Genomic DNA, 51,836 nt, shown 5'->3' on the forward strand with positions numbered 1-51,836 from the left:
CAGCTGCAATTAATGGAGGAGGATTTAAATAGGGAAGTGAGCTTAACAGCCATCAATCAGTTGGCCTATTTATTTATGAATGGAAAGAGTCATGAGAACAGTGAAACAGTGGAGGATGTCAAAGATGCAAAGGACATACATAACAAGTATATGAATACAGATGAAGTGATTAAAGGATATGAGTTAGAAAGAGAACGATTAGTCATTCAAACAAAGATGAATAAGGCAAGAAAGGAAGAGCGTTATAACAATGTATGGGAATTAATACAAGCATTGTATCAAAAGGATGCTTCTCATTGGCTAAAAGAATGTAACAAGGAACAACTTAAAAGAGCATTTACACTTGTAGGTAAAAAATTAAGTTATGAAGAGTTTAAAGAAATGATGTTAAAGTAAAACAATTAAAAAAGATAATGAAAGGTGGATAAGATTATGGAGGAAAATAGACAACATAATGATTTTAGAGAACTTGAATTGCAAAGAGAACAATTGATTATTAAATTAAAAATGCACAAGGCAAGAAAACAAGGTTTTGTAGAAGCTTATTATAAAGTTGATGATCTTGAATGGATTGATCAGTGTACATATGATCAACTAATGAGAATAGATGATTTAATACCCCAACGTTTAAATTATAAGCAATTTAAAGAAGAAATACTAAAATAATGATAAAACAAGCAAGTAAAACATATGAACCTGCTTGTTTTTAAGTATCTTTTACATGAGTTGCATAAAAAGTTCTCTTGTATTATGTCCATTACTCTATCTATTACTTTGAGTGTTTATTAACAATGTCATATTCAATAAACGACCTCTAATTCAATCATTTCTTATCAAAACAGCAGCAGAATATTTCTTTAAGAATATAAAATATATCACTATATCTACTAACAGAATAATAAACAAATTCAATGTAATAATTCCTCCTGCCCTGAAATATGCAAGCGTCTCTATTTTCAAATAATAAATACTTATACTAGAAAGTATTATTGAAATTATTGCCATTGGGATAATAAATAGAAACTCTTCAAATGTTTTCATTTTCATAAGAGATTTAAAATTGACACCTAATATTTTTAATAATGCTATATTTCGTTTATCATCAATAACTCTATATGTTTTATATATAACCAAAACAATAAGAACAATTACCAAAAAAACAATAAGATATGATGATTTAAAAAAGGATAACATATTAATTTGAGCATTTACATCAATGTTAGTTTTTAAAAGATAGTCCTTAGATAAATTTTGATTAATAGAACGATAATCCTCCAATGAATCAATATTGATAGCCATTCTACTTACAGGTATTGTTCCTAATTCAATTCCAATTGTTTTTAATTCTTCTTTTAAAAAATCATAAGGAATATACAATGCATATCCTATATCATAGTTAGGATAAAGAATTCCACTTAATTGCATAGATTTTTCTTTTACTTTAACTCCATTATCTAGTGAATTTTCAAAAAAATGGTATAATTCATACGTTGCATAAATACTTCCATAAGTTCTAGGCCTATAAGATTTTAACAAATGTGTATCTTCAATAGAATGAGAATAATATGGTTTTATATAAATGTTTTCAATTGTTTTTGAACCGACACTCACATTCGTAAATGAATCAATTTCAGGATATAATTGATAATCACGAAAATACTCCTGCAATTTTACCTGATCAGTTGCTGTTATGAACAAACCATCTGCTTTCATTAAATATACTTTATGATGAATACTTGATAGAATTGCTTTTTCATCTTGTACTCCATAAAATATATTATAGACAAAAGAGACTGTAAATCCTGTTAATACAACACCTAAAATAATACCTATAACAAGAGATAATCTTTTATTTTTCTTATAAATATATTGATACAATATTTTCATATTTAATGGCTGCCATTTCAATTCATTATGACTCTTTTGATATGGGGTGGTTTTTACACATACAATCTGCTTATCTTGAAATTCATATATTTGATTAGCAATCTCTTGCATATGTTCATCATGAGAAACAATTAAAACCATTTTATTTTTCTCATGTGCTAATTTATCTATAATAGAAATAATAATTTGTCTATTTTCATTATCAAGATAACTGGTTGGTTCATCGAATATAAACAGTTTAGCATCTTTTAATAGACCACAAACAATTGCTAATCTCTGCTTTTCTCCCCCAGACATTGAACGAATCTGAGTATGAAAATCAAGATCAAGTCCAACAAAATCAAGTTGTTTTCGTATCTCTTCTTCAGTTAGTTCATGATAAGAAAGAGCAGCATAGAATTGTATATTTTCAATTAAATTCATATGATCAAAAAGATAAGTTTCCTGAAAAATAAATGATATTTCATTTTGTCTTATACAGCTCAATGTTGATTCATCAGCTGTATGAATATCTATATGATCAAAAAGATAATCCATCTCTACTTGTTGACTCAATAATCCAATACTCATAAGTAAAGTCGTTTTCCCACAACCACTTTCTCCTCTTAAAAGAGTAACAATTCCACTTGGAATAATCATATCCCCTTGCTTTATAAGTTCATTCTCTTGAAATGATAAATGTATGTTTGATAATCGAATCATAATTTTTTCCTCTTGGTTAAGAGACATATACCATGATACCCCATAATCATAATAAATATAATGATAAGTACACTTGCTAATCCCCAATATAGACAAAATTTAATCATTTCAATATCTTCATATTGGAACATAAGCATAAAGCAGACACAAGAAACAGTGGTTGCTATAAAACTAAAAATACAAATATACCAATAATCTCTTATCAAGTAATTCTTTATTTCTTTTTCTAATCCTTCATGTCTTAAAATTGTGATTTCTTTTTTTCTTGAGTAAAGATAATAATAAGATAAAATCGCAAAACATAAGACCATTGTTCCACAGATAAAAATAACTAAATATTGGGATGATGATTGTGTATGTGTAGAAATTTGAATACCTTCAATTTGATAACGAGCTTGATATAGTTCATTCATATTTTCTATATCCATTTTAACTTGATCCTTTTTTCCATCTTCACATAAAATAAGATATTCTTTTGGATCATTATATACACGTTTATCTTGAGCATATTGTTTTAATAAATTCTGTACTTGATTAACAGGCATATATATTCTTACATAATTACGATCACGCACTTCTCCTCCATTAGTATCTGAATAAATATTATCAGGTAATACACCATCAATATCTAATGTTAATTCATGATCTTCAAATCTTTCACTATAAAACTGACTGTCAGAAGAATCTATTGATGCTACATATTTAACAGGGAAACTAAAATTTAAAGACAATTTTTCATATCCAGAAATCGTTTCTCCTAAAATTTCTTGAAAATATTCATCAATATAGATTCCTTCAATTTTCTTTCCATCAATCATAATATTTTGTTCTGGTGCATATGACACAATGGCTATATCCGCAAAATAGTCTATACTATATTTTTTACTTAACTCTGGCCAATAATAACTCTTTTGATGTTTTGTTCCATCATGATCGATCCATTGCATAGAACCATTCTTTTCTCTTGATTTTCCATCTAATATATAATAATGAGGAACTATAGACTTCACTCCATCAATATTTGAAATAGCTTCTAAATCCCTTGCCAGTAGAAAATCAGAATTGCTAATTCCAAATCCCTTTCCTCGAATATCTGTTAATTTATAAAAAATAAGACCTGTGGATTGGATGGTATTCTGCTGTTTTTTAACATTATTCAATAAGTTTGCATTAAGATTAATGACGAACGGTATAAGAAAACTAAAAGCACAACAAAATATAAGTAAGCAAATATAGAGAGATTTCAATTTTCTATTTTTATATTTAAAATATTTAATCTGATTGGGTTTAAGTTCTTTTTTTGAAGATAGAATTTGGCTCATTAAACAATTCTTTTTCTCTTGAACAAAAGCATAATCTTTAATTTCATATATCTCATCAGCATGACTTAAAAGCTGATCATCATGTGACGTACAAATCACAAGACAATGCTTAGATACTTCTTTTAATGTTTGTATTAATTCTTTTTTATTGGCACTATCCAATGAAGCAGTCGGTTCATCAACCAATAAAATATCCTTACCTATCATTAACCCTACAGCCAATATAAAACGCTTACGTTGCCCTGTTGATAAATATGATGGATATTTTTTAAGATTTATACTTTCTAAACGAACTAACTTTAAATATTTTTCTATTAACATCTCATCAAGCATGATTCCATGTAATTTTGCATAAAACTCAAAATGCTGATATAGAGTCATATTATGAAAACATGTTCCACCTTGATCAATATAAGTTACATGGTTAAATAAGAAATCTTGTGCATTATCTTGACTTATATTTTCATGATTATACTGGATTATTCCACTATCTAACATTAAATCAAATGTTAAAATCTTTAATAAAGTTGTTTTTCCACAGCCACTCTTTCCATGAAAACAAACAAGAGAGGTATCATGAAATTCTACCTGTGCATTTTCAAAAATTAGCTTATTCTGATATTGAAAAGATAATTCTTTGATAGATAACATTATATAACCTCCCTTATTTTCAATTCAATTTTGAGATTCTAAATTGTAACACTTGATATTAACAATCAGATATATACTTTAACCTATACTTGTTTTATATCTAAAATCTTTATCACCATAGGTTATAGTATATGTTTCAACACTATATTGATATTAATCATACAACTATACATTAGAAAAATAAATTCACTTTTTGGGGATTCATTACTGTCCAAAAAATAATCAACTAACAATCAAATCTGTAAATGGACATACAAATGTAATAAATACCCTCTTTATAATTTCACCTATGTATTCTAAACTTCAAAAACGCATTTTAGAGTACAATTTTATTTTATATTTCTACTCATTAAGCAAATGATTTTATCTAAAATTGAGTATTATATTGAACTAAAGTTAGAATGTGAAAGTAAAAGGTTATCCGTTAACTTCTGTTGCACCTGTATGTATTGTATAATTAATAATCATTCGAGATAATCCGGTTACATCACTACCCTCAGCATATTCTGTCTTAAACCATGAAACTTTGCATAGTGGCCATTCCCAACTAAAATGATTTTCATAAGTCATACTTACAAATTTAGTCATTCCATTTGGATAATGTCTAAATGTGCCAATCCACCTTACATACCCAAACTGACTACCATCATCGTGAGTTATAGTATATGTCTCAGTCCCTCGGGGGTCTATTGACAACACTTTTTTAATATATCATCTGTATCATAAACATAGTCAATAGTCGTTTTTTCTAAAGCCTTTGTTGTTTTCATTGAAAATCCACAGATAAGTAATTGCATACAAAAAACAGTCATTATAATTATAATTTTTTTCATAGATTTTCCTCTTTTCATATTTAATTTGATTTAGTATTTGTTATTTAAAAATAATCAGGTTAATTATCTTTAAATATTTTTACACAAAACTTATTTCATCCCTCCTAATCTCAATCAATTAAAGACAAAATCAAATTACTTTTTATATTATAATAAAATAGTAGATACATTCATATACTTCCTACTTATATTGTATTCTATATTTTATCCCTTATCAATAAATATCAATTTATCAATTTTATTTTTAAAATATATCTAAAAAAAAAGAAAGATATCTATAAAATATCTTTCATAACTTGAATGAATGTTTCCATTTGTGCTTGTGTACCAATTGTAATTCTTAAATACTGATTAATTCTAGGTTTATCAAAATATCTCACAAGAATACCTCTTTCTCTTAATAAACCAAATAATTCTTTTGCATCATAATTAGGATGACTCACAAATATAAAATTCGCATAAGAATCAGGCATCACAAATCCTAATGCTTTCAATTCTTTTTTTGTATACTCTCTTGTTTCTATAATCTTTTGTGCATTTTCTCGTATATATACACTATCTTCTATACTTGCTTTTCCAATGACTTGTGCCAAACTATCAATAGGATATGAATTAAAAGAATTTTTAACATCATAAAGTTTCGATATGATTTCCTGGTTTCCTAAAGCCACCCCTAAACGAATACCAGCTAACGATCTAAATTTAGAAAATGTTTGTGTAATCAATAGATTAGGATATTGATTTAAGAGTTTCATAGCACTTTCTCCACCAAAATCTATATATGCTTCATCAATCACAACAATGCTTTCACTATTGTGTTTTAAAATGTCTTCAATAAAATCAGTTGTCACTAACAAACCCGTCGGTGCATTGGGATTAGGAAATATAATCCCACTATTCTCTTGATAATAATCTTCTTTCACGATTTCAAATTGTTCATTTAATGGTATCATTTGATAATTCATACCATACAACTCACAATATACAGGATAAAAAGAATAACTAATATCCGGAAATAATACTGGTGCCTTTCCATTAAAACAAGTCAAAAAAGTTAATGCTAAAACTTCATCTGAGCCATTTCCTAAAAATACCTGATTATCCTGCAGCCCATGATATAATGCTAAACTATGTTTCAGTTCATCAGCATCTGGATTTGGATATAGTGGCAAAACATCAGCATTAAAGTTCAAAATAGCTTGTTTGACTTTTTCTCCAGGAGCATATGGATTTTCATTTGTATTTAATTTAATTAAATTTTGAATCTTAGGCTGTTCTCCAGCCTGATATGGTTCTACATTTCTTAATTTATCTTGCCAACTCATCATATTTTCCCCCTAACATATCCTCAATAACTTCATAAACATAGTGTACATGATATCGTGTTTCTTTTTTGATATCATCATGTGCATGATGAAATGTATATCCAAAATCAGCAATTTTTATCATTGATAAATCATTATACGAATCCCCTATCGTATAAACCTCATCTATTGACTCATCAATTAATGTTAATAATTGCTTAACTCCAGTTCCTTTAGAACATCCACTAGGAACAACATCAACATAATGTGTATTAAAGTAAGCTTCCACATAATCTCCATAATGTTGTTGAATATAATCAAAACAGATTTTTGCATGATCAATACCTTCATCATCTTGATTAAAAGCAATAATTTGAAAATGATCAACATTCTCATAAGCTTCTTTAAAATGAATATCAATAGGTGTTTTATTGATATCCCCATGATTAATTGTTATACCATCTTTATATCCATAATTCACATAACCATCACAAAAGAACGACCACATTCCCTCATAACTTGTTGTATGATTGAGTATATCTATTCCAACATTTTTCTCTATTGTCTTTTCATACAAAGTTTCATAACGTTTATTTAAAATATGACCACCATTATTTAATACAAGATAATCAAAAGGAAAATCAATATAATCTGTAATCTGTCTTGTCTCCATAAGATTTCTACCTGTACATAAAGCAATTAGATGTCCTTGTCGCTTTAATTCTTTCATCATTTCAATATTCTTATCAGAAATATTTAAATTATGATCAATCAAAGTGCCATCCATATCACTAAATAGTATTTTCAATCTCCCCACCTCACTTTTTATACATTATAACGAAAATACAAACAAAAAAGCAAACAAAAGTTTGCTTAACTCATATAATCATTTAATTCATGTGTATATTTTAATTCAGAATAATAACTTTCACCCTTACGATGTGCAACAAAAGATGATTGTCCTTCATAATTTCCCATACCATAATGTCCTAATGTTTTCTTTTTCGTTTCAAATTCATCCTGACGTTTAGAAAATTCATCAATTAACTGATCTGTAACTTTCTCTTCACCAGTATATTGTTTCATAATAGCTTTTTCTTCATCTGTTAAAAACAGTCCATCAAAATTCTTTGCTCCAGTTTTCTTTAATGATATAATCTCAGTATTATAAGTATGACTGCGGTCATACTTACGTTCTATCTGTAGACTTAGCTGGTCATTAATTTGAACTGTATAGATAAAACGATATAATATATTATAGTTATCTAGAACTTGAATATTATATGATTTATCAAATGAATATGCTCCCTTAGCAAATATTTCATTTTCTTTTTCAGTTATAGAATTGACCATTTGATCAACATTTGTAAATTGATTTTTAAAATCTGCTAAAGTATCAAAAGATGCTAACAATGATGTAGGTGTTTCATTAACCACTTCTTTTAATTCAACAGCTTGACCTGTTGTTTGTGTCAAACCATCTCCAACCTCAGATAAAATACGACTATATAACAGTGGAATAATAATAAATGAGAAAAAGATAATAACATATAAAAGATAATTCATTGCTTTGTTCTTTTGTTTAATAGGTCTATATCTATCTTGTAAATCCAAACCACAATGTGGGCAATACTTTTCATCATCCTTGACTTCAAATCCACATCTCGGACATTTTTTCATGATTTAATCCTCCTTGAAATATGCATCCATAAAGACTTCAAATTCATCTAAGAATTCTTGTCTTCTTTCCTTTTGCTTTTCTCTATCACTTATATTAAAATAATCTTCATCAAGATACTGATATGTTTTTATAAACTTTCCATTTGAAATCACATGAATTGTTGGTGTCCAATCAAAATGTAATTCTTTGTATAGATTATCATAGAAATCTTTTTCTTCTTGTGAAGCATCCTGAGCATTGGCACGATCTCTGAATTCTTTAACATTCAAATAATAAATTCCTGTTCCCCTATGCTCATTAATATATTTTTCTAATATTGGATAGAATTCCTGACAGTCTCCACAATCAGGTCTACCAATATATAATATAAATTTAACATCTGAATTTAAATTCTGTGTTAACTTTTCATATTGAATAGGTTGAATTCCAGTTATTTCCAATTTTTTAACTGATGATTGAGAACATCCCATCAATAAAAATAAAACAACTATCAAACTTATTATTTTTTTCATTGAATCACTCCATTTTTCTAAATATATCATAATTATTCACAAATTGAAAGAAGTAAGCATGTATTCAAAAGAAAAAGCGATGTTTCCATCGCTTATTTTAATAAACTTTCTCCAGTCATTTCTGCTGGTATTGGTAATCCTAATAATTGTAAGATTGTTGGAGCTAAATCTCCAAGTTTTCCATCTTCTTTTAAATCTAAATGTGTATTCGTTACAATTAAAGGAACAAGATTTGTTGTATGAGCAGTAAATGGATTATTATCTTCATCTAATAATCTTTCACTATTTCCATGATCAGCAGTAATTAACATTGTACCACCCAATTCAAGAACTTTTTCATAAACTTCACCAACACATTCATCAACAACACTTACTGCTTTGATAGCTGCTGGAATAATTCCAGTATGTCCAACCATATCACAGTTTGCAAAGTTAACAATGACAACATCATATATATCTTTATCTAATTCAGCAATTAGTGCATCTTTGACTTCATAAGCACTCATTTCTGGTTGTAGATCGTAAGTTGCTACTTTTGGTGAATTGATTAAGACACGTGTTGCCCCATCAATTTCTTTATCTACTCCACCATCCATAAAGAATGTTACATGGGCATACTTTTCAGTTTCAGCAATTCTTAATTGTTTCATTCCTTTTGCAGATAAATAATCTCCTAAAGTATTTGATAAATCTAATGAATGGAAAGCAATCTCCCCATTTACTGTATCTGCATAACGCATCATACATACAAAGAAGATATTTTGAGGTTTATCTGCTGGTTTGAAATCTTCATAAACATCTGCAGTAAAGACATTAGACATTTGAATAGCTCTATCAGGTCTAAAGTTAGCAAAGATAATTGAATCATTATCAGATACAGCTCCATCTGTTGCTGGATTATATCCAGGAATTACAAATTCATCAAAAACTTCTTTTGCATAAGAATCTTTCACATATTGTACTGGATCACTATATGTTTCTCCAGATTTACCAACCAATGCATTATAAGCCAATTCAACACGATCCATTCTCTTATCTCTGTCCATTGCATAATATCTACCTGAAACCGAAGCAATTTGTCCCACTCCAATTTCATTCATTTTATCTTGTAATTCTTGAACAAAGTCAGCCCCACTATCAGGTGCAACATCTCTACCATCTAAGAATGCATGAACATAAACTTTTTCTAATCCTTGATCTTTTGCTAATTGTAATAATGCATAAATATGTTCATTTGATGAGTGAACACCACCGTTTGATAATAATCCCCAAATATGTAATTTAGAATTATTTTCTTTTGCATGTGCAATTGCTTTTAAAAATGTTTCATTTGTATAGAATGTTCCATCTTCAACTGCTTTATTAATTAAAGTTAAAGACTGATAAACTATTCTACCCGCTCCAATATTTAAATGTCCAACTTCACTATTACCCATTTGTCCTTCAGGTAATCCTACAGCATTACCACTTGCTTTTAAAGTTGTTGTTGGATACATTGCCATTAAATCATCTAAACATGGTGTATTCGCTAACTTCACTGCATTTCCATCAACACGATCAGTTAAACCATACCCATCCATAATACATAAAACCACTGGTCTCTTTTTCATTTTTCTATATACCTCCATATGCGCTCATTATACAAAATTATGACCAAAAAATAAAGATATTATATAATTTTTTCACAACTATAGAAAAAGGGAATCCAATTCCCTCTTATCTTCTTTTCCTTGGTGTAGAAATCATATAAATCCCAATGAAACTAATCATTAAAGGCCAATATGTTTTGAAAGTCATTTGTATCTGTTTTAAAAATTCATTTTGATTCTGCCCTTGATTAATTGTTAATAACACACCTAACATCATCATGATTATTCCTATATTCTTTCTGAGATTCATTTCCATCACCCAAAAAGATTATACATCATATTATCTCCGAACTTTGTCACTTGAAAGAACCTTATGACAAAATGCTAATAACCCATTTAAATCAATATTCTCTTTTCCTTTTTGTGAATAAACAACAACTTCTAAACGATTATATTCAAATCGATTAGAATGAATAATACTATTCATATCTCTTCTTAATTCTTCAGGTGTTACAATAAAAAGATTTTCTGACATCTTTCTAAGCAAAATACAAAGGGTTGCTAATGATAGTTCTAAATCCAAAATTGTCTTTGTACGATCATGCTGTAAAATATATGCATCAAAAACACCTTTTTTCTGTTCTATTTGATTCAATCTATTTAATATCATTTCAACAGAAACAATATTATCTTCTAAAGCTTCCATATAACAATGCTCTTTTAATTCCCGTTTATTTCCCATTATCATCACCAACTTCATTATATCAAGAAAATATCAAGAAATATATGATTATTCATACATTTCCTGATATTTTGTTATAGCTTCTATACGATTATTAACTTGCAATTTAGAAAAAATATTAATGAGATGTGTTTTGACCGTTGATAATGAGACACATAAAGTATCTGCAACCTGTTTATTAGTATAACCTTTTTGAAGTAACTTCATCACTTCCTGTTCACGTGCTGTCAAAAGAGGTGATGCTGGTAAATATAATTGTATCCTTGTTTTTTCTTCCATACTTATACATTGCAGTAAATGATATTTTTGACAAACTTCTGCAAATTTATGAATATCATATCGAATCAGCCAAAAAGGTAAATCAATATGTTCTTTGACAATATAATGAACTGCTTCCTTCCATAAATTAACAATCTGTCTTGATGAATAATACTGATGAAAATATAAAATCAAATATAAATTAATTTCTGTCAGATTTAATCTTAATCCCTTTTTACGAGTATAAGCTAAAGTTTGTTCTAATAAGCAACGGGCTTCCTCGATACGTTGATGCTGATAAGCAATTAATGCATAGAGGATATGCGCATCACTGTCTCTTTCCTTTTCTATTGTATGCAGATATTCTTTTTCAAACAAATCAAAAATATAATGTTTTTTATGACATGAATACTGCATTTGTAAAAGATGTCCCAAGTAAATAATTTCATTTGGTTGACAACTTTCAAATAATAATTCGCATGTCTGAATAGCTTCTTCCCCTTTTTCTAGCAAATATAGTAACTGTATATATGTTTGATTATATGCGACATGTATACGTTTTGGTTCAGAATCCATCCTATGCTCCAGCAGTTTAAAACAGTTTTGTGCTTCCATTATACGTAATTGCTTTATATAAACGCCAGCAATACCAATATAGTAACTTGCCCCTAAATGAGGAGAACAACGTAAATAAGGCTGTGCCTGTTTAAAATAATGAATAGATTTTTCTAATTCTCCTGTATATTCATAAAATTGGGCACATGTTATATAATAGAAGTATTTTAAATAATCATGAGGATGACGTTGAATAAATTCATCTGCTTTTGCTAAATACTCTTTTGCTTCTTCTATATAATCACTCAAATAAAGTAAAAAAGTATCTTTGATTAAAACAATAGCAAGTGTCACTTCACTTAATTGCAATTGCAGCAACTGTTGCAGAGATGTCATAGGATAATATCGTGTCTTTTTTCTATCATCTACAAACAAGTTCATGTTCTCAAAAACTGTAAAAAATGGATGATCTTGAATATATGAACGCGTTAATTGATAAATTTTAAAACATGTTTGTTCATCAGAATTAACATAGAAATAAAAAAAATATTGAATTGCAAAATCTGCATTCTTTATAATTTCATGGATAGGAACTTTTGTTAAATAGGCTAAAGTTTTTCCGTTTTGTGGAAGTTTTACAAGTAAATTCATCATTTTTTCATAATCCTGATTCCATAATAAATACTTTAAACATTCATCATATTCATTTATACTTTCATAATAACTTGCAACTTTTATCAAATAATTTGATTTATAATCTTTTTCTTTTAAGTCAAATTTTTTTGTAAAATAATCTTTAATTAAATCATGATATGTATAAACATGTTCATCAAGTTGAATAAGCAATATATGATGATGCATTAAGAATTGAATTGTATTACCAAAAGAAATATGAGGACAAATGTATTGACATAGATCTTCATCAAAATAATTAAGAACAGCTGTTAATTGCATAAATTCAATAATATGAGGATCCCATTCTTTTAAAAATTCTTTTTCAATATAATCTTCTAAAATATCCATTTGCATGACTTCATCATGTAATTCCATCGAAAAAGACGAGAGTAACTGTAAAGCTGCAACCCATCCATGAGCTGATTGAATAATTTTCTCATCATAATTGATCTGTAATGTCTTAATTAGAAATTGTTTTGCTTCTTCATCATCCATAGCAAGTTCTACTTCTGATATCGTTAAAACTTGATGATTCGCATATAACTTACCTAAATGAATTTGAGGTAATGACCTTCCTAACATAATGATATGAATATCTTGCGGAAGTTGTTCTAATAGCATATCTAACAATTCACATAAAAACTCATCAGCAATATAATGAACATTATCTAATACAATGTATTGCTGATTTAAACTTTGTAAATCCTGACATAGCATTTGAACAACTTGATATAATCCCTCTTTCATCATACATTCTTCAAACAAACGATTATAAGCACTTTGATTTATTTCATCATGAAACATTTCTACAAAATATTGAAAAAAAAGGAAAACATCATTGAAGTTTCTATCCAATGTTAACCACTTCATATCTAACTGATATGCGTCAATAAAAGAACTCATTAATGTTGTTTTACCACTTCCTGCACCACCTTCAATGACAATTAAATTGTATTCATCCATCGTTAACAATTTACAAAAGAGTTCATGTCTCACAACATAATTCTTACGAGGTATAGGTTTTTTCAATTTTGCAGATATAATCACTTGATTCATAGACTCTCCTTTATGAATGACTCTTAATTATCGATTTCTTTCCAACTACAATAGCAAACGTATAAAAAACAATCACTAATCCTAATAAATATAATATTTCTAACCATTGTGTATTTTGAATATAATTTATATTCTCTGATATATTCATTAAAGCTTTTTGAGGCAAGGCATTTATACATATTCCTATTATACCATCATTACTCATGAATGAATAGAAAGTTCCAGATAAAAGAGAAGTTAAAACAATCGTTGCAGAGGCACTTAAACTTGTTGTCTCTTTATCAAATATAGAATTCATCATCATTGCAAAAGCTGTTGCAATAAGACATAAAAGTGTAAGTAAAAAAGCATATGTTGTCAAAGAAAAACCAATCTCCATTCCAAACAATTGGGTAAGTAATAAAATAGAAAAAGTAGAACTCCAAGTCATTAGAAATGTGAGTAAAGATTGAGAACACAAATAACGAGTCATGGACATACCACTTATGCTTATTCTTTGTAACATCTTTTTTTCTTTATCTTCTCCATATAACGATGTATAGAATAAAGCTTCCATCATTACAAACATAATCATAAATCCAAATATGGTTTCACCCGTATGTTTATCCTGAGGTAAAGATATATTCTCTAAGGTTAATAATTGAAGTAATTGATTTTCAAAATCCTCTGTTTTATAAGAACAAATCACCCATTGATGAACTTTATATTCAATAATAGCATCATATGTTTGTGTAACCAAATCCGTTTCTAATGGCCTTTCATCTACATAATGAACATCAACGTTCTCTTCATATATAACAGGCATCTGAGTATTTCGAATAACAGCAACACTAGCAAACTTTGAATTTTGATGTGACATCACAATAGCTACAATAATACTACCTGCTGTTAAACATAAATAGAGAAATAAATTCTTTTTATCTTGCCATAAACGTAAAAGTTGATGTTTAAATAATGCTATCATAAACAATCCTCCCCATGCCATGTTTTTTGACAAATCATAAGACATAAACCAATACCTATAATCAAACTCATGATACATAAATAGATTGGTCTCAATTGATGATCATATATACATAGAAAACATGATTGAATCATCCATTTGATAGGTGACATATAACTGAGTTTCATAAACATATCTCCAAATCTATCTAGAGAAAAGAATACCCCACCTAATGTTGCTGCTAATTGTATAATCAAACTTAGTATTTGATTACAGACACTCTCAGACTTCAAAACACAACATAAACAGACACCAACTGCTGCTCCAAAGATTTCTCCTACCAACATCAAAAACAATAACCATTCTGGATTTTGCCCAATTTGAAACCGAAAACCATAAACAAGTATTCCTAATACAATGAAATGACAAATAAAGTCAAATATTGCCGAGGCAATAATCTTAGAAATATAAATCCATGAAGCATGTATAGGTGAAAATACTATACGCATATTTCCCATCTTAATTTTTTCTTCCATAAAACTATTAGCTGCAATCGTTCCCGTATTAAAAACAGAAAACACAATGAGTGTCACACCATAATAATCATAAGACTGTATTCTTGTTCCATAATCAAATCTTGTTAAATATCCCAATATAATGATCAACAATAGAGGGAAAAATACTGCATAAAATACCCAAGCTAAGTTCATAACCAAATTCTTTATATCCAAATACAACACACGTAAATATCTCATATTGAATCCCTCAGTCTTCGACCGGTTAATTTTAAAAATACTGTTTCTAAGTTTGTTTCATTTGTTGTTAATTTTTGGATATGCTGTTTTTGTCTCATCAGTTCTTCAATAATGCTATTGAGATTTTCAATGTCTTTTAATGTTGTCACTTGCAATTCGTTTTTATCTTGCATAACTTTCTGTATTCCTGCAATTTTGTAAAATTCATCTAAATCAAGATTCTCAATATGATCAATATGAATAATATACTGACATTCTTTTGCAATATTGGCCTTTAATTGTTCTTTTGTTCCCTCAGCAATAATCTCACCATGATCCATGATAATAATACGATCAGAAATTTCTTCTACCTCTTCCATATAATGTGTCGTATATAATACTGTCATACCTTCTGCCTGTAATTGTTTTATGGAAGAAAGAATATGATTACGAGACTGTGGATCAATTCCGACTGTTGGTTCATCCATAATAACAAATTTGGGATGATGGGCAATAGCACAAGCGATATTTAAACGTCTTTTCATTCCACCTGAAAAAGTCTTCACCTTATCATATTTTCTGTCCATAAGTCCGGCAAATGTTATTGCATCATAAACTGCCTGATTTAAAACTTCACCTTTTAACCCATATAGTGATGCAAAAAAGTGTATATTTTGCCACGCTGTTAAATCCTCATATAATGCAATATCTTGAGGTACAAAACCAAGAGCTTGCTGATATTGACGTAAATGACTCTGAATGTCTTGTTGCATAAAAGCAATGGTTCCTGTATCTTTTTTCATAATACCACTTAACATATGAATCGTTGTACTCTTGCCAGCTCCATTAGGACCTAATAAGCATAAGATTTCTCCTTCATATATTGAAAAATCAATATGATTAACAGCACAATTTTTATCAAATGATTTTGTTAACTGACTTATTTCTAATATTTTTTTCATTTACTGACCTCCTATCTCTATTTTAAAAGATTTAAGGCCAAAAAAAATCAACCGAAAGGTTGATTTTAATCTTGTTTATACAAATAATAAAGACCCTGTCCATAATAAATCATAGCAATAGTCATTAAGACTACTGTTGAATATATCATAATAGCTGAAATTGTTGTATTGGGAATATAGAAAGCTATCAATAAAATAGAAACAACAAAGAAAACCGCAGTAGCAATCTTTCCTGGCATTTCTGCCTGAGCCAAATGTCGTCCTTTTTTTCTATAAATAAACCATCCTACAAATAACAACATACCGTCCTTCAAAACAATAATCGTAACTAATAAAGCATAAGCAGGATAAGTATACATTAATGTACACGCCACAACAAATTGTGTCAATTTATCAGCTACAGGATCTATCAATTTTCCAAGTTCTGTAATCATATCATATTTTCTTGCAATATAACCATCAAAGAAATCACTCAAACTCGATAAAAGCAGTATCCCTGCTGATAAGAAATGTCCTTCACTTGTTTCAGCATTGAAATATGTATATAAAAATACTGGTACCAGTGCAATTCTAAAATAACATAATATATTTGGAATACTAAAGATTTCTTTTTTTGTAAACATAACTGTCCCTGCCTTCATATATCCCCTATTATAAGGAAAATAGAGGATGAAGTCAAACGATTATCTTATACTTCCTGAATCAAATGGGAAATCATTTTTACAGCATCTTCTACAGCCAACTCTGAAACATCCAATTTAATTGTATTTAGTCTATCATACATACCAAGTCTTTCAAGACTTCTTTCAAGTACATCCTGATTTCTTTTCCCTAAATCAACATCTTTTTGAATACACATTTTTAATACACTAGGTTTACAAATAAGTGAAAAACAATAAACCTGACAATCTACCAAATCTAATCTTGATAAAATATCATCAATAATAGACTGTTCATGCATAACCCAGCAGAAAATAATATTTTCAATAAAAGAACAATGTATAAATTGATTTAATTGATAAACTATATTATTCATAACCATTGACTTTGTTTCTTCATTGACAACAAAAGGATGCATATTCCAACACCAATCACCATCTAAAAAGACACTTTTGTTCAATATACCCTTAAGACTTTGTGAAACTGTTGTCTTCCCAACACCCATTGTTCCACCAATCATGATTATTTTTTTCATTAATACTCCTCCAAAAAAGAAGGTTAAAAGATAAAATCCTTTAACCCATTTACTATCAATATAATATTTTACTTCCTCAAGACTATCCTTATTAATAATCATTGAGAGGAATATTTTTCATTGCATTTTTTTAAAATTTCAAGAATTTTCTTACAGAAACAAAACTTCCTATTAAACCTACACCACTACCTAAAGCAACTAACAATCCTGAACATTGCCAAATAAATGGAAAAGGTTCTCTTAATGACAACATCGCTGGTAAAATTCCAACTGCACCTTCATATACCATACTATAACCAAAATAAACAATAAGAATAGGAATAATTGAACCTAATACACCAATAAATATTCCTTCTAACATATATGGTAAACGAATATACCAATTACTTGCCCCAACCATACGCATAATACTGATTTCTGTTTGTCTGGATGTAATTGTAATCTTGATTGTATTCGCAATCATGAACAATGCCACAACAGTTAATCCCACAACAAATACAGCGCCACCATTTCTTACTGTTTCTAGTGTATTGACAAGCGAATTCGTAGATGAACCACCTGAATTTACTTCATTCACATGTTCTAACACATTAATTTGTTCTGTTATCTTATCAATCTGTTTTGCATCTTCCACTTCAACAATATAAGCTGCACCTAAAGGATTGTTCTTGCGATATGTTTCGAATATTTCTTTGCCATCTTCTTTTTGTGACTCTATAATTTTATCTAATTCCTGATCTTTTGTAGAAAAAGTCACCTTTTTCACTCCACTAATCTTTTCAATTGTTGGCTGTAATTTCTTCGCATCAGCATCTTTTAATTCACGATCCATCTTGACATAAATCGTTAAACTATCCTCAATGCTATAAGTCATATCCTGAATATTGATTGCAACAACACTAATAACCGCAATCAATACTAATGTAATCGTTACTGCAAATATTGATGAAACAGACATCACACCATTTCTCCAAATATTCTGAAACGCTGTTTTACAATGCTTAGGAAAGTTTTTAATACAACTAATTAACTCCATCCGTATAACCTCCTGAACTTGTATCTGTTTTAATACATCCATCCTCTATTAAAATTGTTCTCTTTTTATATTTTTGAACAATTTCTTTATCATGTGTTACAACTAAAATTGTTGTATGATTCACTTCATTAATTCTTTCTAATAATTCAATAATTTCTACAGATGTATCTGGATCTAAATTTCCTGTTGGTTCATCAGCAATAAGAACTTTTGGATTATTAACGATTGCTCTTGCAATCGCAACACGTTGCTGTTGACCACCAGATAACTCATGAGGAAAAGCATTGGCTTTATCTTCTAATCCTACAAGTTCTAATGTTCTTCTCACTTTTTTTCTAATTTCTACTTTTGGTGTATCAGTCACTTCCAATGTAAAAGCAATATTTTCAAAGACTGTTTTCTTAGGTAGTAACCTAAAGTTTTGAAAAACAACACCAATATTTCTTCTAAAATAAGGAACCTTACGATCCTTAATCTTTGAAACATCCTGTCCAGCAACAATCACCTTTCCTGATGTTGGTTTTTCTTCTCTATATAATAACTTAATAAAAGTAGATTTTCCTGCTCCTGTTGGTCCAATAACATAAACAAATTCACCTGGACCTATATTAACATTCATATTGTTAACAGCTCTTACGCCCGTCTTATAAACTTTTGTAACATTTTCAAGTTTTATCATCTTATCACGCTCCTTGCTCCATTATAACACATATTTTGTCTAAAAAAATGGAAATTATAGGTTTTTTGATGTGATAAAGAAATATTTTATGATGATTATTTTCTTAACCTTAAATATAACTGTATTTAACAAGAAAAGGAATAGTTTCATCATTCCATCAATTTATTATCTCAATAGTCCACTTCCAGTCGGTTTCTTGCCCTCTGGATGACGTTATAGCTTATACAAATCTATATTCTTGCCTGTAAATCTACTCATCTGCTTCTTCTATAACACTAATTTATCCTCATGATAATTCTAACGTTTACTATGACCATGTATCTAACTCTCATAGACATAGCAATAATCATCATTACTGTCATATCACATTTTCAAATACATATTAATTGCAAATGTGACTTCTTATCTTGTTAGACACTCTTTTTAATAGTTGCATTTCTCTTTGTTTTTTATATTACTTTCTATAATATAGATAAAAAGATATCATGCTTCAATGCATCATATCTTATATATAAAAATTGATAGAGTGATTCTCTTTTTTAGTCTATTTATTTCTTAGGAAAATAATGCTGACGTGCAAAAGAAACGATTTCATATTCTATTCCTTCACTATCTTTAAAGAAAAAAGCATAGTAATCTGAACAATATTCAAGGTAATATTGTGGTTTATGTACAATTGTTGCATCAATTCCTTTAACTTGTTCATATATTGAATCTACCTCATCTTGATTCTTCGCTTGAAAAGCCAAATGATGTAATGAGCCTGCTCTTCGACGACTTCGTTTATCATCAACATATTCTTTTCGTTGACTGACAATTCCAATTGATAAGCACCTATGATGATATTCAATAATTTCATAATCATGTTCTGGTACACTACCAAATTCTTTGAGTGATATATCAAAACCTAAAATAGGCAACAATTCATCATAAAATTTTTCTGCCCGTTTTAGATCAGAAACAGTTATATGAATGTGATCAATAATCGGTAACATCATAACTCAGCTCCATTTCTATCAGTTATATATAACTACTAACACTTTTAAGACTGTAAATCAATACGCTGACATATTTCTTGATAACGTTTGGTAGCAAGAAAACTTGGTTGAGCTTTTTGACAAAAAGATAATTTTGCCAGTTTTGGAACAACTCGTTCAACAATGATTTGACTATCAACTAGTTTTGATTGCAATGTTGTAAATGCTTCTTTAAATCTGGAATCATTTTTAGCATAATCATAGAAAGACAATACATATACATAATAAAATAAATTATAACCTCGCATAGGATATTCTATCTGATTAAATAATTTTCCAATCCCATAATGACAAGGACTAATTGGTTTTTTCATTGTCCAATGTTGTAACAAAAAATCAACTGCCTTTTCTAAGCTTACATTTTGGTTATACTTATTTGTATAACGAAAAGCATCTAAAACTGTTAAAGTTGTATAAGGTGTTGAAAATTCAGTTTCTGGTCCTCTACCAAAACTATATTTATGACACTTCCAACCTCCATCATCTGCCTGTATATCTAAAAAATATTGAAATGTCTTGCTGATTCTTTGGTCAGCAACATATCCCATTGAACACAGTGTTTTCAGAGCCAAGGCAGTGTGACAAGGATAAATTCCTCCAGTTGGAGATGTTTTGAAACGTCCATCCATTCTCCATGTACTGAAGATAAGGTCAGCACTTTGCTGAAAGACATCATGTTCTAATGGAACTCCTAATTCTAATAAGTAATTAATACATTCCAGTGTTGTGAACGGTGCTCCTTTTAATAATTTTTTATCATTTGTTGCCCATAAATCGGCCCCATTATCATAACGATGTGATAAAATTTGTTCAATATCTTTTACAAAATTATTGTTCATACACTTCTCTCCTTAAGATATTTACCATTAACAACTCTGTGTGATAGCGACACAAACAAAAGGTACATACATTGCAAATAAAGATAATCTTTCCCAAAGACCCTCATAAGCTATTATTGTATTTTGAAATCTTGTTTTATCACCCATAATATAACAAGCAAAAAAGAATAATGCTCTAAAAAAGTCAATGAAACATAATCAACTTCCTATCATGCCATGACCATTCTTATGACGCATAATATTATCTTCCTACCATTGTTTTTCATCTTTTAAAGTTTTCATAACTTTCTTCCTGATAAAACAACTATTAAGATAACCATTTGAATGACTAAAATAAATGGAATTCCCCATACAAAATACCAGTGCTTACTCTTATGATGAAAAAAGTACATTCCTATCCATGTTCCTATACTCCCACCCATAAGACTCACAAAGAAAAAGTATTTTTCAGCAATTCGCCAAGCATGTCGTTTAGCTTTCAATTTATCTATTCCCATAATGATAAAACCAATAAAATTAATAATAACAAGATAAATAAATACCCATTTCATATCATTATCTCCTTATATTAAATATACATTATTTCATTGCGTGTTCCAATAGATTCTTTTTTGAACAAGAGTTCATTGGATAGATCTGCACTAACACTACATTCGAATGATTTTATATTCGATCAAATAATGTGTTCTGTTTGACGAAATCTAATCTTAATAATTGCTTGCCATCTGGTAACAATGTTACTTCTTTTAAAGTATGTTCATAATGTATATCTTTCATATGTTGGATAAGTTGTATTTCTTCGAGTTGATGATGCACTTCATCTAAATGCTCAAAAACATGTGTAAATGGAGAATTAGATACAAATTCTTCATTGGGGTTGATTTGAATGACACATGAAACAAATTGTGGTGAAATGTTTTGCAGCACCCTTTGGAAACATGTGTAGCCGATATACTCAATCAGCAAATTAGCAACTACCAAATCAACATGTGGTAATTGATAGCCTTCACTACACAAATCAGTACAGATGCATTCTAATATCGTCTCTAACTGGTCATAGCGTTGTTGACATTGTACAAGATAATCTTGATTAATATCCACTCCATAAACCTTATGAACCTGATCTGGTGAAATATGCTCTAAACCATTTCCACCTGCAACACCTAATATCATAAGGGTTTCAATAGAATATTGAGAAAATTGTTTTTTCATGATTTTATTTAATTCTGATAACTGTTGAACAGTCTCTAGTTGCATATGATTCTCATAGTCATCAAGTGAAATATCTTGCCATGGATTCTTCATATCTATGTTCTCTCCTGAATTGCCACATGAACACAATCACCTAGCTGTTTATGAATTCTTGCTCGAATATCTTTATGTAAGCCAATGATGTGTTCTGACATTTTCTTACGTACCAAACGCCCCTGATAAGTAATACCATTAAAAGCAGCATTAACTTTAACGCGGCCTTTTTTTAATTCTTGACGGATATCATAAGGGAACTCTATATATGCTCCATCTCTATCATCTACTTTTTGAATAATAACATCAAATTCATAAACTTTTGAATTCATCCTCATTCACCTTTTTTCTTATTATTCACATTTTACTATTATAATTACATATGCGCAACCGAAATCATTTTCTTAAAATATTTTTGATATTATTATTTTGTTATTTGTTTTGAAGCATATTTTTTGTATAATAATAGATAAGAGGTGATGAAGGTGAGAAAGTGTCCAAGATGTCATAAAGAAATGAAAGAAGACTGTTATTTAAAGGATGAGGCACAGCCTATTAGTGATTACACAATTATTGAAAAGGATGAAGATTATAAGAAGAAGAATCATCCCTTAAAAGTTGCTATTTGTAATACCTGTGGCTATGTAGAATTCTATGTTGATGTTAATGAGGATTAAATTCCTCTTTTCATTTATTTTTAAGTTTTTATCATCTTTTTTACAACTTATCTCAAAAAAATGTTATAATGCTTTCGCAAAGGATGTGATATAAATGTGTGGAATCGTAGGATTCGCTCCAGTAAGTGAAAATGCCCCTGATATGTTAAAGAAAATGATGGATCGTATTGCACATAGAGGACCTGATGGTGAAGGTCAATACGTTGATGATTATGTTGCTTTAGGACATCGTCGTTTATCTATTATTGATTTAGCAGGTGGTACTCAGCCAATGAAAACCAATCATTTAGTGGTGGTGTTTAATGGTGAAATATATAATTATTTAGAATTAAAGAAAGATTTAGAAGCAAAAGGACATCATTTTCAAACTCATAGTGATACGGAAGTTCTTTTACATGGTTATGAAGAATACCATTATGATATTGTGAATTATTTAAGAGGAATGTTTGCTTTTGCACTTTATGATACAACAACACATGAATTATTTTGTGCAAGAGATCATTTTGGTATTAAACCTTTCTATTATTACTATGATCAAAAACATTTTTTATTTGCGAGTGAAATTAAAGGGTTTTTAGATCATCCTGATTTTAAGAAAGAATTAAATAAAGATGTTTTAGATATTTATTTAAAAATGAATTTTGTAGCAGGAGAAGAGACATTCTTTAAGAATGTGAAACAATTGCTGCCTGGACATTATGTTGTTTACAAAGATCAAAATATTGATATCAAGAGATATTATTCTATTCAATTTAAAGATCAATATAAGTCTGATCAGGAAATGATTGAAATGATTGATCAAATTATGAAAGATTCTGTAAAACATCATTTGATTGCTGATGTTGAAGTTGGATCATTTTTAAGTAGCGGTATTGATTCGTCATATCTTGTTTCGTTGGCTAGACCTCAGCATACTTATACAGTAGGATATAATGACGAGAGATATAATGAAATTGGTTATGCTAAAGATTTAACACAACAGTTAGGTATTGAAAATAAGAGTAAAATTATTTCTAAAGAAGAATATTTAAATATTTTACCACAAATTATGTATCATCTTGATGAACCAACCGCAGATCCAGCTGCTGTGGCATTATATTTTGTTAGTGAACTAGCAAGTAAAGATGTTAAGGTTGTTTTATCTGGTGAAGGTGCTGATGAATTCTTTGGTGGATATAATACATATCGTGGTGATATTGATAGTGGAATCTATGGTAAAATTCCATTTGCTATTCGTCATTTTATATCTCGAATCTGCAAACATTTACCAACTATCAAAGGTATTCCTTTCCTCATTAGAAATGGTGAACGTATAGAAGATTATTATGTTGGTGTTAATCCTGTATTCTCTCAAAATGATTGTAAACATCTTTTAAGAGATACGACCCATCTACATTCACATCAGGATATTGTTGCTCCATTATTTAAAAATTTAAAGAAAGCAACAAATATTCAGAAGCGTCAAAATGTAGATTTACAAACATGGTTTATCAAAGATATTCTTCAAAAAGGTGATAAGATGACAATGGCTCATTCTATCGAAAGTCGTGTTCCTTTTACTGATAGAGAAGTTTTTGATGTAGCAAGTTGCTTAAAAGACAACCAAAAAGTGACAAAAGAAAATACCAAGGTTTTATTAAGAGAAGCTGCTAGAAAAGTTATCCCTAATGAAGCCTATAAGAAAAAGAAACTAGGCTTTCCTGTACCATTAAGAGAATGGATGAGAGAAGAGGATCTTTATCAAAAAGTTTATGAAGGTTTACAAACACCTATCATTAAAGAATTATTTGATGATCAAAAACTTATTTCTATGTTAGAAGACCATAAGAATCAAAAACATGATTATTATAAGAAGATTTGGACTGTCTATTGTTTTTCTTTATGGCATCAAGTTTTCTTTAGTGAAGAATACAAAAAGCAAGCCTAGGCTTGCTTTTCATTATAATCAACAATATGAAGACATTGTGGAATAATGGTAAAGTGATAATGATCATTATACATTTCTTCACCATCTACATTACAGCTATCTTTACAAATAATTTGAACATTTTTTACTCGAAAATAATGAACGTCTTTCCGTCCATCTAATTTATGACGTACAAGTCTTTCCACCATATAAGGAATCTTCCACTTAGGAATAGCATCGACAACACAAATATCCATGTATCCATCACTAATATCAGCATGTGGAATAATCTGAAATCCACCACCATAATATTGAGCATTATTGATTGTACATAGAATCATTTCTCCTCGATATAAAAGTCGCTCATCAGTATAAATTTTCACATAGTGATTTTGATATTGAAAAGTATTCTGCAAAATAGAAACAATATAACTTTTAGATTCTGGTACAAAAGGAATGTGAGGTGTATCATGAACATGATTTGCAATAACGCTATCCAATCCAAAACATGCTGCATTAATATAATATGTATCATTTAATTGAATGGCATCAATCTTTTTTGCTGGTAAAGTTAATGATTTTTTCAAAAGAATTTCAGGATTCTTGATAGGTGTTAGTGTCCGACAAAAATCATTTCCTGTTCCCAAAGGTAAAATAACGACCTCATGATTTGTATAAACAAGTTTTTGGATAAGTCCATGAATTGTGCCATCACCACCAACAATATAAAAACGTGCTTTATCACGACAATTCTCTATATATTTTTGACTATCTCGCAATGAATTACGGTAAACAACTTCATAATCTTTATCTTTCATAACATCATGTATAATTTGTTCAAAATCATGATGTTTTTTCGTATATTTCATCATAAAAATATGTTTCATATTGTTCACCTCTCTTGTATTATATCGAAAACTCTTATTTTTGAATAGCCTTTGTTATATATCTTATAAAATTTCCTTTTTGAATTGTTGCCTGGTCAACAATTTGATATCCTAATTTCTCTAAGTCCTTATTCATATCAATATGACTAACTAACACAAGCATTGGTGCTAAATCCAATGTTCCTTCTAACAAAGATAATTGTTGCTGGTACGTAAAAGGACTATATACACCATAAGGTATGTCTAAAATAATGACATCATATCTTTTTGTTAATGTTCGCATATCTTTTCTTTGAATAATATGGGCATCATAACCAAAATGCTCTAAATTTAATCTTGCCTGATAAGCTACATCTCTGTTTATATCAAACCCTTCTATATCAATTCCCATACTCAATGCTTCCAGAACAACTGTTCCTATCCCACAGCAAGGATCAACCACCTTTAGTTTGAGATCATTCCCCACTGCAATATTCACCAAAGTCCTAGCATCTCTTATATTTAAAGAATGAGAATATGAGTGAGGTTTTTCATAATTTTGACTCCAAACTGTTTGATTATGATAGATGCCAAAATACCATGTTTCTTTTATTTTTGTTATTGCAAAAATAGTTTGAGGATTTTGCATATTCACTGAACCATCAATTGGAAATGCTATATCACGACATCTCTGTAGTGATTCCTGATAATCCACATGTGTAATTTCATTTTTTAAATAAATCACTTTAAAATCATAATAACACATGTGATTACTTTCTATGAAATGAATAATATCATCAAAAGATTTTGAAGATTTTATAATATCTAATCTTCCTTTAATAAAGACGCTTCTTGTGTAATCAAAGTATTGATTTGTTAAATAATATTTAGATAGCATGTTATCGTGAAAAATATATTTAAACTCCATCTCACATATTGCCTGTTCATTTGGTGAATAATTATAAAAATATAGGTATTTTTTCATTGTTTTCCTCTTTCTGTTTCTTACATTTTTGTTATGTTTGTTTTTTATAGTATACATAAATTATGAAATGTTGTAAAATGAAGTTACATTTTGGGAGGTGGTCCTTGTGTTTGGAATAGATTATTTAAAAAAACATTTCACTCATAACCAAAGATATATCATTGTAGCAATACTATCTCTGTTCCTACCATTTTATATGTGTGGAGCTGTTGTTATATTTTTGACAATTCGTTTATTAATGAAAGGTGAGATTCAAGAAGCATATCGTAATACACCTAAGAGTCAGTATATTCTTTATTTTTGTGGATTAAGTTTTGTTGTTTCACTTTTTTACCAGAATTATTATGGAGCAGTTTGTTCTATTGGTATTTTAGCTATATTATCTTTTGTTTTATATTATCGTCAACACATTAGTCCTAAGTTATTTGAATTTATGACAAATTGTATTATTGTGTTAAGCTTATTTGCTGCATTATATGGTTTGATTGAGTACATTGGCATTTTAAATAAATTTGATATAGATCAGTTAGAAATTATCATCTTCAATAGACCTCAAGATCGTATTAATTCTGTATTCTTTAATGCAAATTACTATGCAATGATGATAGAATTCTTTGTTTGTTTGGCTTTTTATAAAATATTAAAAATAGATAATATAAAAATAGAATGGAAAAAATGTTTATATTACATATGTGTTATTGTGATTAATCTTTTTATGTTAGTTTTAACAGCTTGTCGTACAGCTTGGCCTGCCATTGCTGGTGGAATCCTCATCATGCTTATTATTGATAAGCGCTATAAGACTTGTGCATTTATTTTTAGTGGTGTATTACTTGTTTGTTTCTATTTTCTATTAAATCCTTCAAAATTCCCACGTGTAGATAATATTGTTGCTTACTTTATGACACGTCAGAATATTTGGGAAGTTGCTATTGCAAATATTAAATCGCATCCATTATTTGGTGAAGGACCTATGACTTATATGCATATTTATCCTCTCTATCATGGGCACCCTACAGAACATGCTCATAGTATTTATTTAGATCCATTATTATGCTTTGGAGTTATTGGTATTTTAACTATTTTACCATTTATATGGGAAAATATAAAAAGATTATATATTTTATGGAAAAAGAAAATTGATAAGACATTAGTGGCTTTGGTCGTTGCTTTTACTGTTATGATTTTTATTCATGGTGTCTTAGATTATACAATCTTTTTTGTCCAAACTGGATTCTTATATTTATTAATTGCTAGTTCATTTGATGTTTACAAAGAGAGCCTTGACTAAGTCAGGCTCTCTTTACAATAACATTAATTAAAAAAATAAAAACTCTTGGTATCATATAGTATATTTTATATAAGATCAAAAATAATATGTTCTTAAAACTATCCTGCTTGATACTCCACTTCACAATTTCATTATAATGTAAAGATGTTAAGCTTTTTTTATTCCTATAGGCTCCCTTTTTTCCATTATATTATATATAACATAAGTATTTTTCTTAGAGCATCAATATCTGTTTCATCAGTAAGATGAATTTCACCAAAATCTAATATACCACTATCATCAAGTTCATCATACTCTTTTTTAGATATAGCATAATAAAATATTTTTCTTGCAACCATTAAGTCATCCCATATGTTCATTTGTTCATAACCAATAGTTAAAGAATACGCTCTAGTATCTAGACTATCTTGATTTTTACTTCTATGTAAAACATCAATAAATCAAACAAATTCAATGTGTCCTTTCATTGATAGTTCACAAATCATGATTATCTTATGAAATAAACAATCCAATTCTTTTAAATTCATGATATATCCCATCATCTGAAACACTTTCACATATCTTATTTGCATACTGTTTCAATTCATTTGTTCCATTTTCCATAACAACACTATGTTCACAAACCTGAATCATTTCATAATCATTCATACTATCCCCAAAAGCAATCGTATCTTTTAAAGACAAGCCTAATTTATTAACAACAAATTCTACTGCTTTTCCTTTATTTGTTCCTTTAACAATAATTTCGCCATTAATCACATCTGTAGAAAAAATTTCATGAACTATAAAATTAAATCGATCAGCAAGAATTTTTCTTGGTTCTTCTAGGCATTTTTCATCATGACACATAAAACACAGTTTTTGAACTGGAATAGGATTTCGATCAAATTCATCTAGACTATGAATATTAAAACGATCTTTTTGTTCATTTAACAATCGTTGTAATTCAGAATTCATTTTGTCATTAGCCATTTGATGTTTGATAAATTCATGATTCATCTCATCATCCTGAAAAGTCATTTCCGTTGTTTCAAGATTATACATAAGATTATTTTTATCAAAAACATCTCTTGCCAATGTAAGATCTTCGTCACTTAAACATGATTCATATACTTTTTCTCCATTTATTTCAATATAACCACCAGCACTACAAATGATACCATCAAAGCCTATTGGCATTAATGAACGAACACCTGCTTTATTTCTTCCAGTACATAAAAAAACATAATGTCCATTTTCCCTTGCCTGCTGAATTGCATATTTCACTTTATCTGATACATCTCCAGTTGGTAATGTCAATGTTCCATCAACATCTAAAAATATAATTTTTCTATCCATCTTATCACCTCCTCATTAGTATAATAGAAATTTATAAGAAAAGATAGTTTCTTTCAATTTATGAACGAAAAGTGCATATGTATAGACAGTTTCATTATTATAAGATATAATAGCACTATAGTTAGCAAACGCTAACCAAGGAGGAAATGTTATGGAAAAACAATTAAATCATTTATTAGCTGACTTTGCTGTTGAATATCATAAATTACAAAACTATCATTGGTATATTAAAGGAAAAGACTTCTTTAATGTCCATGCAAAACTTGAAGAATACTATAATTATATAAATGGTGGTATTGATGATATTGCTGAGAAAATTTTGATGATAGGTGGTAAGCCTATTGCATCAATGAGTGAATTTATTGAATACAGCCAAATTAAAGAAGCACAAGATGAAGCAATATCTTCACATGAAATCTATCAATCAATTCTCTTAGATTTTCAAATTTTATTAGACAGTGTTAAAAAGATAAAAAGCTTTGCTGATGAAAGCGATGAATATTTGATTTCTTCAGCAATGGATTCATACATCGAAGAATTCAGCAAATCAATTTGGATGATCAAACAAGTCATTCAATAATAAAGAAACAGTACTGAGTGTACTGTTTTTTTATTATATTTCATAACTTTCTATCAATTTATCTAAAATTTCTACAATTTCATGATATTCATCAGAACTCATGTCTTTTGTTAATTCCTCGTTACTCTTTTTAATAACACGCTTAATTTGAGGATATATCTTCTTTGTATACTCTGTTAAATATAATTTGTTATCATTGAATTCAATATAATTTCTTTTGACCAAATGATCCAAAACATGCTGAATAAGTCTAGGATCTATTTTTGTTTCACCCATTATCTCATCAATAGACATTCCTTCAGCGTAATGCAATGCCATAACAATCTGATAATCATCATGTGTTAAATGATACTCTTTCAATAAATTATTAATTCGCTTTCTTCTTAAAGAATATAAAATGGCTATTCTTTTTTCAATTCTATCCATTTTTATCACCCACCCTATTATAACGATACTACATGAATTGAATATTAAGCAATTAAAAATATATTATAAAACCTTGTTTTTCACAAGGTATTTTATCTTCTGGTGCCGACAACAGGGATTGAACCTGCAACCTGACCATTACGAGTGGCCTGCTCTACCAATTAGAGCTATGTCGGCATGAATACATTATAACGCAAAAAGGAATAGATTTCCACTATTCCTTTTATCTGTTAATATGATTTTACATACACTTATCTTTTATCTTATTCCAAACATTCTCTGCACGCATTAAACCAAAATCCTGTATATCAATACAATATACATATGCTTTATTTTCAAACGTCTTTCTTAAATCATCTTCTGCAAAACGAATTTGTGGTCCTAATAAAACAACATCTACATCTTCATTAAATGTATCAATTTCTGATATAGGCATTGCTGTTATTTCTGCTTCAATACCATCTTTTTGTGCACATTCTTGCAATTTAACTTGCATAATTCCTGTGCTCATTCCTGCATTACAAACTAATATGATTTTCATTTTGGTTACCTCTTTCTTTTTTTATTATACATTTATTTCTTCAGTAATTTCTCCAGCCTCTTCCAATAATTTTTGTTTTTCAAATACTTTTAAAAATGGTAAATAAATTAATAGATCTATAACAATAAGCAATACACCTAAAACTGCTGCTCGCCAATCTAATGTTGACAAAAAGTGTGAAATAATAGGTGGCATATTCCAACTTGGATCAATAAAGCTTTTATTAACAAGCCCAAAATCCATACATATCCAAGTGATAATACCATTAAGTGTTTGAGCAGAAATCCATGGAATAATAAATATTGGATTAAGAACAATTGGTAATCCGAAAATGATTGGCTCATTAATACCAAATAAACCAGGTATTAAAGATAACTTACCAATTGTTTTAATTTGCTTAGACTTACTTCTTAGCATTAATAACAATAAGCCAAATGTTGCTCCTGAGCCACCGATAACCATAAAATTCCACCAAAACATATCTGTAAAAATATGTGGTAAATTTGCTGGCAATGTTCCTGCTGAATAAGCTGCTGCATTAGCAATATAATTTGCAGAAGTTAGCGGATCTAACAAACTTGTAATAGCTGAATTATGAATTCCGAACCACCAAACAATTTGTGTTAAAATAGAAGAAAATACCATTCCAAAAATATTATCAACAGCTGCTACAATTGGTGAAAATATACCTAAAATAATTTGTGGAAAAATTAATCCAGTTGTTGTTCTAATGACAATACATAAAATTGTTGCACAAGCAGAAATAAATAACACTGGGAATAATGAACCAATTGAATTTTTTAATACTGGTGGAACAGTATCAGGTAAATTAATTTGTCCAAATTTCTTCTTGTTCAAAAAACGATAAGCTTCTGTAACTGCTATTCCAATAACTAAAGCTGCAAATAATCCTTCTCCACCCCAATAAGCACTATCAAATCCTTCATCACCTGTTAATGTCGTACACAAAACAAAGAAGCAAGATAATGATAATATTGGAACAATCAATGATTTAATTTTATATATTCTTGCAAGATTATAAGATATAGCAAATGATACCCATAATCCAAGACTATATAAACATGTCCAACTTAATATAGTTATAGGTTCTCCATAGTTTTCTAAAAATATAGCCCAAGATTTAAAGAATCCATACATAGCATCCGTTTCAGCCATAAGTGTATAATCTCTAATTGGTGTTCCTATAATAATACAAACACTTCCAATCATCATAATAGGTATTAAAAGCATAAATGTTTGCTGCATTGCTGATATATATTTATTTCTTTGTAATTTATTAGCTATTGGAAGTAATTTTGCTTCAATCCAATTTGTTGAACTCATACTTTCACTCTCCTTTAAGATCATTTTCAATTAACTTCTTATACCAATAATAACTTTTTTTAGGTATACGCTTATTTCCATTATTAAAATCAATATAAACAAGACCATATCTTTTCTTATATCCATTGACCCAACTATAAAGATCCATAGTTGACCACATGTAATAGCCTTGCACATTACAACCTTCCTCACGTGCTTTTAACATCCACTTTATAAATTCACCTACAATTTCAATTCTTTCCTTATCATCAACCTGACCATCAATTAGTTCATCATAGCACCCATGACCATTCTCTGTTATAAACACAGGAATATTATCATACTCTCTCTTAATGGTCATAAGTTCGTCATACATACAACGCGGATAAATTTCACGTCCCCACTGATTCACTTTTACATGAGGATCATATGCCGTTTCATACCAACCTTTGATAACTTCTCCTTCCAATATTTTTCCACTACCTTTATTATTAAGATGAACATTTGTTTCACCACCAGAATATGGCTTAACATATGTACGACAATAAAGATTAATGCCTAAAAAATCCACTGTTCCATTTCTAAAATGAATTTTATCTTCCTCTTTTACAAAAGATAAATCTATTTGACTTTCTCTCAATTTATAAAACAAATCATCTGGAAAATAACCACGAATACATGTATCAGTTACCCATAAATTATTAAAGAGATCAGCATTTCTTGCTGCAATTTGATTTGCTTCGTCAGTTCCTTTTGTTTCTACATTACCACTAGCATGAACCAGTCCAATTTTCCCAATATAATCTCCTTTTCTAAACTCTTCAATGACTCTCGCACTACCAAGCATAAGATGATACCCTGCTTTAGCATAACGTTGAAAATCACATACATTCGGTGGATAATTGCCAGCTCCATAACAACAATGAGTATAAAATCCAGGTTCATTAACTGTAACCCACAAAGGGACTCGATCCCCAAACGCTTCAAAACAAATTTTAGCATAATTAACAAATTCATCAATTGTTCTTCTATTTTCCCATCCACCTATTTTGTATAAATGCAGTGGTAAATCATAATGCCATAATGTCACATTTGGTACAATATGTCTTTCAATACAAGCATTGATGAGTTGATTATAAAAATCTAGACCTTTTTGATTAACTTTACCTGTTTCATCTGGAATAATTCTTGTCCATGCAATAGAAAAACGATATGTATTTTGGTGACTTTCTTTCATTAAATCTAGATCTTCAATAAAACGATGATAATGATCACAACTGATATCTCCATCTACATGATTGATATTAAATGGTGAATGATGTGAAAAATCATCCCATTGGCTTTCACCTTTTCCATCTTCATTCCATGCACCTTCACATTGATATGATGCTGTTGCACTTCCCCATAAAAATTTTTCCATTATTTTCTCCTTTCATCATATAATTGAATAAATTCTTTTGCAACTCTCTCAAACATAATTGTAGTCATCAAATGATCTTGCGCATGTACAAGAATAATACTAAATTCAATATTTTCATTTCTTGCCTCAGCAGTTAGGAGTTCTCGTTGCGAATTATGTGCCTTAGTTAGTTTGGAATTCCCGATTTTTATTTCATTGTTAGCATGCTCAATTTCACCTAATCTTGCTAAGTCAATAGACTTATAATAATGATCAAATGCCTCTCCTGAATAGGCAATAAGTTGAAATGCTATACTTTGTATTTCTTCTTTTCCCATTTATATTAATCTCCTTTCCTTTTTACATTTTCATTGTATAAATTTCTAACTGACAATACAAATTGATTTTTGCATAACGTTACGAAATAATATCTTTGATTTTATTTGATTATTGTTACATAATAATAATGAAAGAAACTACAAAGGATGATACTCATGGAATATACAAATAGACAAAAGAAAATTATATCTCTATTAAGTAATGAAGATACTTATGTAACCGGGAAAATGCTGAGTATTTTACTTGATGTTTCTATACGCACTATTCAATCGGAAATTGCATTAATCAATCAACATTCACAATTAATTTTAGCAACTAAAAAAGGATACACTATCCATCCTAACAAGAAAGATGATCTATCTATTATAGATATTCATCAAAATAAGGATCATACTATTTTAAAACAATTGATATTTTTTAACGAACCACTTCAGATAGATGAGTTTGCTGAATCATTATATATGAGTACATCTTCTCTAGAAAAAAGATTAAAAGATTTCCAATCCATATTAGAACAATATAATTTGTCTATCAATCGTAATAAGTCATATATTTCAATCATTGGTAAAGAATTAGATAAAAGAAAATTTATTAATTATTTAATTTTTGAGGAAACTGGTCCTGCTTTCAATAATTTAGATAATATTTCTTCCTATTTTAAAGGCATTAATATTTCAAAAGTTCGCTCTATTATTTTGAATACACTTAATAAATATGGATATTATGTTGAAAATAATTATATCTCAAATTTATTAATTAATATTATTATTGCCTTATATCGCATGAGAGATGATTCTTATATCGAATATATCCAAAATGATTCTGTTCATATAGCTATGCCAGAATATCATATAGCAGAAGATATTTGCAACCAATATTCTAATCACTGGAATATTAATCCAACAATCAATGACATCAAATATATTGCTATTATATTATGGGGTCAGATTAAACCAATTAATCATTCCATATCTTCAAATAATCCAACATCCGAAATCATGACAACAGAATTCATTCATGAAATGGATGAAATACTTTTTAGTGTATTTAGTTATTATATGTTAAACATTGATTTCTCAAACTTCTTATATAACTTTGCATTACATATAGATGCTCTTATTAAAAGAGCAAGTAATTGCCAAATTGCTCACAATGATATTTTTGATAGCATTAAAAGAAATTGTCCATTTATTTATGATGTTGCTGTACATATTGCAAAAAAGATATCTGATAAATATCATATTTCTATTGGTGATGAAGAAATCGGTTATATCAGTATTCATATCGGTTTCTTAATTGAAACACATAATACACTCCATGAAAAAATGAAAATACTCCTTATTTGTGATGATTATTATCATATAACTGAAAAAATGATTAACAATATTATGAAGGATCATGCCGATGATATTATTATTCAATCAACAAAATCTAATATTTCTGCATATGAACTCGACGATAAGATTGATTTTATTATTACAACTAAAAATCTTTCTTTTATAGGAAAGAAAACAATTCACATATCCCCATTTTATACACAAGAAGACTATATAAAAATTAACGATGCTGTGAATAAATGTATTATCGAAAGAGAAAAAAGAAATCAAAATGAAATGTTGCGTTCCTATTTTCATCAAGATTTATTTTTCCATACAAATAATTATTCGACAAAAAAAGATGCTATACGGTTTATGGGTCAAAAAATTATAGATTTTGGTTTAGCTAAGGAAGGATTTATTGAATCTGTTTTTAAAAGAGAAGAGATGTCTTCAACATGTTTTTTTGATACTTTTGCAATTCCACATGCAATTGAATTGAATGCAAAACAAACTATGTTCTGTGTTTTAATAAGTACAAATGGTATTATATGGGATGATAAGAAAATACATATTATACTTATGATTGCTGTACAACAAAAAGATCGAAAAAAATTTATGAAGATTTATGAAAGTATTATTAAAACACTTTGGGATAAAGAAAAAGTTTTTCATTTGATAAAAGCAGAATCATTAAACGAATTTATCAAACGCTTAGAAAGATAGAGTATTTTAGGCAAAAAAGATTTCATTTTTTAAAATGAAATCTTTTTTTACACTACTCTTTAGGTGCTAATTTTCTTAATATGCCATTGCTTCTTAAACGTGGTGCTATAGCTATATAAATTGTTGAGGAAATGATTACTGCCAATATAGCATTAATTCCTGTTGTAATAGCATTCCATGATGCAAGTGCTTTGGCTGCTTTAGCTGGTGCTCCTAGTATAAATGATGTATAGAAATATGAGAATATCGGTTCTCCTATAACATTAAACAGCATACCTGCAATAGTAGATAAAATAACTGCCTTATATAAACTCTTTCCTTCTTTTTGTTGAATATGAAAAACCTTGTGTGCGACTAATCCAGTAACAATCCCAATTCCAAGTTTCAAAATAATTGTTTTTGGTGCGACAACAACGTATGTTGGATCAAGCAAATCCCCAATTCCCATACCAATCGCTCCTGCAACACCTCCAGGTAATCCTCCTAATAGTAATGCAGCTAATACACAAAATGTATTTCCTAAGTGAAATGATGTTGCCCCTCCTGGTGTTGGAATTTTAATCTGCATAAATGTAAATGCAACATAGCATAATGCTGCCATTAACCCCACAATAACAATTTTTAATATTTTATTATTCATCTGTTTTACCCCCTCTTGTTATAAAACAAGTATATATTTATTGTGGTTATATGAAAATATCCAGTTTTATATTTTTTTATAAGACCAGATTTGATATAATTATTTATGAGGTGATATAATGTTAACATATTCTTTTCCTAATGATAGTCATTTAACTATGTATGAATATCTTTATCAATGTATTAAAGAAGATATTATTCATTTAAAATTAACCCCCCATGAAAAACTTCCTTCTAAAAGAGCATTCGCTAAAAATCAAAATGTCAGTTTAATTACTATTGAAAATGCATATAATCAATTATTAATTGAAGGATATATCTATTCTATTGAAAAAAAAGGATACTTTGTAAGTGAAATTCAATATCCAAATATACCAACAAAAAAGGCTGTTAAACTTCCCCAAGAAATAAAAAAAGCATATCTTATTGATTTAAAAACAAACTCAGTCTCTCCTAAACATTTTCCATTCTCAACATGGTCAAAACTTACAAGACAAGTTCTTTCATCACAAGATTCTGAATTGCTGACAAGACCACCGCAGCAAGGATGCCTCGCATTAAGAGAAACTATCTGTAAACATCTTTATGCTTTTTCTGGTATGAATGTTCTTCCCCAACAAATTATTATTGGGGCTGGTACTGAATACTTATATAATCTTGTTATTCAATTATTAGGACGTCAACTCATTTATGCATTAGAAAACCCAGGGCATCATAGTATATCTAAAGTTTATCAACTTAATGATATATCCTATCAATATATTCCTTTAGATAAAGATGGACTCAATATTAAGGAACTCAAAAAAAGTCAGGCACATGTTGTTCATATATCTCCTGCTCATCATTATCCTACAGGAATTACAATGCCAATCAAACGACGATTAGAAATATTGAAATGGGCTAATGATCATCAAAATTATATTATTGAAGATGATTATGATAGTGAATTTCGCTTAAGAGGTAAACCTATCTCCACTCTCTATCAAATAGATCAAAATGAACGCGTTATTTATATGAATACCTTTTCTAAAACCTTAGCCCCTTCTTTTCGTATAAGTTATATGGTTCTTCCTCCTCATCTCGTACAAAGATTTCAGGAAAAATTACATTTTTATGCTTGCAGTGTATCAAGTTTTGAACAAATTATTCTTGCAGAATTTATGCAACAGGGATATTTTGAAAAACATATTAATCGTATGCGCAATTCTTATAAATTGATTCGTGATGATTTCTTATCACAACTTCATGCTAGTCCTATTGCTCACCAAATCCGTATTACTGAAGAGAATGCAGGACTTCATTTTCTACTTCATTATACATCTCCCTTTCATGATAATGAGATTGTTCAACAAGCTGCTGCAATTGGATTACATATTTCTACTCTTTCTCAATTTTATGATATTCCTTATGACTCACATACAATCGTTGTCAATTATTCTGGTCTTGCTTTTCATCAGATACCAGTTGCTATTGAACTCTTAAATCGTTTATTTACATAAAAATCAAAAAAAAGACGAGTAAAGTTTTCTTATCGTAGACTTTCTCTTCCTTTTACTTTTTTTATAGAATAACCTATTTTTGCATTTCCATTTGTATAACTTCTATAAAATTTTGTAATTATTCTTTGTGCTATCGTATGAACATCTGCTTCATTATCACAATTTATTAATATTAAAAACTGCAACTCATTAACTCGTGTAAATGAATCGGATGAACGTATTGTTTTATAAATACATTTCTTTAATTTCTGCATGATTTTAAATTGCATATTTTCTGGAAATGTTTCTAAAGTTAACATAATAAGATAATAAGGTAAGTGATAACGTATCTGATCTCTTAATGCTTTCTCAAATATATATTTAAATACATCAAATTCACAAAAAAAGGCACTTCTCTGTTGTTTGTCTACAAGTAATTCATTATATATTTCATTTATTGTATTTGTTATTTTATTATGCAACATTAATTGATGATGAAGTTCCCTAAATTCTTGACTCATACACATAGGATAGTTTTCTGAAAAATTTTTAATTGTTGTTTCATAATATTCTTTTGCCTCTAAAAAGTTTGCTTGTTCAATCAAAGCATGAAAATGATAATAATAAGCCTTTTCATATTCTGGCACAAATATCGAAACACGATTTGTTATTTGTACAACTGCATGATACTCTCCATGTTCAAAAAAATAATTACATAATAGTTCTATATAGTATAAATAAATTCTTTTGTAAAAATTGTTAATATATAATGCCCATTGAATTCTAGAAGTTTGATAAATCTGTCCTTGATATAACTGTACTAGTCGTATTGCATATGATACACTCTCTTGATTCATAACCTGATGTTTTAACATTTGATGAATAGTCGTGAATTCTTCACAATCAATTTGATACGAATATTCAGGATTTAATACATATCCATTTGATACAGTTATAATAAAATCTAGTTTTTCAAACTCTGGAATTTCTTTAAGCTTGGCACGTAATCTATGAACAGAATATTTTAATGCACTTTTAGGATTTTTATGTTTCTTCCAGATAACATCAATAATTAAATCATTTGAAGAAACATGATGTCTATAATATATTAACATTTCAAATAAAATAAGCAATTGTTTACCTAGATAATCAGATAATACAACTTCATGTTCTTCATAAGTTACTATTAATCTAGAAAATAGTGATATTTTTATAGTTTTGTTATCCAAATATTTACCTCCTTTTTATATAAAACAAATAGAAAACTGTATGTTAGATACAGTCTTAGACTTCCTTAACTTCTATAATCATTTGTTTCATTTCATAATGATCTTGAGGTATACATTCATCAATATATTCTACCTCACCTGTCTGATGATCATAAGGGTCCCTTCTTAGATATGTTTTAGACGGTACAAGATCACCTTGGAATTCACATGCACTTGGTATTCTAAAAGGTTCTAAGTTACCAAAATAGAAATCTCTACGCAATTTCGAATGATGTCGATACGCACTTCCTCCAAATGAACAGTCAGCATATAACCATCCATATGGTGCAATATAAAATCTAGCCCAATCATGGTTTCCAATTTCATATGGTGTCGCATACAATCCCGCTTGCCATGTTGCAGGAATACCAGCAATACGACACATTGTTATAAAAAGAATAGCCTGCACACCACAATCACCTTTGAGCCCAGCAGCAACATATTCTGGTATTAAAGGTAAAGTTACGTATTGTCTGACAAATGAGTACATAACATGACTTGTGATATAATCATAAATCTTTTTCGCTTTAATAAGTGGATTTTTTTCTTTACCAATGATGTCATTGACCAAAGACTTTAAATATGGAGAAAAAACAATATGTGGCGCCTTTTCTTCTAAACAACAATCTGGATGTTCTTCTGTTACGATATGAGGATCTAATTGATGATAATATGAATGATTAATAAACTCATATTCTACACTAAACTCCTGATCAGGCTCTAAACAAGTTTCAAAATATACACTACGATGTTCAGCTTGGTGATCATTAATAACTTGAGCGTCTGGCATCGTACGAATAATGTGAAACTGTTCTACTTGTGCATATTCTTTAGGAATAGGCAACCAAACGCGAATCACCTTGCCTATTTTTTCATATTCCTTTTTTATTTTTAATGATACTTTCACATGAATCTTATAAGAAAGTTCACCTTGTAATTCCATTTTAGTAATCACTTCATCCAACAATTCATAATTTTGATAATTCACTTTTTCCTTATTTCTTAAAGCATAAGCATTTCTCGTTTTAATAAGATTCTCATAAAAATCATTTTTAAACTTCATTTCACCTTCTATAAACAAAAACTCAAAAGCTCCATCTTTAAATAATTCATCAAATTCATCATCTTGGAAATCAATAATCTTTTCTTTTAAAATACCAATTGCCTCAGCTTTAGAATAAATAAACTCTCTTTTCAAATCATCTAAAATATTTTTTTCTAATATTAACCTTTTCTTTAACAAGGCAGGAATATCTTTTTTAATTCGTAAATCAATCATTTCTTTCATCAAATCAAATTGACCATTCCATTTTAATTTCATTAAATCTTCTGGCAAAGGTATGCTCAATGTTTCAATATTCATCTTATAAGTTGAGAAACTCTCAACTCTTCCCTCCTTTTTATATTGTCTTTAATAGAGCCTTTCTAAATGAATAGTCCCTGTCAATATTATAACATGATTATCCTACAATCATAACATAAACTGTATCTTTTAACGGATTGCTAGAACTTTTTCTAATCATCTTATTAATATACTGAAAAAATTCACTATAACATTCCATATATATCTTCCCATCATTCAAATAATTAATACCCTCAGAATATATTTCTAAATCATAAGCCAAATAATCTGATTTCATAACATCAAAATTCATATAATGAAAATAATTCAATTCTTCATTTCTAAACATATCCAAAATAATTTCTTCATCTATATTCTTGATTTGATCAAGTTCTGCTCTAATCTGTTCACCACAGAACAAATGGAAAGACTGTTCATACAAAAAATCATATAAATATTTTTCTAATATTCCTTTCTTTAATAGAAAACCTACATATTCCTCATTTTCATAAATATCATACAAATCCATACAAAACGTTTCTTCTAGTCTATCTTTAATTTCTCTAACAGAATATTCTTTACAGCCAAAATAAAATTTTCCAGTCTTTCTAGCTATAATTTTTGTTGCAATTGTAATATAGACATATTGTCCCATATCATTCTCCTCTCTATAGAAAAAGGTAAGAATCTTAAATGATCCTTACCTCATTAACAATCAAGAAAATCTGGTTTATTCCAGTCAACGTCAGGTCTTCCATCCTGTAACTTTTCTTTCATGCTCAAAGTCTCTTTTCTTATTTATTATACACAATATGATTGCATAAAGCAATATTATTTATTTTTATATTCTTTTTGATATTTTTTTAATGCTAATTGTATTGTTGATAGATGCCAAGTTTCTTTCATTAAAATCATAATCAAATATCCAAAAAGTATACAATGAAACATTGAATCACCTAAGTAAATAATTGCGCCTCCGATTATCATTATTCCTATCATCATATAAACATAATAATGTGCATATTGAATAACCCATTGATCAAAACATTCTAGAAATATAGTTATAATGAATGCATATATCAAGCATATAGCCATAACTGAAAAATCAAAAGATGCATAATTCCCATTCAATACAAACAAACGTATTATTCCCATAACAAGAAAATGTGTTAAAAGACGAATCCCTAATTTTTCTAACAATGTGATCACCTCATTCCAATCTTCTTTTTAAATGCCTTAACATACTTACGACTCAATGTTAATTTAACCTTTGATTTCATATAAAGTCCATATTTCATATTCGCTTCTACTTGTAAATAATCAATATAACATAGATTAACAATCATTGATTTACTAATTCTTATCAATGAAGTTCCCTCAAATAAATCTTCTAATTCATATAATTTATATTCACTTAAGTATTCTTCATCCATAGTATGTAAATAACATTCTTTTGACATACCTTCAATATAGACGATCTTTTGGATAGATAAAATATATTTACGCTCATGTTGATACCCAACTAACATCTGTTTTGCTTTCAATCTTTCCAAGTACTGAATTAATTGATCTAAATGTTGATAATCAAAGTGATATCCTATCCCTTCATATGTTTCTCCATGTTCTATAAGTACAATATTAAGATTCCGATATGACTTTAATTTCTCCCTTAACTCATTTTTATGATTCAAACGACATATAATTTTCATTTTTCTACCAGCCTTATTGTTTTAGATACAAAAGGGATATCATTTTCAAAGATAGCTATATGAAGATAAAAACATTGTGCATCTGTTAGATAATAATGTGAATACTGTTCATTAAAAATATATTTATTGTGTTTATGAGTCATTTCAGTTGATGAAAAAATAACAATATAGGGTTCTTCTAATGTTTCACTATGTGATAAGAGAATCAATTCATTGTCTAAAAGTTTATCTTTTAATGCAATATAAGGAAGTTTCATAATAAATCCATGATCAACTAACATTTCTTCTACTGATATATCTTGATCCTGATAATAATATTCTTTCATTCTAGGTCGTCCATCTTCCAGCTTAACTGTATATTCCTGAATGAGATTCTTTTGTTGATTATACAAATATATATCAATTGAAATACGATCTCAATATGCATATATATCTTCTGTATGAAATGATTGATAATCTGTCTTGATAAGATAAAATCCCTCTTTTTGACCATTATATGCAAAAAGTTCCTTATGATACTCTTTATTTAATTGAGAATATTGCTCTGCTATAGTATAGTTATTCTCTCCAACATTCATAATAACTCTACAAGACTCTGTTTGTTCATAAATAGAATCATTAATCCAAATAGATGGTAAACGATATTCCCATTCATTTCCAAATATTTTCTTTCGGTCATAAATCCATTGTCCTTCTATAATGACTTCATTAGCAATTTCTCCATACCATATATACTCATTATAAGATGCTTTCTCTAAAGTTTCTACAAAAGGTTTTTCTAATCCTATAAGTAACCCTATACAGATAAACATTAATATAAGAATTTTATATTGCGCATATTTCTTTATAGGAATAACTTTATCACTCTCATATTGCTCAGTCAGTTCTTTATTATATTTATATAAATAATAACTAATCATATAACATATAATCACTTTTATTATGAGTAGAAAACCTAAAAATGGAATTTGAACTTCAATAACATTTTGTATTCCATTTAATTTATGTAACAATAAAATACATGTTATAACAAAATAAACAAACCAAAAAATTTTCATTAAAAGAAATGTTTTTTTATCTTTTATAAGTTGATTAATGCTATAAAACAAACAAGCATAAAAACTCATACACAAGATGACATCTATGAAAGTGACTATATTTTGATTCATAATTGGTATCTCTATAATAAGATTAAAATACAATTATTTTATCTTCCACTGATGTTTCTTTAAATCAACATATCCCTCTTTTTTAAAAATTATTCCTTCATTTTCTAATAAACTTTGCTGATCTGTCCAACCCGGTACACAACGTCCACTTGCATTCACAACCCGATGACATGGGAAACGCCCATAATATTCTGATATACTTAAAACCTTACCTACAAGACGAGCATTTTTATCATGTCCACTTAATTTTGCAATTTGTCCATATGTTGCTACAAAACCATATGGAATCTCTTCAACAACCGCTAAAATTTGAAATATAAAATCATTATTTAATACAACCATATTTATAGAGTTTTTCCTTTCTTTAAAATCGAACATTTCTTGATATCAACGCCTTTTCTTTTGAGTCATTGAATTTTTTATCAATTCCTCTTGCACAACCTGTTAAGTTCCTATGACTTCCAACAACACGATGATACGCTATAATAATTGATATAAGATTATGTCCTACTGCTTCATATATTGCTTGAGCAGACATCCTTAGTTTATGATATAAATCTGCAACTTCACGAGCAATTTTTCCATAAGTTATTACCTCTCCATAAGAAATTTGAGAAAGCATTTTCCAAATAATTTTTTAAAACTTAGTTTCCCTTAGAGCCAATCTATTATTGATGGATATTGTAAATCAAAATACTAATCTAACCAATGTTTTGTTTGTATAAGGATTGGTTGCTGATTATCATATTTTATTTCTTTATGAATTGTACCTAAAAATACTTTGTCCTCCATACCACAATCCAATCAATGATTTTTCATCACTTACTATAAGTAATTATCCAATGGCTGATAAATACTCCATTATATAAAGCATAAGTCCTATCTCCCTTTAATATAATGTTCAAATAACCAATGTGCAACACCATCATCATTATGACTTCCAATAACAGCAGTCGCTATATCTTTAAGTTCTTTGACAGCATTCTCAACAGCATAGCATTCATCTGCATCTTCAAACATATCAATATCATTATATCCATCACCAAAAACAACAACATAGTTACATCCAAAATACTCTTTTAATTCTTTTATGGCATTTGATTTTGATGCACCCTGTGGCATAAATTCTAGCCACTGTTCTTGTGAATATATATCTTTTTGATAAAATGAATGATATTGATTCTGATATTTTTTATAAAATGGCTCAAGTTTTTCTTCATCATCAATGCAAGACAAATAAAAAATATCTCCTTTATAAAGTTCATCTCTATTATGAACAGGATTCATTCTGATATCTCCAGTTCTTGTTTCTACAAAATCCAATACACCTTTTGATGATTTATTCTTTATAAATGAAAACTTTTCTTCTCCATTAATCATTGCATAAACAATAGGATAAACATGATGTTCAATAAGTCCATTAATTAAATTATGAACATCTTTTTGAAAATAATGTGAAATCAAAATATCTCCACTAACATTATCTTTTACAAATACACCATTATAAACGATGAGTGGTATTTGCGCATTTAATCCTTTTGTTACTTTTTGTGATGTATGATAAGATCTTGCTGTTGCATAAGAAAATAGCATTCCTTTTTCTACTAATTGATTAATAACTTGATTTGTATAATCAGATGTTCTTTCATCACTTCTTAATAGTGTTCCATCCAAATCAGATACATATAATATTTTCATTATGAAATCCTCCTATTTAAAGAATAGCAAAAAAATAAAAGAAAGTCACAATTAATATGACTTTCTTTTTAAACAATTCTCTATATATATTTCTATTTCATATGGTCTTACCAAGGGTTCAAATCGTTTTACTACTTGACCATTTCTATCAATTAAGAACTTTGTGAAGTTCCATTCAATTCTAGCTGATAGTGATTGATCCTGATATCTTTTTAAATAAGTATATACAGGGGACTCATTTGGTCCATTAACTTCAATTTTAGCAAATTGTGGAAAACTCACACCATAAGTATCAGCACAAAATGACATAATCTCTTCCATCGTTCCTGGAGCCTGTTCTCCAAATTGATTACAAGGAAAATCTAATATAGTCAATCCCTGTTCATGATACTTTTCATATAGATCTTCTAATTCATCATATTGTTCTGTGAATTCGCATTCTGTTGCTGTATTGACTATTAGCAATACTTGGTTCTTATATTGTGATAGTGATTGTAACTGATTATCTCCATCATAAACCTGAATATCATATAAGTTCATTTTTCATAGCTCCTATTCTAAACTTTTTATATAGGCATTAATAAATTTCTGAGAAGGACCATATAAATGAGTTGGTAAATCATGGATGGAATACCATTTCCAATCATCTTGCTTATCCGGTTCCATAACTTTTAGTGTTCCTTTACATTCATGAGCTACCACCCATATTGTCACAAAATGCTTATGAGGCTGAATATCATCAACGGCACCAAACACATACATATCTGCAATATCAAGATTTGTTTCTTCTTTCATTTCTCTTATTGCGCATTCAAATATTGTTTCATTGTATTCTTGTTTACCACCAGGTAAACACCAACTATCAGGTTCATAAATACCTCCAGTATCCTTGCCACATTTAACTCGATGCCCTAATAATATTTTATTTTCTTTGAAAACGACAATACCAACTCCAATTTTAATAATATCTTTCATCGTTTCACCACCCTTATCTATCTTATCATATCATAACTCATAAGAAAACAGAACCTTGAACAAACAAGATTCTGTCAATCTCTTATTCTGTACGTAAAGCTGTTACTGGATCTTCCTGAGCGGCTTTCTTTGACGGAATCAATCCACCAATTAATGTTAAAATAACACTTAAAACAATTAAAATCACTGCTCCTGCAACTGGTAAAGTTGCACTTACACTCACATTCCCTGCAATTTCATGAATCAGCATATTACCTGGTATCAGCAACAATAATGTTATACCTATTCCTAAGAGCCCAGCTAATAACCCAATAATAAATGTTTCAGCATTAAAAACTTGTGAAATATTTTTCTTTGATGCTCCAATGGCACGTAATATTCCAATTTCTTTTTTACGCTCTAGAACACTAATATAAGTAATAACACCAATCATGATTGAAGAAACAACCAATGATATAGCTACAAAAGCAATCAAAACATAACTAATTACATTAATAATATCTGTTACTGAAGACATTAATGTTCCAACATAATCTGTATATGAAATAACTTTATCTTCATCAACTTTCTTCATATCTTCATTATAGTTATCTAATATATCAACAACTTTTTGCTTATTTTCAAAATCCTTTGGGTAAATATTAATACCATTTGGCTTATCAAAATCTGCATATCCTAAGTTTTTGAGATTTCCATCATATGATGAAACTTCAGTTGTCATCAGTGACATCATTAATTCTGAAAGTTCTTCTTCATTCATATTCATCTTAATTGCTTTCGCAAATACTGTTGTATCAATACTTATCGCATCTTGCATGTTTTTCGCAAGATTTCCCATCTGTTTTGTCATTTGAGAACTTATCTGTTCCTGTAATGACTTTGTTAAAGTTGCAGTATATTGTGTCATCATTGTTTGCATCTGTTTTTGCAACTGTGCCTGAAACTGTTCTGTTAATCCACTTTCATTCAATAGTGTTATCATCTCACTGCGTAATAATTTTTGAGCATCTTCAGTCTGTAAATATAACATAAAATATTCATTCATTTTTGTTGGATCAATCATTCCATTAGCAAGCGCATATTTTTGAAATTCAGTCATTAACTTCTGACTTAAACTTTCTAACTGTTCTTGAGAGATATTGATTTTCATATCTTTAAAAATGCTTTCTATATCCATTGCTGGTAAAGAAGACATATCTATTTTCATATTACTTAAATCTAAATTATCCATATTCATTGATAATTTACTTTGATCAAACTTAAAAGCCTTTTTCAACATATTTCCATCAACTGTAAACAATGAATTCATATCCATTTTTTGATTATCCTTACTACTAAAATCTTTACCAGTAAAAACATCAATATTTGAATTTTCTAATTGTTTATGAACAATTTCACTTTCCTTTGCCTGCTCAATAACATGTGTTGTGAGTGATGCAGGATACCCAATTCCAGTTCTTAACATCGTTGCTGTAGCAGATTCATCTGGTTGAACAACACCTACAATTTTTATATTTTCACCTTTTTCTATAAGATCTTTCATGTATTTTTGATCATCTGTCTTATCTTTATATACATTATATTTTTGGTCATACTGATAATAGTCAGTTGCATTGACAAGTTTAAATTCAACACCTAAAATATCATCATAAGAATAAGATTGAATATTATCTGGAACAGTGACCTCTTCTTCTTTAGAAAATTGCTGAATCATTTTATCAAGTTCATCATAATCACGTAATCCTAATGTATAAAGCATGAAATCATTAATATTCCCATTCTTTGATAAAACAAGCACACACTCATTATATTTTTCAGGCCATCTTCCTGCTTTCATATTGTATTGATCTTCATATAGACTTGTACTACTAGGCATCTGATAAAAAGTATCAGTACTCATCATTGATGACATCATGCTGTTTGCACTTGTTGATGATCCGAGTCCTAATGCAGTGAATGATTTATCTGGATGAACCTGCCTTATTTTTTCAGTATCAGTACTATATATTTGTGGTGATACATTATATGTGTATTCAATTGAATTGGTATTTTTCTTAATATCACTTTTATCGCTATCAAGATATTCCTTTAATGATGTTAAATCATTAGATCCTATCTTAGAGAACATATTTGTAATCATTTGTGAAACATGAATTTTTGTTTCATCTTTTTCTTCACTTTGTTTAGGTTGTGCATCTGTCATCATTGATGTCATATCAAAACCTGAACTTTGAATCTGTAAAGGATATTCTGATAATGTTTCTTCTTCTATAGATTGTATATATTGATTGACTCCATTAGATAAAGAAAGAATCAAAGCAATACCTATAATACCTATAGATCCAGCAAAAGAAGTTAAAAACGTTCTTGCCTTTTTTGTTTTCAAGTTATTAAAACTCAATGACAAAGATGTTAGAAATGACATTGAAGACTTACCCATATTTTCATGTCTTGGTTTATCTAATTCAGTTTCACTGACTTCATAAGGATCTGAATCACTACGAATTGTTCCATCACGCAAATTAACAATACGTGTTGCATATTCCTCTGCTAATTCAGGATTATGAGTAACCATGACAACCAAACGATCTTTAGCAACTTCTTTTAATAAGTTCATAACTTGTACACTGGTTTCACTATCTAGAGCACCTGTTGGTTCATCTGCTAACAAGATATCTGGATCATTGACTAAAGCTCGAGCAATTGCGACACGCTGCATCTGTCCACCAGACATTTGGTTTGGTTTCTTATGTCCTTGATTTCCAAGTCCTACCTGCTCTAAAGCTTTTTCAGCACGCTGTTTTCTTTCAGCCTTAGAAATTCCTGATATTGTTAAAGCTAATTCAACGTTTGCTAGAACAGTTTGATGTGGGATTAAATTATAACTCTGAAAAACAAAACCTATTGTATGATTACGATATGAATCCCAATCACGATCTTTATATTTTTTAGTAGAAATTCCATTAATAATTAAGTCTCCCTGATCATAACGATCAAGACCTCCAATAATATTTAATAACGTTGTTTTCCCAGAGCCACTAGGACCTAAAATGGCAACAAATTCATTATCGCGTAAATTTAAACTCACACCATCAAGTGCTTTTTGAACAAGATTTCCTGTTTTATATTCTTTGTGTATATTTTTTATTTGGAGCATTGGTATTGCCTTCCTCTCATTTTCTATTATATATATTTAACGCTTATTTTTTGAATACAAGATGAACACTTTCAATTTATGATTTTATTCTTTGAAAATTCCTCATTATTTGATTCATTTTCCAGTATATATCTTATATTAAGTGAATTATACGTCAATAATATTAGAAAAGCACGAAGAAAAGGAATTATTTATGATAATTCCAGTGTTAATCATCTTTTCTTAAACAATAATAGAAATCATTTTCTCAATGAATGATATTTAATAAACCAAATGTCACAGCAAATATAATCATATAAATAAATCTTTGATAAGGCCGTTTTCCTTCCTCACGACTTTTTTTAATTTCATCTCGTCTTTTTCCTCCATAGATACAACTATTTCTTTATCAATTTGTATACGATATCTTTTTTTTCATAGCTTCTATATCTCCCATAATAAAAATATCAAGAGATATACCAAATAACTGACTTAAAAGAACATTACTATTAAGATCGGGATAACTTTTATCAGTTTCCTAATTCGATATAGTTTGTCTTGTTACAAAAACTTTATCAGCAAGTTCTTCTTGTGATCAATGTCTTTTATGTCTATATTTCTTAATTTGTTTTCCTATTTTTATTTGATATTCTTCCTTGATACATTCTAAATGAATTGCTTTATGAATGCTATCAAAACAAGTATATATAATAAAATAATAATGATATTCTCAATATTTTGCAAATTTATGCACCACCAAAAATAAGAGAATGGAATAATGAATACATCTATCATGTATCATCATTCCATCAACCAAAAGACTACATTATGTAAAAAACTAGAGAAGAATTTTATATAGAGTTTGCTTTTATATTGTGATTGGAGTATATGGCAATAAAAAGCCTCTATAAATTGTTTGTGTAGAATATTTTTAAATACTTCATAATGTAGTTGCCAAGAAACATATTATGTATGAAATTATATCATGTTTCATTTGCAATTTTATTTTAATAAAATTAGAATAATAAGTCAATATTTCTTCATGAAATATTGATATTCAAAACAGATTGCACATATGTGCAAAAATAGAGATCATGAAGATCTCTATTGATATGATTTACCTAATTCATCAGCGCCAAGAATTGCTGCATAAACATCCTCTGGTGTTACATCAAATGGCATATTCCCAATTGTATCACCAGGTGCACAGACTAACCTAGCGACTGCCATAATTTCTTCTGGTTTCACTTCATTAATATTTAAGTCAGCAAGTGTTGTTGGTAATCCAACTTCATGACATAACTTTAGGACTTCTTCAATTTCTTGTCTTGGAGCATTTTCTAATACCAATTGAACCAATGTTCCAAAGGCAACTTTTTCACCATGATATAATTGATGTGTTGATGCAATAGCCGTCAAACCATTGTGCACTGCATGAGCGCCAGCCAAACCACCAGATTCAAATCCTATTCCACTTAAATAGGTATTGGCTTCAATAATATTTTCAACGGCCTTTGTACAGACTTTAGCTTGTACTGCTAAAGTTGCTGCTTTCCCATCTTCTAATAATGTTTCATAACACAAACGAGCAAGTGACATGGCAGCCTTTGTACATTTTCCACCTAAACAGTTATCTGCTTCACTTTGATAACAGGCTCTCGCTTCAAAATATGTTGCCATCGCATCACCAATTCCAGCAATTAATAATCTAGCTGGAGCTTTAGAAACAACTTCTGTGTCAACCAAGACCATATTTGGGCTTGTTGGTAAGAATAAATACTTATCAAAGACTCCTTCATCACTATAAATAACAGATAAAGAAGAACATGGGGCATCTGTTGAAGCAATGGTAGGAACAATCACGACTGGTTTTTTTGTATAATGAGCAACAGCCTTAGATGTATCATGTGTTTTTCCACCACCAACACCAACAATCACATCACAACCATTCGTCTTGACAATATCAATAATACGATTGATTTCACTCATGCAGCATTCACCTTGAAAACTTTCAAAGAGAATATCCACATCCTGATCTTTAACACTGAGATCAATATCAGGTTTGACAATATCCTGAATATTCTTATCTACAATTACAAACAACTTTTTCCCTAAACTTAATGCATGAACAGCAAGTTTCTTTAATTCACCCTTACCTTGAATATATCTTGTGGGACTTCCTATCATTTTTGTCATTTGATTATCCCCCTATAAATCACAAATTCCTGTTCCTTCACCATACATGGCATACCAGTCACTATTGAAATCATCC

General features: G+C 29.0%; 56 protein-coding genes and 1 tRNA gene. 8 read left to right on the forward strand and 49 right to left on the reverse strand.

Annotated elements, in window-relative coordinates; genetic code table 11:
- Both BN350_RS06655 and BN350_RS06660 read left to right on the forward strand, forming a co-directional pair.
- Positions 1-396: hypothetical protein (locus tag BN350_RS06655; protein ID WP_187117107.1), on the forward strand; the 396-nt coding region annotated here is incomplete at its 5' end.
- A gap of 36 nt (positions 397-432) precedes the next feature.
- On the forward strand, positions 433-666 hold the full coding sequence (locus BN350_RS06660) for a hypothetical protein (protein WP_028042896.1): 234 nt from the start codon (positions 433-435) through the stop codon (positions 664-666).
- 153 nt (positions 667-819) lie between these two features.
- Here the strand turns inward: BN350_RS06660 and BN350_RS06665 are convergent, their stop codons facing one another.
- From BN350_RS06665 to BN350_RS06780, 24 genes are all read right to left on the reverse strand, one after another.
- The gene (locus BN350_RS06665; RefSeq protein ID WP_028042897.1) at positions 820-2,589 is read right to left on the reverse strand and encodes an ATP-binding cassette domain-containing protein; all 1,770 of its coding nucleotides are present in this window, start codon (positions 2,587-2,589) and stop codon (positions 820-822) included.
- Positions 2,586-4,562, reverse strand: a complete 1,977-nt coding sequence (locus BN350_RS06670; protein ID WP_028042898.1) for an ABC transporter ATP-binding protein — start codon at positions 4,560-4,562, stop codon at positions 2,586-2,588. The genes BN350_RS06665 and BN350_RS06670 overlap by 4 nt, the downstream gene beginning before the upstream one ends.
- Before the next feature lie 417 nt (positions 4,563-4,979).
- Positions 4,980-5,150 (reverse strand): hypothetical protein, encoded by a 171-nt coding sequence (locus tag BN350_RS20575; RefSeq protein ID WP_155849094.1) that lies wholly within the window; start codon positions 5,148-5,150, stop codon positions 4,980-4,982.
- A gap of 98 nt (positions 5,151-5,248) precedes the next feature.
- A complete protein-coding gene (locus tag BN350_RS20580; RefSeq protein ID WP_155849095.1) occupies positions 5,249-5,395 on the reverse strand; it encodes a hypothetical protein in 147 nt (48 codons plus the stop codon).
- A 275-nt stretch (positions 5,396-5,670) separates the two neighbouring features.
- Positions 5,671-6,720: a histidinol-phosphate transaminase gene (gene hisC / locus BN350_RS06685; RefSeq protein ID WP_028042899.1), complete on the reverse strand. Its 1,050-nt coding sequence runs from the start codon at positions 6,718-6,720 to the stop codon at positions 5,671-5,673.
- On the reverse strand, positions 6,704-7,507 hold the full coding sequence (locus tag BN350_RS06690; protein ID WP_147573540.1) for a Cof-type HAD-IIB family hydrolase: 804 nt from the start codon (positions 7,505-7,507) through the stop codon (positions 6,704-6,706). Before BN350_RS06690 ends, hisC begins: the two co-directional genes overlap by 17 nt.
- Positions 7,508-7,572: 65 nt before the next feature.
- The gene (locus BN350_RS06695; protein WP_028042901.1) at positions 7,573-8,379 is read right to left on the reverse strand and encodes a zinc ribbon domain-containing protein; all 807 of its coding nucleotides are present in this window, start codon (positions 8,377-8,379) and stop codon (positions 7,573-7,575) included.
- A 3-nt stretch (positions 8,380-8,382) separates the two neighbouring features.
- Entirely contained in the window at positions 8,383-8,892 is a 510-nt protein-coding gene (locus tag BN350_RS06700; protein WP_028042902.1) for a DUF6568 family protein, read from the reverse strand.
- A gap of 92 nt (positions 8,893-8,984) precedes the next feature.
- Positions 8,985-10,502: a 2,3-bisphosphoglycerate-independent phosphoglycerate mutase gene (gpmI, locus tag BN350_RS06705; protein WP_028042903.1), complete on the reverse strand. Its 1,518-nt coding sequence runs from the start codon at positions 10,500-10,502 to the stop codon at positions 8,985-8,987.
- 106 nt (positions 10,503-10,608) lie between these two features.
- Complete coding sequence (locus BN350_RS06710; RefSeq protein WP_028042904.1) at positions 10,609-10,791, reverse strand: hypothetical protein; 183 nt, start codon at positions 10,789-10,791, stop codon at positions 10,609-10,611.
- A gap of 30 nt (positions 10,792-10,821) precedes the next feature.
- On the reverse strand, positions 10,822-11,223 hold the full coding sequence (locus tag BN350_RS06715; protein ID WP_044600177.1) for a hypothetical protein: 402 nt from the start codon (positions 11,221-11,223) through the stop codon (positions 10,822-10,824).
- A gap of 48 nt (positions 11,224-11,271) precedes the next feature.
- Positions 11,272-13,767: a LuxR C-terminal-related transcriptional regulator gene (locus tag BN350_RS06720; RefSeq protein WP_028042906.1), complete on the reverse strand. Its 2,496-nt coding sequence runs from the start codon at positions 13,765-13,767 to the stop codon at positions 11,272-11,274.
- 10 nt (positions 13,768-13,777) lie between these two features.
- Complete coding sequence (locus BN350_RS06725; RefSeq protein ID WP_028042907.1) at positions 13,778-14,731, reverse strand: ABC transporter permease; 954 nt, start codon at positions 14,729-14,731, stop codon at positions 13,778-13,780.
- Entirely contained in the window at positions 14,728-15,465 is a 738-nt protein-coding gene (locus BN350_RS18670; protein WP_049945528.1) for an ABC transporter permease, read from the reverse strand. Before BN350_RS18670 ends, BN350_RS06725 begins: the two co-directional genes overlap by 4 nt.
- Entirely contained in the window at positions 15,462-16,406 is a 945-nt protein-coding gene (locus BN350_RS06735; protein WP_028042908.1) for an ABC transporter ATP-binding protein, read from the reverse strand. The genes BN350_RS18670 and BN350_RS06735 overlap by 4 nt, the downstream gene beginning before the upstream one ends.
- 65 nt (positions 16,407-16,471) lie before the next feature.
- Positions 16,472-17,029 (reverse strand): CDP-alcohol phosphatidyltransferase family protein, encoded by a 558-nt coding sequence (locus BN350_RS06740; RefSeq protein WP_028042909.1) that lies wholly within the window; start codon positions 17,027-17,029, stop codon positions 16,472-16,474.
- A gap of 65 nt (positions 17,030-17,094) precedes the next feature.
- On the reverse strand, positions 17,095-17,601 hold the full coding sequence (locus tag BN350_RS06745; protein ID WP_028042910.1) for an AAA family ATPase: 507 nt from the start codon (positions 17,599-17,601) through the stop codon (positions 17,095-17,097).
- Between the two features lie 130 nt (positions 17,602-17,731).
- A complete protein-coding gene (gene ftsX / locus BN350_RS06750) occupies positions 17,732-18,637 on the reverse strand; it encodes a permease-like cell division protein FtsX (RefSeq protein WP_028042911.1) in 906 nt (301 codons plus the stop codon).
- On the reverse strand, positions 18,624-19,316 hold the full coding sequence (gene ftsE / locus BN350_RS06755; RefSeq protein WP_028042912.1) for a cell division ATP-binding protein FtsE: 693 nt from the start codon (positions 19,314-19,316) through the stop codon (positions 18,624-18,626). The genes ftsX and ftsE overlap by 14 nt, the downstream gene beginning before the upstream one ends.
- A 548-nt stretch (positions 19,317-19,864) precedes the next feature.
- The gene (locus BN350_RS06760; RefSeq protein ID WP_028042913.1) at positions 19,865-20,311 is read right to left on the reverse strand and encodes a VOC family protein; all 447 of its coding nucleotides are present in this window, start codon (positions 20,309-20,311) and stop codon (positions 19,865-19,867) included.
- A 47-nt stretch (positions 20,312-20,358) separates the two neighbouring features.
- On the reverse strand, positions 20,359-21,192 hold the full coding sequence (locus tag BN350_RS06765) for a prenyltransferase (RefSeq protein WP_028042914.1): 834 nt from the start codon (positions 21,190-21,192) through the stop codon (positions 20,359-20,361).
- Positions 21,193-21,470: 278 nt separating this feature from the next.
- A complete protein-coding gene (locus BN350_RS06770; RefSeq protein ID WP_028042915.1) occupies positions 21,471-21,743 on the reverse strand; it encodes a DUF1294 domain-containing protein in 273 nt (90 codons plus the stop codon).
- A gap of 112 nt (positions 21,744-21,855) precedes the next feature.
- Positions 21,856-22,497, reverse strand: a complete 642-nt coding sequence (locus BN350_RS06775; RefSeq protein WP_028042916.1) for a class I SAM-dependent methyltransferase — start codon at positions 22,495-22,497, stop codon at positions 21,856-21,858.
- A gap of 2 nt (positions 22,498-22,499) precedes the next feature.
- Positions 22,500-22,769, reverse strand: coding sequence for a DUF1905 domain-containing protein (locus BN350_RS06780; RefSeq protein ID WP_028042917.1), 270 nt, complete (start codon positions 22,767-22,769; stop codon positions 22,500-22,502).
- 153 nt (positions 22,770-22,922) lie between these two features.
- On the opposite strand from BN350_RS06780, the gene BN350_RS06785 reads away from it, so the two are divergent.
- Together BN350_RS06785 and asnB are read left to right on the forward strand one after the other, a co-directional pair.
- Positions 22,923-23,114 (forward strand): hypothetical protein, encoded by a 192-nt coding sequence (locus BN350_RS06785; protein WP_028042918.1) that lies wholly within the window; start codon positions 22,923-22,925, stop codon positions 23,112-23,114.
- Between the two features lie 94 nt (positions 23,115-23,208).
- On the forward strand, positions 23,209-25,041 hold the full coding sequence (gene asnB, locus BN350_RS06790) for an asparagine synthase (glutamine-hydrolyzing) (protein WP_028042919.1): 1,833 nt from the start codon (positions 23,209-23,211) through the stop codon (positions 25,039-25,041).
- Here asnB and BN350_RS06795 read toward each other — a convergent pair.
- Positions 25,038-25,907 (reverse strand): diacylglycerol/lipid kinase family protein, encoded by an 870-nt coding sequence (locus BN350_RS06795; RefSeq protein WP_028042920.1) that lies wholly within the window; start codon positions 25,905-25,907, stop codon positions 25,038-25,040. The two genes, asnB and BN350_RS06795, sit on opposite strands and share 4 nt — an antisense overlap.
- 34 nt (positions 25,908-25,941) lie before the next feature.
- Positions 25,942-26,871 carry a TRM11 family SAM-dependent methyltransferase gene (locus tag BN350_RS06800; protein ID WP_028042921.1) on the reverse strand — a complete coding sequence of 310 codons (930 nt, stop codon included), beginning with the start codon at positions 26,869-26,871 and terminating at the stop codon, positions 25,942-25,944.
- 106 nt (positions 26,872-26,977) lie between these two features.
- Between BN350_RS06800 and BN350_RS06805 the strand changes: the two genes are divergently transcribed.
- The gene (locus BN350_RS06805; RefSeq protein WP_231385243.1) at positions 26,978-28,162 is read left to right on the forward strand and encodes an O-antigen ligase family protein; all 1,185 of its coding nucleotides are present in this window, start codon (positions 26,978-26,980) and stop codon (positions 28,160-28,162) included.
- Between the two features lie 185 nt (positions 28,163-28,347).
- On the opposite strand, the gene BN350_RS20585 is transcribed toward BN350_RS06805, so the two are convergent.
- Together BN350_RS20585 and BN350_RS06815 are read right to left on the reverse strand one after the other, a co-directional pair.
- A complete protein-coding gene (locus tag BN350_RS20585) occupies positions 28,348-28,500 on the reverse strand; it encodes a hypothetical protein (protein ID WP_222704649.1) in 153 nt (50 codons plus the stop codon).
- A 154-nt stretch (positions 28,501-28,654) separates the two neighbouring features.
- On the reverse strand, positions 28,655-29,500 hold the full coding sequence (locus tag BN350_RS06815) for an HAD family hydrolase (RefSeq protein WP_028042923.1): 846 nt from the start codon (positions 29,498-29,500) through the stop codon (positions 28,655-28,657).
- A 151-nt stretch (positions 29,501-29,651) separates the two neighbouring features.
- On the opposite strand from BN350_RS06815, the gene BN350_RS06820 reads away from it, so the two are divergent.
- Complete coding sequence (locus BN350_RS06820; RefSeq protein ID WP_028042924.1) at positions 29,652-30,080, forward strand: Dps family protein; 429 nt, start codon at positions 29,652-29,654, stop codon at positions 30,078-30,080.
- A 33-nt stretch (positions 30,081-30,113) separates the two neighbouring features.
- Here BN350_RS06820 and BN350_RS06825 read toward each other — a convergent pair whose 3' ends face one another.
- The 6 genes from BN350_RS06825 to BN350_RS06850 form a co-directional block, all read right to left on the reverse strand.
- Positions 30,114-30,506: a MarR family winged helix-turn-helix transcriptional regulator gene (locus tag BN350_RS06825; protein WP_028042925.1), complete on the reverse strand. Its 393-nt coding sequence runs from the start codon at positions 30,504-30,506 to the stop codon at positions 30,114-30,116.
- A gap of 100 nt (positions 30,507-30,606) precedes the next feature.
- Positions 30,607-30,683: transfer RNA gene (locus BN350_RS06830), tRNA-Thr, on the reverse strand.
- Positions 30,684-30,747: 64 nt separating this feature from the next.
- On the reverse strand, positions 30,748-31,047 hold the full coding sequence (locus BN350_RS06835; RefSeq protein ID WP_028042926.1) for a PTS sugar transporter subunit IIB: 300 nt from the start codon (positions 31,045-31,047) through the stop codon (positions 30,748-30,750).
- Positions 31,048-31,071: 24 nt separating this feature from the next.
- A complete protein-coding gene (locus BN350_RS06840; protein WP_028042927.1) occupies positions 31,072-32,391 on the reverse strand; it encodes a PTS sugar transporter subunit IIC in 1,320 nt (439 codons plus the stop codon).
- 4 nt (positions 32,392-32,395) lie between these two features.
- Positions 32,396-33,790 carry a glycoside hydrolase family 1 protein gene (locus BN350_RS06845; RefSeq protein ID WP_028042928.1) on the reverse strand — a complete coding sequence of 465 codons (1,395 nt, stop codon included), beginning with the start codon at positions 33,788-33,790 and terminating at the stop codon, positions 32,396-32,398.
- Positions 33,790-34,107, reverse strand: coding sequence for a PTS sugar transporter subunit IIA (locus tag BN350_RS06850; protein WP_028042929.1), 318 nt, complete (start codon positions 34,105-34,107; stop codon positions 33,790-33,792). The genes BN350_RS06845 and BN350_RS06850 overlap by 1 nt, the downstream gene beginning before the upstream one ends.
- 156 nt (positions 34,108-34,263) lie before the next feature.
- Between BN350_RS06850 and BN350_RS06855 the strand changes: the two genes are divergently transcribed.
- The gene (locus BN350_RS06855) at positions 34,264-36,150 is read left to right on the forward strand and encodes a BglG family transcription antiterminator (RefSeq protein WP_028042930.1); all 1,887 of its coding nucleotides are present in this window, start codon (positions 34,264-34,266) and stop codon (positions 36,148-36,150) included.
- A gap of 52 nt (positions 36,151-36,202) precedes the next feature.
- Here BN350_RS06855 and BN350_RS06860 read toward each other — a convergent pair whose 3' ends face one another.
- Positions 36,203-36,790: an ECF transporter S component gene (locus tag BN350_RS06860; RefSeq protein ID WP_028042931.1), complete on the reverse strand. Its 588-nt coding sequence runs from the start codon at positions 36,788-36,790 to the stop codon at positions 36,203-36,205.
- Positions 36,791-36,908: 118 nt separating this feature from the next.
- Between BN350_RS06860 and pdxR the strand changes: the two genes are divergently transcribed.
- Positions 36,909-38,288: a MocR-like pyridoxine biosynthesis transcription factor PdxR gene (gene pdxR, locus BN350_RS06865; protein ID WP_028042932.1), complete on the forward strand. Its 1,380-nt coding sequence runs from the start codon at positions 36,909-36,911 to the stop codon at positions 38,286-38,288.
- Between the two features lie 29 nt (positions 38,289-38,317).
- Here the strand turns inward: pdxR and BN350_RS06870 are convergent, their stop codons facing one another.
- The 14 genes from BN350_RS06870 to BN350_RS06935 all read right to left on the reverse strand — a co-directional run bounded on the left by BN350_RS06870 (position 38,318) and on the right by BN350_RS06935 (position 51,760).
- The gene (locus tag BN350_RS06870) at positions 38,318-39,496 is read right to left on the reverse strand and encodes a hypothetical protein (protein ID WP_028042933.1); all 1,179 of its coding nucleotides are present in this window, start codon (positions 39,494-39,496) and stop codon (positions 38,318-38,320) included.
- A 55-nt stretch (positions 39,497-39,551) separates the two neighbouring features.
- Positions 39,552-40,856 (reverse strand): transglutaminase-like domain-containing protein, encoded by a 1,305-nt coding sequence (locus BN350_RS06875; protein WP_231385244.1) that lies wholly within the window; start codon positions 40,854-40,856, stop codon positions 39,552-39,554.
- A 139-nt stretch (positions 40,857-40,995) separates the two neighbouring features.
- On the reverse strand, positions 40,996-41,532 hold the full coding sequence (locus tag BN350_RS06880; RefSeq protein WP_028042935.1) for a hypothetical protein: 537 nt from the start codon (positions 41,530-41,532) through the stop codon (positions 40,996-40,998).
- 176 nt (positions 41,533-41,708) lie between these two features.
- Positions 41,709-42,077, reverse strand: coding sequence for a hypothetical protein (locus tag BN350_RS06885; protein WP_028042936.1), 369 nt, complete (start codon positions 42,075-42,077; stop codon positions 41,709-41,711).
- Between the two features lie 5 nt (positions 42,078-42,082).
- The gene (locus tag BN350_RS06890) at positions 42,083-42,586 is read right to left on the reverse strand and encodes a LytTR family DNA-binding domain-containing protein (RefSeq protein ID WP_028042937.1); all 504 of its coding nucleotides are present in this window, start codon (positions 42,584-42,586) and stop codon (positions 42,083-42,085) included.
- A complete protein-coding gene (locus BN350_RS06895) occupies positions 42,583-42,912 on the reverse strand; it encodes a hypothetical protein (RefSeq protein WP_028042938.1) in 330 nt (109 codons plus the stop codon). The genes BN350_RS06890 and BN350_RS06895 overlap by 4 nt, the downstream gene beginning before the upstream one ends.
- 90 nt (positions 42,913-43,002) lie before the next feature.
- Positions 43,003-43,755, reverse strand: a complete 753-nt coding sequence (locus tag BN350_RS06900) for a hypothetical protein (protein ID WP_028042939.1) — start codon at positions 43,753-43,755, stop codon at positions 43,003-43,005.
- Between the two features lie 33 nt (positions 43,756-43,788).
- Positions 43,789-44,097 carry an MGMT family protein gene (locus BN350_RS06905; protein WP_044600179.1) on the reverse strand — a complete coding sequence of 103 codons (309 nt, stop codon included), beginning with the start codon at positions 44,095-44,097 and terminating at the stop codon, positions 43,789-43,791.
- 22 nt (positions 44,098-44,119) lie between these two features.
- Complete coding sequence (locus tag BN350_RS20900) at positions 44,120-44,377, reverse strand: MGMT family protein (RefSeq protein WP_196802952.1); 258 nt, start codon at positions 44,375-44,377, stop codon at positions 44,120-44,122.
- A gap of 257 nt (positions 44,378-44,634) precedes the next feature.
- Positions 44,635-45,453 carry a Cof-type HAD-IIB family hydrolase gene (locus BN350_RS06915; RefSeq protein ID WP_028042941.1) on the reverse strand — a complete coding sequence of 273 codons (819 nt, stop codon included), beginning with the start codon at positions 45,451-45,453 and terminating at the stop codon, positions 44,635-44,637.
- Between the two features lie 51 nt (positions 45,454-45,504).
- Positions 45,505-45,993, reverse strand: a complete 489-nt coding sequence (locus BN350_RS06920; RefSeq protein ID WP_028042942.1) for a glutathione peroxidase — start codon at positions 45,991-45,993, stop codon at positions 45,505-45,507.
- 12 nt (positions 45,994-46,005) lie between these two features.
- Entirely contained in the window at positions 46,006-46,428 is a 423-nt protein-coding gene (locus tag BN350_RS06925; RefSeq protein ID WP_028042943.1) for a nucleotide triphosphate diphosphatase NUDT15, read from the reverse strand.
- 82 nt (positions 46,429-46,510) lie between these two features.
- The gene (locus BN350_RS06930; RefSeq protein WP_028042944.1) at positions 46,511-49,585 is read right to left on the reverse strand and encodes an ABC transporter ATP-binding protein/permease; all 3,075 of its coding nucleotides are present in this window, start codon (positions 49,583-49,585) and stop codon (positions 46,511-46,513) included.
- A gap of 1,083 nt (positions 49,586-50,668) precedes the next feature.
- Complete coding sequence (locus tag BN350_RS06935) at positions 50,669-51,760, reverse strand: glycerol dehydrogenase (RefSeq protein WP_028042945.1); 1,092 nt, start codon at positions 51,758-51,760, stop codon at positions 50,669-50,671.
- Positions 51,761-51,836: the final 76 nt, after the last annotated feature.

Source organism: Candidatus Stoquefichus massiliensis AP9 (assembly GCF_000455285.1).
GTDB classification, from domain to species: Bacteria; Bacillota_I; Bacilli_A; order Erysipelotrichales; family Coprobacillaceae; genus Stoquefichus; species Stoquefichus massiliensis.

What these genes read in the sequence shown, in the direction of transcription:
- BN350_RS06660 (WP_028042896.1), top strand. Translation starts at nt 433, where the DNA reads ATGGAGGAAAATAGACAACATAATGATTTTAGAGAACTTGAATTGCAA.
- BN350_RS06665 (WP_028042897.1), bottom strand. Translation starts at nt 2,589, where the DNA reads ATGATTCGATTATCAAACATACATTTATCATTTCAAGAGAATGAACTT.
- BN350_RS06670 (WP_028042898.1), bottom strand. Translation starts at nt 4,562, where the DNA reads ATGTTATCTATCAAAGAATTATCTTTTCAATATCAGAATAAGCTAATT.
- BN350_RS20575 (WP_155849094.1), bottom strand. Translation starts at nt 5,150, where the DNA reads ATGACTAAATTTGTAAGTATGACTTATGAAAATCATTTTAGTTGGGAA.
- BN350_RS20580 (WP_155849095.1), bottom strand. Translation starts at nt 5,395, where the DNA reads ATGAAAAAAATTATAATTATAATGACTGTTTTTTGTATGCAATTACTT.
- hisC (WP_028042899.1), bottom strand. Translation starts at nt 6,720, where the DNA reads ATGAGTTGGCAAGATAAATTAAGAAATGTAGAACCATATCAGGCTGGA.
- BN350_RS06695 (WP_028042901.1), bottom strand. Translation starts at nt 8,379, where the DNA reads ATGAAAAAATGTCCGAGATGTGGATTTGAAGTCAAGGATGATGAAAAG.
- BN350_RS06700 (WP_028042902.1), bottom strand. Translation starts at nt 8,892, where the DNA reads ATGAAAAAAATAATAAGTTTGATAGTTGTTTTATTTTTATTGATGGGA.
- gpmI (WP_028042903.1), bottom strand. Translation starts at nt 10,502, where the DNA reads ATGAAAAAGAGACCAGTGGTTTTATGTATTATGGATGGGTATGGTTTA.
- BN350_RS06710 (WP_028042904.1), bottom strand. Translation starts at nt 10,791, where the DNA reads ATGAATCTCAGAAAGAATATAGGAATAATCATGATGATGTTAGGTGTG.
- BN350_RS06715 (WP_044600177.1), bottom strand. Translation starts at nt 11,223, where the DNA reads ATGGGAAATAAACGGGAATTAAAAGAGCATTGTTATATGGAAGCTTTA.
- BN350_RS06720 (WP_028042906.1), bottom strand. Translation starts at nt 13,767, where the DNA reads ATGAATCAAGTGATTATATCTGCAAAATTGAAAAAACCTATACCTCGT.
- BN350_RS06725 (WP_028042907.1), bottom strand. Translation starts at nt 14,731, where the DNA reads ATGATAGCATTATTTAAACATCAACTTTTACGTTTATGGCAAGATAAA.
- BN350_RS18670 (WP_049945528.1), bottom strand. Translation starts at nt 15,465, where the DNA reads ATGAGATATTTACGTGTGTTGTATTTGGATATAAAGAATTTGGTTATG.
- BN350_RS06735 (WP_028042908.1), bottom strand. Translation starts at nt 16,406, where the DNA reads ATGAAAAAAATATTAGAAATAAGTCAGTTAACAAAATCATTTGATAAA.
- BN350_RS06740 (WP_028042909.1), bottom strand. Translation starts at nt 17,029, where the DNA reads ATGTTTACAAAAAAAGAAATCTTTAGTATTCCAAATATATTATGTTAT.
- BN350_RS06745 (WP_028042910.1), bottom strand. Translation starts at nt 17,601, where the DNA reads ATGAAAAAAATAATCATGATTGGTGGAACAATGGGTGTTGGGAAGACA.
- ftsX (WP_028042911.1), bottom strand. Translation starts at nt 18,637, where the DNA reads ATGGAGTTAATTAGTTGTATTAAAAACTTTCCTAAGCATTGTAAAACA.
- ftsE (WP_028042912.1), bottom strand. Translation starts at nt 19,316, where the DNA reads ATGATAAAACTTGAAAATGTTACAAAAGTTTATAAGACGGGCGTAAGA.
- BN350_RS06760 (WP_028042913.1), bottom strand. Translation starts at nt 20,311, where the DNA reads ATGTTACCGATTATTGATCACATTCATATAACTGTTTCTGATCTAAAA.
- BN350_RS06765 (WP_028042914.1), bottom strand. Translation starts at nt 21,192, where the DNA reads ATGAACAATAATTTTGTAAAAGATATTGAACAAATTTTATCACATCGT.
- BN350_RS06770 (WP_028042915.1), bottom strand. Translation starts at nt 21,743, where the DNA reads ATGAAATGGGTATTTATTTATCTTGTTATTATTAATTTTATTGGTTTT.
- BN350_RS06775 (WP_028042916.1), bottom strand. Translation starts at nt 22,497, where the DNA reads ATGAAGAATCCATGGCAAGATATTTCACTTGATGACTATGAGAATCAT.
- BN350_RS06780 (WP_028042917.1), bottom strand. Translation starts at nt 22,769, where the DNA reads ATGAATTCAAAAGTTTATGAATTTGATGTTATTATTCAAAAAGTAGAT.
- asnB (WP_028042919.1), top strand. Translation starts at nt 23,209, where the DNA reads ATGTGTGGAATCGTAGGATTCGCTCCAGTAAGTGAAAATGCCCCTGAT.
- BN350_RS06795 (WP_028042920.1), bottom strand. Translation starts at nt 25,907, where the DNA reads ATGAAACATATTTTTATGATGAAATATACGAAAAAACATCATGATTTT.
- BN350_RS06800 (WP_028042921.1), bottom strand. Translation starts at nt 26,871, where the DNA reads ATGAAAAAATACCTATATTTTTATAATTATTCACCAAATGAACAGGCA.
- BN350_RS20585 (WP_222704649.1), bottom strand. Translation starts at nt 28,500, where the DNA reads ATGGTTGCAAGAAAAATATTTTATTATGCTATATCTAAAAAAGAGTAT.
- BN350_RS06815 (WP_028042923.1), bottom strand. Translation starts at nt 29,500, where the DNA reads ATGGATAGAAAAATTATATTTTTAGATGTTGATGGAACATTGACATTA.
- BN350_RS06820 (WP_028042924.1), top strand. Translation starts at nt 29,652, where the DNA reads ATGGAAAAACAATTAAATCATTTATTAGCTGACTTTGCTGTTGAATAT.
- BN350_RS06825 (WP_028042925.1), bottom strand. Translation starts at nt 30,506, where the DNA reads ATGGATAGAATTGAAAAAAGAATAGCCATTTTATATTCTTTAAGAAGA.
- BN350_RS06835 (WP_028042926.1), bottom strand. Translation starts at nt 31,047, where the DNA reads ATGAAAATCATATTAGTTTGTAATGCAGGAATGAGCACAGGAATTATG.
- BN350_RS06840 (WP_028042927.1), bottom strand. Translation starts at nt 32,391, where the DNA reads ATGAGTTCAACAAATTGGATTGAAGCAAAATTACTTCCAATAGCTAAT.
- BN350_RS06845 (WP_028042928.1), bottom strand. Translation starts at nt 33,790, where the DNA reads ATGGAAAAATTTTTATGGGGAAGTGCAACAGCATCATATCAATGTGAA.
- BN350_RS06850 (WP_028042929.1), bottom strand. Translation starts at nt 34,107, where the DNA reads ATGGGAAAAGAAGAAATACAAAGTATAGCATTTCAACTTATTGCCTAT.
- BN350_RS06855 (WP_028042930.1), top strand. Translation starts at nt 34,264, where the DNA reads ATGGAATATACAAATAGACAAAAGAAAATTATATCTCTATTAAGTAAT.
- BN350_RS06860 (WP_028042931.1), bottom strand. Translation starts at nt 36,790, where the DNA reads ATGAATAATAAAATATTAAAAATTGTTATTGTGGGGTTAATGGCAGCA.
- pdxR (WP_028042932.1), top strand. Translation starts at nt 36,909, where the DNA reads ATGTTAACATATTCTTTTCCTAATGATAGTCATTTAACTATGTATGAA.
- BN350_RS06875 (WP_231385244.1), bottom strand. Translation starts at nt 40,856, where the DNA reads ATGAAATTAAAATGGAATGGTCAATTTGATTTGATGAAAGAAATGATT.
- BN350_RS06880 (WP_028042935.1), bottom strand. Translation starts at nt 41,532, where the DNA reads ATGGGACAATATGTCTATATTACAATTGCAACAAAAATTATAGCTAGA.
- BN350_RS06890 (WP_028042937.1), bottom strand. Translation starts at nt 42,586, where the DNA reads ATGAAAATTATATGTCGTTTGAATCATAAAAATGAGTTAAGGGAGAAA.
- BN350_RS06895 (WP_028042938.1), bottom strand. Translation starts at nt 42,912, where the DNA reads ATGAAAGAATATTATTATCAGGATCAAGATATATCAGTAGAAGAAATG.
- BN350_RS06900 (WP_028042939.1), bottom strand. Translation starts at nt 43,755, where the DNA reads ATGAATCAAAATATAGTCACTTTCATAGATGTCATCTTGTGTATGAGT.
- BN350_RS06905 (WP_044600179.1), bottom strand. Translation starts at nt 44,097, where the DNA reads ATGGTTGTATTAAATAATGATTTTATATTTCAAATTTTAGCGGTTGTT.
- BN350_RS20900 (WP_196802952.1), bottom strand. Translation starts at nt 44,377, where the DNA reads ATGCTTTCTCAAATTTCTTATGGAGAGGTAATAACTTATGGAAAAATT.
- BN350_RS06915 (WP_028042941.1), bottom strand. Translation starts at nt 45,453, where the DNA reads ATGAAAATATTATATGTATCTGATTTGGATGGAACACTATTAAGAAGT.
- BN350_RS06920 (WP_028042942.1), bottom strand. Translation starts at nt 45,993, where the DNA reads ATGAACTTATATGATATTCAGGTTTATGATGGAGATAATCAGTTACAA.
- BN350_RS06925 (WP_028042943.1), bottom strand. Translation starts at nt 46,428, where the DNA reads ATGAAAGATATTATTAAAATTGGAGTTGGTATTGTCGTTTTCAAAGAA.
- BN350_RS06930 (WP_028042944.1), bottom strand. Translation starts at nt 49,585, where the DNA reads ATGCTCCAAATAAAAAATATACACAAAGAATATAAAACAGGAAATCTT.
- BN350_RS06935 (WP_028042945.1), bottom strand. Translation starts at nt 51,760, where the DNA reads ATGACAAAAATGATAGGAAGTCCCACAAGATATATTCAAGGTAAGGGT.